The sequence below is a fragment of the Paraburkholderia diazotrophica genome (assembly GCF_038900755.1).
In the GTDB taxonomy this organism is placed as follows: Bacteria; Pseudomonadota; Gammaproteobacteria; order Burkholderiales; family Burkholderiaceae; genus Paraburkholderia; species Paraburkholderia diazotrophica_A.
Genome location: NZ_JBBPEN010000025.1, coordinates 1 through 41,454, shown reverse-complemented (window position 1 = coordinate 41,454; position 41,454 = coordinate 1). Strand labels below are relative to the sequence as shown.

Annotated in this window: 29 protein-coding genes and 17 pseudogenes; 15 read left to right on the top strand and 31 right to left on the bottom strand. The window is 58.5% G+C overall.

The window, feature by feature from the left end:
* Positions 1–107 precede the first annotated feature (107 nt).
* From AABE10_RS34975 to AABE10_RS34965, 3 pseudogenes are all read right to left on the bottom strand, one after another.
* Positions 108–734, bottom strand: a pseudogene (locus AABE10_RS34975) (Tn3 family transposase); the annotation flags it as partial.
* Positions 735–764: 30 nt separating this feature from the next.
* Positions 765–1,141: pseudogene (locus AABE10_RS34970) on the bottom strand (DDE-type integrase/transposase/recombinase); the annotation flags it as partial.
* Between the two features lie 858 nt (positions 1,142–1,999).
* A pseudogene (locus AABE10_RS34965) lies at positions 2,000–2,295 on the bottom strand (IS6 family transposase); the annotation flags it as partial.
* A 182-nt stretch (positions 2,296–2,477) separates the two neighbouring features.
* Between AABE10_RS34965 and AABE10_RS34960 the strand changes: the two are divergent.
* Entirely contained in the window at positions 2,478–4,793 is a 2,316-nt protein-coding gene (locus AABE10_RS34960; RefSeq protein WP_342937630.1) for a S9 family peptidase, read from the top strand.
* 391 nt (positions 4,794–5,184) lie between these two features.
* On the opposite strand, the pseudogene AABE10_RS34955 reads toward AABE10_RS34960, so the two are convergent.
* Positions 5,185–6,887 (bottom strand): annotated as a pseudogene (locus AABE10_RS34955) (phage integrase family protein).
* A gap of 99 nt (positions 6,888–6,986) precedes the next feature.
* Between AABE10_RS34955 and AABE10_RS34950 the strand changes: the two are divergent.
* Positions 6,987–7,238, top strand: coding sequence for a DUF4158 domain-containing protein (locus tag AABE10_RS34950; RefSeq protein ID WP_342937629.1), 252 nt, complete (start codon positions 6,987–6,989; stop codon positions 7,236–7,238).
* Between the two features lie 255 nt (positions 7,239–7,493).
* Here the strand turns inward: AABE10_RS34950 and AABE10_RS34945 are convergent.
* Positions 7,494–7,694, bottom strand: a pseudogene (locus AABE10_RS34945) (type II toxin-antitoxin system RelE/ParE family toxin); the annotation flags it as partial.
* Positions 7,695–7,805: 111 nt separating this feature from the next.
* Here AABE10_RS34945 and AABE10_RS34940 point away from each other — a divergent pair.
* Both AABE10_RS34940 and AABE10_RS34935 read left to right on the top strand, forming a co-directional pair.
* Positions 7,806–8,307 (top strand): annotated as a pseudogene (locus AABE10_RS34940) (Tn3 family transposase); the annotation flags it as partial.
* Between the two features lie 409 nt (positions 8,308–8,716).
* Entirely contained in the window at positions 8,717–9,409 is a 693-nt protein-coding gene (locus tag AABE10_RS34935) for an IS6 family transposase (RefSeq protein WP_342937631.1), read from the top strand.
* Positions 9,410–9,768: 359 nt separating this feature from the next.
* Here AABE10_RS34935 and AABE10_RS34930 read toward each other — a convergent pair whose 3' ends face one another.
* The 6 genes and pseudogenes from AABE10_RS34930 to AABE10_RS34905 form a co-directional block, all read right to left on the bottom strand.
* A complete protein-coding gene (locus tag AABE10_RS34930; RefSeq protein WP_342937628.1) occupies positions 9,769–10,335 on the bottom strand; it encodes a sugar O-acetyltransferase in 567 nt (188 codons plus the stop codon).
* A 127-nt stretch (positions 10,336–10,462) separates the two neighbouring features.
* Positions 10,463–10,790, bottom strand: a pseudogene (locus AABE10_RS34925) (DDE-type integrase/transposase/recombinase); the annotation flags it as partial.
* Positions 10,786–11,016: pseudogene (locus AABE10_RS34920) on the bottom strand (transposase); the annotation flags it as partial. The pseudogenes AABE10_RS34920 and AABE10_RS34925, both read right to left, overlap by 5 nt.
* Positions 11,017–11,250: 234 nt before the next feature.
* Positions 11,251–11,844 carry an RES domain-containing protein gene (locus tag AABE10_RS34915; protein ID WP_342937627.1) on the bottom strand — a complete coding sequence of 198 codons (594 nt, stop codon included), beginning with the start codon at positions 11,842–11,844 and terminating at the stop codon, positions 11,251–11,253.
* A gap of 12 nt (positions 11,845–11,856) precedes the next feature.
* Complete coding sequence (locus AABE10_RS34910; protein WP_342937626.1) at positions 11,857–12,540, bottom strand: hypothetical protein; 684 nt, start codon at positions 12,538–12,540, stop codon at positions 11,857–11,859.
* A gap of 11 nt (positions 12,541–12,551) precedes the next feature.
* Positions 12,552–13,133, bottom strand: a complete 582-nt coding sequence (locus tag AABE10_RS34905) for a hypothetical protein (RefSeq protein ID WP_342937625.1) — start codon at positions 13,131–13,133, stop codon at positions 12,552–12,554.
* A gap of 530 nt (positions 13,134–13,663) precedes the next feature.
* On the opposite strand from AABE10_RS34905, the gene AABE10_RS34900 reads away from it, so the two are divergent.
* The 4 genes from AABE10_RS34900 to AABE10_RS34885 are packed head-to-tail and all read left to right on the top strand — an operon-like array spanning position 13,664 to position 14,735.
* Positions 13,664–13,849: a hypothetical protein gene (locus AABE10_RS34900; protein WP_342937624.1), complete on the top strand. Its 186-nt coding sequence runs from the start codon at positions 13,664–13,666 to the stop codon at positions 13,847–13,849.
* A complete protein-coding gene (locus tag AABE10_RS34895; RefSeq protein ID WP_342937623.1) occupies positions 13,846–14,097 on the top strand; it encodes an RES family NAD+ phosphorylase in 252 nt (83 codons plus the stop codon). The genes AABE10_RS34900 and AABE10_RS34895 overlap by 4 nt, the downstream gene beginning before the upstream one ends.
* A gap of 48 nt (positions 14,098–14,145) precedes the next feature.
* The gene (locus AABE10_RS34890) at positions 14,146–14,418 is read left to right on the top strand and encodes a type II toxin-antitoxin system CcdA family antitoxin (protein ID WP_342937622.1); all 273 of its coding nucleotides are present in this window, start codon (positions 14,146–14,148) and stop codon (positions 14,416–14,418) included.
* The gene (locus tag AABE10_RS34885) at positions 14,418–14,735 is read left to right on the top strand and encodes a CcdB family protein (RefSeq protein ID WP_342937621.1); all 318 of its coding nucleotides are present in this window, start codon (positions 14,418–14,420) and stop codon (positions 14,733–14,735) included. The genes AABE10_RS34890 and AABE10_RS34885 overlap by 1 nt, the downstream gene beginning before the upstream one ends.
* 395 nt (positions 14,736–15,130) lie before the next feature.
* Here AABE10_RS34885 and AABE10_RS34880 read toward each other — a convergent pair whose 3' ends face one another.
* From AABE10_RS34880 to AABE10_RS34870, 3 genes are all read right to left on the bottom strand, one after another.
* Positions 15,131–16,132, bottom strand: coding sequence for a hypothetical protein (locus AABE10_RS34880; protein ID WP_342937620.1), 1,002 nt, complete (start codon positions 16,130–16,132; stop codon positions 15,131–15,133).
* 18 nt (positions 16,133–16,150) lie between these two features.
* Positions 16,151–18,829: a DEAD/DEAH box helicase gene (locus tag AABE10_RS34875; protein WP_342937619.1), complete on the bottom strand. Its 2,679-nt coding sequence runs from the start codon at positions 18,827–18,829 to the stop codon at positions 16,151–16,153.
* 234 nt (positions 18,830–19,063) lie between these two features.
* Positions 19,064–20,074, bottom strand: a complete 1,011-nt coding sequence (locus AABE10_RS34870; protein ID WP_342937618.1) for a YecA family protein — start codon at positions 20,072–20,074, stop codon at positions 19,064–19,066.
* Positions 20,075–20,139: 65 nt separating this feature from the next.
* On the opposite strand from AABE10_RS34870, the gene AABE10_RS34865 reads away from it, so the two are divergent.
* Together AABE10_RS34865 and AABE10_RS34860 are read left to right on the top strand one after the other, a co-directional pair.
* On the top strand, positions 20,140–20,355 hold the full coding sequence (locus tag AABE10_RS34865; protein WP_342937617.1) for a hypothetical protein: 216 nt from the start codon (positions 20,140–20,142) through the stop codon (positions 20,353–20,355).
* A 333-nt stretch (positions 20,356–20,688) separates the two neighbouring features.
* On the top strand, positions 20,689–21,885 hold the full coding sequence (locus tag AABE10_RS34860) for a pectate lyase (protein ID WP_342937616.1): 1,197 nt from the start codon (positions 20,689–20,691) through the stop codon (positions 21,883–21,885).
* 730 nt (positions 21,886–22,615) lie between these two features.
* Here the strand turns inward: AABE10_RS34860 and AABE10_RS34855 are convergent.
* Positions 22,616–22,777 (bottom strand): hypothetical protein, encoded by a 162-nt coding sequence (locus AABE10_RS34855; RefSeq protein WP_342937615.1) that lies wholly within the window; start codon positions 22,775–22,777, stop codon positions 22,616–22,618.
* On the opposite strand from AABE10_RS34855, the gene AABE10_RS34850 reads away from it, so the two are divergent.
* Entirely contained in the window at positions 22,764–23,093 is a 330-nt protein-coding gene (locus tag AABE10_RS34850) for a hypothetical protein (RefSeq protein WP_342937614.1), read from the top strand. The genes AABE10_RS34855 and AABE10_RS34850 overlap by 14 nt on opposite strands.
* A gap of 54 nt (positions 23,094–23,147) precedes the next feature.
* On the opposite strand, the gene hypF is transcribed toward AABE10_RS34850, so the two are convergent.
* From hypF to ectB, 7 genes and pseudogenes are all read right to left on the bottom strand, one after another.
* Positions 23,148–25,523 (bottom strand): carbamoyltransferase HypF, encoded by a 2,376-nt coding sequence (gene hypF / locus AABE10_RS34845; protein WP_342937613.1) that lies wholly within the window; start codon positions 25,521–25,523, stop codon positions 23,148–23,150.
* Positions 25,517–26,542 carry a hydrogenase expression/formation protein HypE gene (gene hypE / locus AABE10_RS34840; RefSeq protein ID WP_012406424.1) on the bottom strand — a complete coding sequence of 342 codons (1,026 nt, stop codon included), beginning with the start codon at positions 26,540–26,542 and terminating at the stop codon, positions 25,517–25,519. Before hypE ends, hypF begins: the two co-directional genes overlap by 7 nt.
* An 82-nt stretch (positions 26,543–26,624) precedes the next feature.
* Complete coding sequence (locus AABE10_RS34835; RefSeq protein ID WP_342937612.1) at positions 26,625–27,212, bottom strand: isochorismatase family cysteine hydrolase; 588 nt, start codon at positions 27,210–27,212, stop codon at positions 26,625–26,627.
* 1 nt (position 27,213) lies between these two features.
* On the bottom strand, positions 27,214–27,522 hold the full coding sequence (locus AABE10_RS34830; RefSeq protein WP_342937611.1) for a hypothetical protein: 309 nt from the start codon (positions 27,520–27,522) through the stop codon (positions 27,214–27,216).
* Between the two features lie 158 nt (positions 27,523–27,680).
* The gene (locus AABE10_RS34825) at positions 27,681–28,301 is read right to left on the bottom strand and encodes a GNAT family N-acetyltransferase (RefSeq protein ID WP_342937610.1); all 621 of its coding nucleotides are present in this window, start codon (positions 28,299–28,301) and stop codon (positions 27,681–27,683) included.
* 904 nt (positions 28,302–29,205) lie between these two features.
* Positions 29,206–29,622 (bottom strand): annotated as a pseudogene (locus AABE10_RS34820) (DDE-type integrase/transposase/recombinase); the annotation flags it as partial.
* Between the two features lie 118 nt (positions 29,623–29,740).
* Positions 29,741–31,009, bottom strand: coding sequence for a diaminobutyrate--2-oxoglutarate transaminase (gene ectB, locus AABE10_RS34815; protein WP_342937609.1), 1,269 nt, complete (start codon positions 31,007–31,009; stop codon positions 29,741–29,743).
* A gap of 683 nt (positions 31,010–31,692) precedes the next feature.
* On the opposite strand from ectB, the pseudogene AABE10_RS34810 reads away from it, so the two are divergent.
* Together AABE10_RS34810 and AABE10_RS34805 are read left to right on the top strand one after the other, a co-directional pair.
* A pseudogene (locus AABE10_RS34810) lies at positions 31,693–32,352 on the top strand (hydrogenase small subunit); the annotation flags it as partial.
* A 310-nt stretch (positions 32,353–32,662) separates the two neighbouring features.
* A pseudogene (locus AABE10_RS34805) lies at positions 32,663–32,833 on the top strand (DDE-type integrase/transposase/recombinase); the annotation flags it as partial.
* Between the two features lie 5 nt (positions 32,834–32,838).
* Here AABE10_RS34805 and AABE10_RS34800 read toward each other — a convergent pair.
* A complete protein-coding gene (locus AABE10_RS34800) occupies positions 32,839–33,855 on the bottom strand; it encodes a 1-aminocyclopropane-1-carboxylate deaminase (RefSeq protein ID WP_342937608.1) in 1,017 nt (338 codons plus the stop codon).
* Between the two features lie 47 nt (positions 33,856–33,902).
* Positions 33,903–34,041: pseudogene (locus AABE10_RS36550) on the bottom strand (IS5/IS1182 family transposase); the annotation flags it as partial.
* Positions 34,042–34,643: 602 nt separating this feature from the next.
* On the opposite strand from AABE10_RS36550, the gene AABE10_RS34790 reads away from it, so the two are divergent.
* Positions 34,644–35,813: a porin gene (locus AABE10_RS34790; protein ID WP_342937607.1), complete on the top strand. Its 1,170-nt coding sequence runs from the start codon at positions 34,644–34,646 to the stop codon at positions 35,811–35,813.
* Positions 35,814–35,965: 152 nt separating this feature from the next.
* A pseudogene (locus AABE10_RS34785) lies at positions 35,966–36,080 on the top strand (IS6 family transposase); the annotation flags it as partial.
* Here the strand turns inward: AABE10_RS34785 and AABE10_RS34780 are convergent.
* The 7 genes and pseudogenes from AABE10_RS34780 to AABE10_RS34750 all read right to left on the bottom strand — a co-directional run.
* Positions 36,080–37,321 (bottom strand): ATP-binding cassette domain-containing protein, encoded by a 1,242-nt coding sequence (locus tag AABE10_RS34780; protein ID WP_342937606.1) that lies wholly within the window; start codon positions 37,319–37,321, stop codon positions 36,080–36,082. The pseudogene AABE10_RS34785 and the gene AABE10_RS34780 sit on opposite strands and share 1 nt — an antisense overlap.
* Positions 37,248–37,628 (bottom strand): hypothetical protein, encoded by a 381-nt coding sequence (locus AABE10_RS34775; protein ID WP_342937605.1) that lies wholly within the window; start codon positions 37,626–37,628, stop codon positions 37,248–37,250. The genes AABE10_RS34780 and AABE10_RS34775 overlap by 74 nt, the downstream gene beginning before the upstream one ends.
* A 54-nt stretch (positions 37,629–37,682) precedes the next feature.
* Complete coding sequence (locus AABE10_RS34770) at positions 37,683–38,288, bottom strand: ATP-dependent Clp protease proteolytic subunit (protein ID WP_342937604.1); 606 nt, start codon at positions 38,286–38,288, stop codon at positions 37,683–37,685.
* A gap of 533 nt (positions 38,289–38,821) precedes the next feature.
* A pseudogene (locus AABE10_RS34765) lies at positions 38,822–39,565 on the bottom strand (IS6 family transposase).
* Between the two features lie 71 nt (positions 39,566–39,636).
* Positions 39,637–40,323 (bottom strand): annotated as a pseudogene (locus tag AABE10_RS34760) (branched-chain amino acid ABC transporter substrate-binding protein); the annotation flags it as partial.
* Between the two features lie 374 nt (positions 40,324–40,697).
* A pseudogene (locus tag AABE10_RS34755) lies at positions 40,698–41,108 on the bottom strand (alcohol dehydrogenase catalytic domain-containing protein); the annotation flags it as partial.
* Between the two features lie 118 nt (positions 41,109–41,226).
* Positions 41,227–41,454, bottom strand: a pseudogene (locus AABE10_RS34750) (MFS transporter); the annotation flags it as partial.

Genomic DNA, 41,454 nt, shown 5'->3' with positions numbered 1-41,454 from the left:
CGACTGTCTGAGACACTGTGTCCATTCTCCCCAGTTTGTGGACACTGTCGGTCACTCGTGCCCGTTGCGGCCAATGATTGCATCTTCTACGCGGAACGTGGCGACGGTACAGATCGAACGCTTACGGTGATAATCGTCGGCGCGATATCGGTCGTGTTGTGGTAACAGAGGTCGAAGACGTAATGGCTTTCGTGCTCGTGCGCACCGATGAGGTTGGCGAGTGTGGCAACGTGATTGGTGAGGGAGGTAAAGGCGACGACTCCCCGTTCGCGACCGAAATATTTGCGCGAGTGCCTCGCCTTTGCGGTCGGAATGGCGGCAGCGAACTTCTGTCCGTCGATGGCACCGAAAAGTGCGCCAAGATCGGACGAGTAGTACTCGAAGATCGGTAATTGTGCGATGAAGTTGGCAACCCGGTCGTTGGCAGCCCGCAGTGTGGCCAGACGGCAGTACTGGCGATATGTTTCGTCGAGTGTGTGATACGGGATATCGCAGGTCTGGGACATGGCGAGATTGCCGAGATTGGTGGCCTGCGCAATAATCACCGCCATCAAGCTGTCCGCGTCGGCGATCTTCTTCGCGTAACGGGGTTGCAGGGGCGTCATCGTCGACAGGAAGCCGCAACGCTCATTCACAAACCGGATGATGTCGGCAATGTCGCGTAGCGGCAGCTTCGCGTAGAAGCTTTCCTGCTGTGTGGCGTTTTTGTCGGTTCTGTCGCGATAAGGAATTAAGGGCGACCGAGGGTGGCAAGAGCGCCGCGGTCATATGGCCAAGGAATAGAACTGCTCGGCGGCCGACGGACTGCTCCCCTTGGGGATAACCATCTGCCCTTTGCGGATCATCCGCATGGTCTCGATGCCACCGAGTACGATGCGAGCGCAGCGAAAATTCTGGAACCCCTACATCGGCCTGACCCGGCGTTTGATGCCACGGTGGTCCCGCTCAACGAGGTTATTCAGATACTTGTTCTGCCTGATCTTGATCGGCGTTTCCCGCTCAGCATTGCTCGCCTGCAGGGCCGCGAGGTTCGCGCCACTCTTGTCCACCGTGACGGTCTTTGGCGCACCGTTCTGGGCGATGGCCTTTTCGAAGAAGCGCCGGCGCGCAACAGGAAGTCAATGGTCTTACCGGCCTTGTCCCTGTCTCTTACTCCACTCAAGGGCCAGTGGAAGTATCTCTGCCGGGGCGTAGTCGAACTATTTCTGCCTCTCCTCCCCGAACCGGACGTGCGCCTCTCAGCGCATCCGGCTCTCCGCTGAAGTGTCGTTTCGAACAAAGGCGACACCGTTCCACCGTGCCGCCAGTTTGCTTTGTATTTCACTGATTATCGAAGGTCTTCACCTCACTACAGTCAGTTAATCAACAGGCAAACCACTTCAACTGCCCCCCTTCGCCATGTAGCCGCCTTTCCCGGCCTCGGACTACTACGGAGGCTCCGCCAGCTTGCACATCATTGGGGGCACACTCCCTTAACATCTGTGCAAGCCTTCCCCAGTTCACATGCTGGACTCAAGCGCACGGGCGAGGCTGCCTGTCGCAGTCTTTATCCTTGCTTGCCGCAAGTCGTCGCGAATACCGCGGCCTAGCTGCGCGCTCTCCATGGCTCCGTGCTGATGGGCCTATATGGCCAGTCAGCATTCGCGTTGCCGGGCCGTACATATGATCGGCAACAATTCGCGTCCTGCCTATTAAGCGGTGTAGGCAGGGGTGACGATTCAACCCTCAGATGCGTTCAAACAGGTTCGTGTTCCTCAACCGTCCCATGCTCAGCCTAGAGGCTCATCTTGGCGTAACCGCCTCGCCGCAAGCCCCGTTTCCCACGGACTTCGTCACCGTGCCAGTGTCGGCAAGTCACCGCCGCTTCGGCTCACTTCCTCTCGCAGCAGAAGAAGGGCATACCCCGGTACTACAACAGCAACTTCTCCGGGTTTTGCATTCCAACTATGCTCAAGCAACTTCACCCCCATATAGGCGGGCTACGTTGGCTGGGCGTACTGTAGGTCTCGTCCATGCGCCAGCTGTTGCCTACCGGGCGCTGGCGCCGACGAAAGGCCTTCTCGAGCACCGGCAGCAGCTTGATCGCTTGATCACCCAGCGATGCACCGTGGAATGATCCACCTCGATGCCGCGCTCGGCCATCATCTCTTCCAGATCCCGCAAGCTCAGCGAGTACGCCACGTACCAGCGCACGCACAGCAGAATCACGTCCACCGGATGGTGCAGGCGCTTGAGGACATTGGCAGCAATGCCGCCTGGCAGGCTCGTGCGCGGCGTCTTCGCTGGCTTATTCATCTGCTGACTTGCAGTTTCCAAAACCGGCCATTCTACTTCCCGTTATCGCGACAGAACCTCACCGGTCGCCTCGCTTGCGCTCAGCGGACACTGATCATACCCACTCGCATTCACTGATGGCATAAAAATTGCAGCAAGGTACGCCGACGACGTAACCTATACATAGTCAAGGCCAAACATCCATGCAAAAAATTGTCACCATCTTTCTGCTTCTAACTTCCTACTGCACGTTGCTATCGGCTGCTGACAACCAGGGGAACGGAACCATACACCCCCCCTTTGCTCTTACCCCCTCAGACTTTCAGCGGGCTCTCACAGTTCGTTATCAATACTCGGATAAAATTGTCAATTTCGTCGATACCCCCCCTTTCTGGCTTTCGCCCGAGACCCTTGCCTACCGACGGACGACACATGGTGAGCGCCAGTTCATTAAATTCAATATCAAAACTGGGAAGAAGCAACCGGCTTTCGATCATAGCCGCCTTGCCGACGCATTAAATAAGGCGGCCTCCTCGAATTTCCGAGGCAATTCGCTGCCTTTTGACCGTTTCGAAATCGGACAAGACGGCAACCAGTTGCTGTTCTCCATTCATTCCGTTCAGTGGAGTTGTGATCTTTCAAGCTACATCTGCACTAGGATCTCTCAGGGCGAAATCTTGTCATTTCATAACGACTTCACGCCAACGGCTGAAAGCGATAGTCGAATCACAAGCGATTCACCGGACGGCAAGTGGAAAGCATATATCAAAAACTACAACGTCTTTCTACTGAGTAAGGACGGGTCAGTAAATGTACCGTTAAGTTGGGACGGGACAGAAGCGAACAATTACGTCTTCTCATCCCTAAAGTGGTCCCCTGACTCCAATCACCTCGCAGGTTACCGTGTCGCCGTCGGCCAACCGCGTCAAATCATGCTTGTCAATTCCTCAGCAACAAACCATCAAGCGAGGTATGAGCCAATAGCGTATCCCAAAGCGGGAGATATTCTTCCGCGACCGCAACCGGTACTATTCGACATAGTCAACAAGCGCATGGTCAATATCGACAATGCTTTGTTCCCGAATCCTTTTGACCTTTCCCAAATTAATTGGTGGAAGGATGGGGAAGGCTTTACATTTGAGTACAACCAACGCGGCCATCAGCTCTACCGAGTAATCGAGGTGGAGGCAGCCACCGGCCGTACGCGCTCTTTGATCGATGAGGTCAGCTCCACGTTCGTCGATTATACAGATTTAAGAAATAACCAAATAAATGCCGGAAAACACTTTCGTTACAATGTTAATGATGGAGAGGAAATTATCTGGGCATCCGAGCGCGATGGATTTGAACATCTGTACCTCTTTAATGGCCGTACCGGTGTTTTAGAAAACCAAATCACCAAAGGTGACTGGATTGTCCGCGCGGTGGACCACATCGATCCAGTCAGAAGGGAAATTTGGTTTGAAGCAAGCGGAATGAATTTCGGTGAGGACCCTTATTTCGTTCACGCCTACCGAATTGGCTTCGACGGAAAGGGGCTGACATCACTTACGCCAGAACCGGCCAATCATCACATCGAGTTTTCTCCTGACGGTAGATTCTACGTCGACCTCTGGTCACGTATCGACCTTCCCCCACGCATGGCGCTTTTCCGGTCTAGAGACAACGCTAAACTGATGCAGATTGAGAGCACCGACATCTCCCAACTCGAATCTAATGGATGGAGAGCACCAATCAATTTTGTTGCCAAAGGGCGCGATGGTAAGACCGATATTTGGGGAATCATTCATCTACCAGATAGATTCGATCCACATCTGAAGTATCCTGTGGTGGAGGATATATATGCCGGCCCGCAAGGCTCTCACGTCCCAAAGTCATTCACAACCACAACAGAGCCCCTTACCCAGTTGGGTTTTATCGTTGTGCAAATCGACGGAATGGGCACTAACAACCGTTCACGCCTTTTCCATGACGTCGCGTGGAAGAATCTGAAAGATGCAGGCCTTCCCGATCGCATTCTGTGGCATAAGACGGCTGCCTCTCTATATCCCTGGTACGACATCTCGAATTTGGGAATCTTCGGTACATCAGCTGGCGGCCAGAACGCCATTGATGCACTGCTATTCCATTCGGACTTCTATAAGGTTGCGGTAGCCAACAGTGGTTGCTATGACAACCGTATGGACAAGATATGGTGGAACGAACAGTGGATGGGCTGGCCCGTCGGCATTGAATACTCACAGTCCTCCGCCATCGACAATGCCGACAATCTGCACGGCAAACTTATGCTTGTTGTGGGCGAAATGGACCACAATGTCGATCCGGCCTCCACCTTTGCGCTCGCCGACAGTCTCATTAAGGCGGGAAAGGAATTCGAAATGGTCTATGTGCCTGGTGCTGATCATGGAGCCCCCGGTATCTTCACCGAGCGTAAGCTCATGGATTTCTTCGTTCGCAATGTTTTCGGGCAAGATCCGCCTAATTGGAATGCCACATCGACGCATTTTCCGTCGAGTTGATGACCCTTTATACTGATCGCCGTGACATTGAGTTCGTAGGATTTTTGTATAGTCACATTCAATCGTTTACATTGGGCTCAGGACTGCTATTGCTTGCCTTCGTTGAACGCAAGCCCGCAAGATTCCTGTGGGAGACCGGCGCAGTGTCATCGCCGATCGCTGAGCGTCGCCGTCGTTCAGGCGCTACGCCTAAAGCAGTGGGGTCAATGCTTTTGCGCGTTGGCGATCGTACTCGCTCTGGCGCTTGAAAAATTTCTCGCCTCAGTGGTCTTGGACCTGAGGATTGAAAGTGGCACGGCCATTGGGATGCCAACGAGATCATTCGCTTGTAGGGGTTATAAGCTGGAACCGCCGATTTTTTCGAAATTCTTCGAATTCAATAGGTTAGCGGCTATTTTCGGGCGGCAAAGGCCTGATCCATATCCCTCGCACGCTGGATTTCGTCGCCGTGCAGGTAGAGGGATGTCGTCGCGATCGATGCATGGCGCAGGTTGTCGCGCACGCTGGTCAGTTTGGCCCCGCTAGCGAGCGCGTGGCTCGCGTGACTGTGGCGCATCCAGTGCGGACTCGCGCGGCGCAATTTTTTGGCAGCTACCGGATGATCGGCCTCGATCACGTCGGCTGCCTGTGCGAAGAAGCGGCGCATGACGCGCCCCAGACGCGAACCCGCGATACCCGCGTCGCCGTCTTCGCCCAGACTCGCGACCAGTGATGTCTTCGGGTTCCAGCGTTGTGGCGTGACAGGCAGGCGTCGCTGTGCAAGGTACTGATCGAGCGCAGTACGCGCGAGCGGCGGCAGTGCCACCTTGCCGGGCTTGCTGCCCTTGCCGACCAGATGCAGCCAGTGATCACCGTGCCCGTCCACGCGGATGCTGCCGAGCTCGGCGCCGACCAGTTCGCTCGCGCGCAGACCCGTCGCGTAGCCGAAGTCAAGCAGGAAGCGCAGCCGCTGCGCCGCTGGCTCCGACCAGCCATAGGACCATTCGAGGCCGTCGGCAATCGCGCGGACCAGCAGCCACTCACCCTCGGTGAAACCGCGCGTCGTGTCCAGCGCTGGCTGCGAGGCGTGGCCTCGGACCTTGACGCCGGAAAACGGATTGGCGAGCACGTAACGCTGCTCGATCAGCCAGCGAAACAGCGCCGAGAGCACCGTCAGTGCGTAGGCTGCTGAGCGCGCTGACAGGCCGCCCGTAAAGGGGCGCCATTCGCGGAATCGCGCGGCCGCGGCGGCCCGACCCAGCGCTCGCGCGGCGTCGGACGTCTCACGAACGCCCGGTAGGCGATCGCGTCGTCGGTTGTCAGTGACGACAGCGCCCGCCCGCGTTCGACGATCGCCCACAGGATCAGCCGCTCGGCCTCCTTGCGATAGGCGCGCTGCGTCGTCGCTGTTTCGTGCAGCGCAAGCCACGCCTGTACCGCCTCGTAATCGTTCGTCGCGTTCAGCGTGCAGGCATTACGCGGCGCCCGGAAACTGCCCTGCGAGCCATCGACCTCGTGCGGCAGGCGCAACTCTTCCCACGGCACGATGCTGCGTGGCTGGGTGACCGCGACCAGTGCGCGGGCGCGCTCGGTCAACAGCGGATGCCCGGCGAAGAAGGCTTCGACTTGCCGAGCCCCCATCGCGCCGAGCCCCTCGATCGTTCGCCACCATCCGCGCCGTCGCGGGATGCGTACGGTCAGTTCCGAGAGCGTATGGATGCCGTGTGCACGCAGGGCATTCGCGGTCCGGGGTGCGAGCCACCGTTCAATGTCGTCGCTGATCTGGGGCTGTGGCGCAGTCAACGAGGGCAACGTCCTGAGCGCGTGTTCAACTGCCTTGGCTCGCCCCTGCCGCTCTTGGGGCGTGTGCTGGAATACCGCCGCCAGATCCAGTCGATGGCGGCTTTCGGCGAACGCGATGAGCTGCCGGCGGATGCGGCCGAGCATGCCACGTGCGGACTGGCCCGACGCCTTGAGGCCAGGCAGGTAGCGCAGGACGGTTGCACGTGAACTGAGGCCTGCATACCAGCCACGCAGCGCGGCCAGCGCATCGGCATCCGGGAACCCGGGTTCGGCAGGCGTCGCGGCCGGGCGCCGGGGCAGACGCGTCTTCATCGGTTGAGGTTATGTAAAATCAAGATGATAGCCCGATAATATCAATTATTGGTCTGTCACGCTTTAAAATGGCGCCCTTTCAGTTTCTTCCGCCTCTGGATGCGCGCCCACAACGGCCATCTCACCCTGTTGCCCGAAGCAGAACGGCAAGCGCTCTATGACCGCCCCGAATTCGATGATTTCCAGCGCGCGGAGTACTTTGCCTTCACCGCCGACGAACTGGCGCTAGCGGAACGGCGCCGCGGCCTCAACGAACAAATACTCTGTCTGCTGCAAACCGGCTATTTCAAGGCCACGCGGGCGTTTTTTACGTTTAGGGGTCTTCAGGAAACGGAAAATAAAACACGCTAAGCGGGGTAGCCTCAAGAAACGGATTTTTACGTACGCTACACCTAGGTCTCCCCACGAGCGAACGTCACACAGCGATACCCGCTCGGTCTGTCGATGTGAAAGCTCGCGCCTTCGTGCCGCCGAGTCGGTATAAGCGGATTCTAGGTGGACCGTCTTACTCTTGTGATGTTTGACGGTGGAGGCCCGATGCGTTGCCGCGCGTCGGGCCTTCGTTTTTCTGGCTAGGAGAAAAAGGATCGCGGCAAAGTCACGCGCACCATGCAGGATGTGAAGCACGTCGATGCGCTCAGGCTCGCCGACGACGCGATAGAAGATTTGGTAACGGCCATGAACCCGGTGCCGCACGCCTCGATCCTCGTAGCGCGGCACAACCGGGAAAGAGAGCGGCATGTCTGGGAGGCTCAAACACTTCTCGCTCAGCTCACGAACGAAGCTCACGGCGCGGCGTGGATTGTCTCGGGCAGACGTTCTTCACCTTCACGTGGGACGAGGTGCCGCACGATCGGGACTTCGTACTAAGCCGGTACTTCGCCGACCTGTCGTTCGAGGAACGCGCTGTGACCCGGCGCGACGTTAGGCCTGAAGGAGATCACCCAGGGCACGCTGGTCCGAAAGCTGTGCACCTACGTGTCGTCGCACCCGACGTGGCGGGCGATCTTCGAGTACGACCGGCAGGTAGCGCAACGTCCACCGCTCGCAGAACCGCATCGAGTCATACCATCAGCTGCGCGCGGCGATCGCCTAGGTCGGCGGCCAGAAGGAACTGACCGGACGCACCGACCTGGACATCGAGACCAGCAATCAGTGCGGGCGACTCGTCGCCAACGCGATCCTTTTCTACAACTCGGCGATTCTGTCCCGGCTGCTTGTGAATTCGGCCGGCAGTCAGAAGGCGCTGGCATTGATCACATCAATGTCGCCAGCGGCGTGGCGGCATGTGCACCTCGGCGGGCACTACACGTTTCGCGGCGACAGGCCGGCCATCGACCTGGAAGCGATCATCCAGGGGCTCGAACTGGACCCTGAGCCTAGATCCGGGCCGTTACGGGCTCGCGAACAGAGCCCGTAAGGGTAGCGGCGACGTGACGAAAGATCGATCCTGTCGCGACGTAGCGCACCAGGTGCCCAAGGCGCTGAGCGGAACTGCGCGACGGCCTTGACGTGCTGCAATGCCGTGTCGACGTTGGCGAGGAGCTGCTAATGCGCGCTGACGTCAACGCCAGAGCCGACCGGCTTCTCCTGAAAGGCCGTCAAGACGGGCTTTCCCAAGTATTTCTTGAGTTTCCAAGAGCCGCCGGAATGACACCACTTCTGGCTTGTCTCGGGATCCAGCTCCATGTCCGAACCTGCGCCAACGAATCCGAGCCCAGCATATGCACGTTCGGCGGTTCTGTCGCGATAAGGAGGTACCGTAAAATCAGAACATGAAAAATTTGTGCAAAGCGCCGGTGAAGAAAGAACGCATTTCCCGGAAGACGTTGCCGGTGGGGATCGCGAAGGTCCTGAAGCGGCTGCATTTCCCGGTGGACGTGATTTTGCTGTGCGTACGGTGGTATGTGGCGTATTCGCTGAGTCTGCGTGATCTCGAAGAGATGATCGCGGAACACGGTATCGAAGTCGATCATTCGACCGTGCACCGATGGGCTATCAAGCTGGTGCCCTTGTTCGAAAAAGCCTTCCGCAAGCACAAACGTCCGCTCGGCAAAAGCTGGCGGATGGACGAGACGTACATCAAGGTGCGGGGCCAGTGGAAGTACCTGTATCGGGCGGTGGACAAGGCCGGAGACACGGTCGATTTTCTGTTTCGGGCCCGTCGGGACAAGATTGCCGCGCAACGATATTTTGAAAAGGCGATCGACCAGAATGGCGCGCCGGAGACGGTCACGGTGGATAGAAGCGGGTCCAACCTTGCGGCGCTTCAGGCCGCCAATGCCGAGCGGGAAACGCCCATCAGGATTCGCCAATGCAAGTACCTGAACAACATTGTTGAGCAGGATCACAGGGCCATCAAACGTATCGTCAAACCGATGATGGGCTTCAAGGATTTTCGCTGCGCACGCATCATTCTGTCTGGCATCGAGACCATGCATATGATTCGGAAAGGCCAGATGCGGGTGAAAAAAGGCACCCACCCGTCAGCCGCCGAGCAGTTCTACTCTTTGGTTATGTAAGCCATCCTGATTATATCGAGCAGGCTCGTCCGTCCACCGTTACCGCGACAGAACCGGCGCTTGAGCACCTTCGCCACCGCGGGATTCAGGTTCTGCTTTATCGGTCAGATCGTCCGTCTTCGGGACGTCAGCATAGCAGGTCCCTTATTGCGACATAGCCCGCGTCGCTACATCAGAGCGTTACTGTCAAGCTTCGTGTGAAATCGCTGTCCAGCTTGCCGTGAAATCCGTGTCCACCTTCGCGTGAAATGCCTGTCCAGCTTGCTGCGAAATCAGTGTCCGGCTTGGTGCGAAATACGCATCGAGAATTCATCGTCAAAACAAAGAACGACGCGTAACCCGAGGGCACTGCGCTCCACTCATGTGATCTTTGGCGCCGAACACACGCGTGCGGGATTGCCGACAGCAGTGGCGCCAGCTGGCACGTCGCGCGTGACGATGCTGCCTGCGCCGATCAATGCGTCGTCGCCGATCGTCACGCCCGGCAGAATGATCGCGCCGGCACCGATCCAAACGTTGCGTCCGATCCTCACCGGCCGACCGAATTGGAGCCCTGCCCAACGAACAGCCGGATCGCGAGGATGATCCGCGGTCAAAATCTGCGCGCCGGTTGCAATTTGCGTCATATCGCCGATCTCGACCCGAACGACGTCAAGGATGATGCAGTTGTAATTGAGGAACACCCCGGCGCCCAGACTGATGTTGAAGCCATAGTCACAATGAAACGGGGGACGAATCATGGAGTCTGTTCCAATCGTAGCGAGTCTCTCTTGCAAGAGTTCGTATCTCTCCGAGAGCGGCATGTCGATGGCTCCGTTGAAGCGGGCCATCCATGCTCGGGCTTCCGCCTGATCGACCTGAATCTCGGCTGCCTTCGCCGTGTACAGTTCTCCGGCAAGCATCTTTTCTTTCTCCGTTCTGCTCATAACTCTTCTCTCCAGTCAAGCTCGTCGCTTGCGCCATGTTCCCATAGTCGGTAAGCGCGCGTCGAGTCGTCAGTCATTCAACATCCACTCCGGGTATGTGGCGTCTGCCCATAGAATGCTCCTGTTCACGTGCAGCCGTTTTGACGAATACGCGCTTCTCATGAGTGAACTCGGGGATCTCGGCTTTCGCCGCAGGGTAACTGCGCAGCGGGTCCGTCAGATCCTGCGCGGCACCGGGTTCGAACACAGCACCCACCGGAAAAGCGCTTTGCCGCGGCCTTGTCGCGTCGCTCTTGCATCAGCACATCGAGTTTGGCGCCGTGCTCATCGATCGCACGCCATAATAGATACGACCCGCCGCGCAGCGTCACGAAAATCTGAAGATACCAAGTGCTATCCAGCTTTCGCCGCGCCGCTTTGACGCACTGGGCAAAGACAGCACCGAATTTGTTGCAGTTCAGTGAACACACGATCTAGCACGCCGTCGCTGGACCAGCGATTCATTCGCGTGTAGATCGTTTGCCATCGGCCAAAGCGCTTGGGCAGTCCGCGCCATTTGCTCCCATGCTCGGCCACATAAAGAATCGCATTGAGCACCTGCAGGTTTGTCAGGCTGACATTGCCGCGCTGTCGCGGCAGGCAATGCTCAATCCGCTGATATTGGGCTTCGGTGATTTCCATCGCCGAAGGATACGATCCAATACGATTAGTGTGAACAGGCCCTAGCCTTCGCATAGCGCGATTTCTCCGTGCATGGCCGGCCTTTCGGGATCGGGTGGAAAGACGCACCACTTTCCGTCTCGATGTCGAAAAAAGAACATTGCCTTCGACCCGGTTCCGTTGTCTGCGACCACGCAGACATATCGTCCCCTGCTGGATCTTCCGTAGTGGCTGACTCGAAACCCTCTCTTCGGGTCAGGCGCCAACCAGTCCTGCACCATACTTCTCAGCGACGTCCCTGCTATCGCCATACACAAATCCGTCCGGCCGCGTGACGGGGTCAACGGACTGGATTGTCCGGTCGAGTTGATAGCCGAACCACTGCGACCACTCATAGTCCGGGCTCGACAAGTCGTCATAGATGCCAAGCCTGCTCGATGCCGAGCCATTCAGATTCCAGAGCCTCGGCGGACGCGGAAACTTCAGCTCGGCGATTACCCCGTGCTGGACTGCAAACGTATCGAAATAAAACGTTCCGGTGCGCGTCACGTCGTTCTTGCAGAACTGCGCCTCCCAGATTGCCGTCTCCGCCGCATGGGCCGCGTAGAGCCACCAGAATGGCGGTGTGCCGTCCGGCCGGAATAGCTCAGGCGGCGGACCAAATCGGTAGACACGCTGTACCCTGACGGGCAACACGCTCTCGGGCACATACGCGGCACGGAATAACTGTGCGCTCGTGTCCGGATCCGCGAGCTCGCGGGAAAGTGCCTCCCTCAAAAGCTCTTGCGACGGAATCCGGTTCCGCAGATGCGGGGGTAGTTCGACGATCGGTTCATTCTTATTGGTCATTGCATTAGCCGTTCACTCGGCCATGCCTTTCTCCGACGCCCGAACCAGCGACAATACCCGACGTTGGCGTTCCATCGCGGGCAACTGCAAGAGTCGCAGCTGGCTGAGGTGCACCGACGGGCGCGTCTCGAACGGCACGCCAGCCAATATCTCCGCGGGAGACAATTCGTTCAGTTCGTCCTGCGCGGTCACGAAGAAAGCATGCACCTCTGTTCTCAACGATCCTCGAAGCGCGAACAGCACCGGTTGAAGCAGCTCGGGTACCGGCTCAACAAACTGCCACGCCGGAAACTCACGCCCGTTGCTTTGCCCCGCAGGCACGACGCAGTAGAACTTATTCGCTTCAACATAGCGATACAGGCTCGCGAGCGACATGCTGACCTTGCGCTGTTCAATCACGTCCGAGGGTCTCAGATTGGCCACAGGCAACGTGGGCGAGCGGTTTTCCGCGTCTTGGGATTTTTCCAGCGCCAGCATCGTTGCCAGACGTCGCTCAAGAACGTTGCGCACGAGTTCGTGGATCCTGCCAGTCACCAGTTCGGGCGCTTGGCCGCGCAAAGTGCCCTCGACGTCGGATGCAAACAGTTCGGCGACGTCACGAGCCGCTCGCTGTACGTCAAGAGGCGTCCCGCCCGACAGGAAAGCGCGGATCTTGAAGTCAGCCGCAGCGTTCCGCTCGTTGATTGCCTGTGCCATGAAACTCTCCTTCATGCGATTTGCGGAGGTGCGCCAAGCGGCGTCATGCGCTTCGCGATGGCCGCCGTACTACCCGTTTCGACGGTAGCCCGTGCGATATGTCGGAGCAGGAATGCGCGGGCCGCAGCGAAGCACTGCGCGAGGTGTCGTCGGCTGGCCACGAGCTCGCGCAACCGCGCCAGACGGTATTCCCGTGCGAGCTCACGGCTATTGACGGCGTCGAAATCTGCCGCCAGGTAATCGGCGCCGGGTGCAGTTCTTGATCCGAACAGCGCCGCAGCAACCTGCGCCACTAGCGATTTGCTGGGGCGCGTATCGGTCGGTTGACCAAACAGCAGCGTCCAGACTCGCCAAAAGGCGTCGGGGTTAACAGCGAGCAAGGTGTTTTGACGTTCTGCGGGGTCAACCTTCGCGGGGCTTGACACCGCTTCATTCGATTCAGCGAGCAACGGGTAAAGCAGCAGCCGCGCGGGCCGAGCCTCACGCTCGGCGTATTCGCCGGGTGCGGGCACAGGCGGTGTGACCTGATTCTCAGTCACATCCGCTACGCATCCCCCTATCGCTTCGGACAGGTCGCAGTCGGTGTACCACATGGAGCATCTGCCGTTCGGATGTTTCCACGATAAGCTATTTTCGCAGTTTTCGCAGTTTTCGCAGTTTTCGCAATATTATTCTTTGTCGCATTCGTTGCGTTTTTCTCAGGTAAGCCTGCCGTGAACGCATCATTGCCAGAATAGGTTTGCTATCTGTCTATGAGCGTCTAGTCTGGGTTGCTGGCGAGTGGCCCCGAAGTACGGCGTTATGGGCGTACCTCACAGTCCCCGCCAATCGGCGAAACATGGCAGCCTCTGCCCGACTATCGCGCCGTCGTTCGCGCTCAGGGTGTGCGCGTGCGCACGACCATGAAAGACAGGCATGTCCTGACCACCCGCCGCGACGGATGGATTCAGTTCACCGTCGACGACGACAACTTCTATATCGATACAGAGTTCCAGGGATGAGAAACACGCGACGATCGTTGAAGGCCGGAAACATGACCTGGTAATCGTGAAGGCCCTGTCTAAGCTTACGGCCTACCGCATGCATGTTCCCAAGTGGGCGGTCGGGCCGACGAGCGGCGCCGGTGCTGGCAGGCATGGCGGCCACGCTAACCGGGCTTAACGCCCTTTATCTCGCACTGGACGTCGACGCGGCCGTACGGGAATATCAGCAGATTTCTCCATTGATGCCGCCGGGCACGCTTGTCAGTTACCAGTTGACCGTTGACCCTATCGTCGACTTTACAGGCGGGTATCAGAGCGGAAAATGATCTGCCCTGTGGGAAGATTTCTATTGCGACTGGCGTGGCTGCTGGTTCAACCAGCGCATCGAACCCCCAGCCGGGTTGTCGGTGACGAGGTTATCGCGGCCGGGGCGAAAGGGATTTTCTTCAGGTCACGCCTATCGCCGGATGGAGTAAATCTCGTCCTATACGTGGATGAGCTTGAGCCGACAGATCGACTTGACGTGCATGACCCACAGCGTTCGCTTCCGCAAAACCAGTCGTCCTGGACGTAAGCGCCTTCGCAGCGGACGGCATTGATCATGTGTAGAATGTGGACAGATATGCGCATATTCACCAACATGGAGGCTCACATGGCACATGCAACTGCCGCCGTGCCACGGAAGGCGACCAATGTCACGCTGCCTGTCGACGTTTATGAGCGGGCGAAGGAACTGGGCATCAACTTCTCGCGTGCCTGCGAGCAGGCTTTGCGCGACGCAATCAAGGCCGAGGAAGGTCGTCGCTGGGCGCAGGAGAACGCGGAGTTCATTAAGAACACCAACGACTGGGTCGAAAAGAATGGCCTTCCACTCGCTGAATACCGGATGTTTTGATGGCGCGATTCGAAGTTTATGCCAACCCCGGTAAAAGCAAGGCGAGTACGCCGTACCTTATCGACGTGCAGAGTGACTTTCTCGATGGCCTGACAATTCGGGTTGTTGTCCCGCTGATTCGTGCGGACTCTTTCCCTCCCGGCAAACTGCCAGCAGATCTCAAGCCGTCCTTCGAGATCGCTGGCGTCAAATGCCTGATGCACCCGGCGTTCATTGCATCTGTTCCGTTAACCGAGCTTGGTCCCTCGATCGGCTCATTGCGGGAGCATCGGGACAAGATCACTGCAGCGCTTGACCGTCTGCTGGGCGGCTACTGATCGCTCAATCACTGCTGTTGGCATTACCAAACAGGACCCAATCGGTTGACGCGACATCCCTCGTCAGCATCAGGCGTTATCCTCCCCCGGCCGCATAATGCAAGAGTTCGCGACCTGCAACTCTTGCATGCGGTTGCAGCCTGGCCCTATCCTCGAAATTGAAGACCCTTGATTGTCGGTCGATTCGTAAAAGCGCCTAAAATATAGGATACCTATCGATATTCGCTAGATTGAGTCTATGCGCAGTCGTGATTCGCGTCTTGAGGTAGCGCCAGGCCGTCGCCGGCGAAATCGCGACACCGTAGTCCCACTCAATCAGAGAGTCGGCCAGGATTCAAAAATCCGTAAGAGCGAAACAGGTCGCCGGCTCAAGCGGTGAAACGCGGGACAAAAGATCACCCGCGGCGTTTCGCGGATTTCGACGTAGTACGCGGACGTGCAACGGCCTTTTGAGACGCGACCGAACGGTTCGTCTTCGATGTGCCGGGATCGGAGTTGCCCCTGGGCTTTTTCATGGCAGCGGGGCCGGACTTCGCGGTCGGCGTCGCGACCTTGCCCTTCGGCGCCGATTTCACGGTCACGGACGGCTTCGGCGTGGTCAAAGCAGATTTTCTCGCTTGCGAAGTGGATGGTTCGCGCGTGCGGTTGCCTCGGACCGAGTCGGCATCTGCACATGGTTCCGTGTCAATGTCGATACCGAACACATCGCCCAGAACTGCATTGTCGAGCAGCTTGCCGGACGCCGGGGAAGCTTTTCCCGCACCGGACAAATTCGCACCTGTGTGATTGACGAGGTCGGTGGGGTCAACGCCACGTAACGTAAAGAGCAATTCGGGCTGCTGGTCGAGCCGTGCGCCGATGCCATAGAGTACTGCTGCGACGTGCTTGCACATCACCGCCCAATCCAGGCAGTTGCAACCGAATTTGATATCCTTCGGTGCGGGGAAAAGCCCGGTGCCGGGCTTGCAGATGCGGCCCATCACCGCAGCCGATAGCTTACCCAGCAGCAGTTCGACCATGGAGTCAATCGACGACGCACAATCGGCGCTCAACGCGCGCCACTGCCTTTCCGGACAGGCGGCGACATCAATTGTGATCTCATACAGGCTTGATCCCATCACCTGCGCATGGATCTTGCCCTTTGTAATCTGCAGATCGATCACCGAACCATTGCGCACGTAGGTGCGCCCCCTTGGCAGGCGGCTATCGTAGTCGCTGTACTGCTCCAGATTATCGCACCACGCTTTGCCCCAGAAAGTCTTCGCAATGGCCCCGCGATACGGTGCAATGGGTGACAGGGTCTTGCCAGCCCTGGTCGCTCTGGCGACCAGCTGCTCCGCTTTTTTTCGCCGCTCGGCCACCGGGACGTAAGGGTTCCATCCACCGTAGTTTGCCATCAGCGTTCCTCTCCATGATCAGTTTTCCTGCGCGGAATGAATATCGAGCTTGACAAGATCAAGCAGCTCCTGGTCACTCATCTCGGTCAGCTGCAGTTCCGCACCGCCTTCAAGCATATCGTTCACCAACTGCTGCTTCGATTCGATCAACTGGTCAATCCGATCCTCGACCGTGCCCTGGCAAACAAACTTGTGCACCAGAACATTCTTGCGCTGGCCAATGCGAAACGCCCGGTCGGTCGCCTGATTCTCTACGGCGGGATTCCACCAGCGGTCGAAGTGAATCACGTGAGACGCCGCTGTGAGATTCAGTCCCGATCCTCCCGCCTTGAGCGACAGCACGAAGAACGGCGTTGATTCATCTTCCTGGAATTGCCTGACCAGTTCGCGCCGTTTGCCTACGGGCGTACCGCCATGGAGAATCAATCCCTCCCGGCCGAAAAGGGATCCCAGGAACGCGGCAAGCGGCTCGGTGATTTCGCGGAACTGGGTGAACACCAGTACCTTTTCCTGCTTCGCCGCGATCACGTCGACCAACTCCCGCAGGCGGCCAAACTTGCCGCTGGCTTCGGGGCTCCACGCCGCGTCGCCAAGCCACTGGGACGGATGGTTGCATATCTGCTTGAAACGCATCAGGTAGCTTAAAACGATGCCTTTGCGTTCAACACCGTCGGCACCCTCGAGCGCCGCCGCCAGGTCCTTGACCGCGCGTTCGTACAACGCGGCCTGGACGGGGCTCAGATGGCACCACGCCTTGAGTTCGGTCTTTTCGGGGAGATCGGCGATAACACGCCTGTCGGTTTTCAGACGGCGCAAGATGTAGGGCCGCACAAGCGTGCGAAGCGGACCGAAATGCTCGATTTTTGCCAAACGCCGGCTGAGATCGGCAAATTCCTTCGCCGAGCCCAGCAGGCCTGGATGCGTGAAATCAAAAATGGACCACAGATCCGACAGGCGGTTTTCCACAGGGGTGCCCGTCAGGGCGATACGTGACTGGGCCTGAAGCTTCTTTACCTGTTTCGTCTGCCTGGCGCCGGGATTCTTGATCGCTTGGGCCTCGTCGACAATCGCGATGCGCCACTGGATCGTTTCCAGACCGGGTTGACGCAGCAGCGAACCGAAACTGGTAATGACGAGGTCTGTCTGCGTGAGGTGCGCGTCGCTCAGTGCGCGTAGTTCTTCTGCAGGCGTCACGGACGGGTGAGCCACCAGCACACGCAGGCCGGGTGCGAAGCGTTCAGCTTCCGCTGCCCAGTTTGCCAGCAAGGACGCGGGGGCGAGCAGCAGGCTCGGGCGCGAGTCGGCCTGTTCGCGCTTCAGGATCAACAGCAGGGAGAGTACCTGCATCGTCTTTCCGAGGCCCATGTCGTCGGCCAGACACGCGCCCAGCCCGAGCCGGTTAAGGAGGTATAGCCATCGCACGCCGGCCTGCTGGTATGGCCGAAGCTGGGCTCTCAGGTCGGGGCCCGGATCGACCTGCACCAACCCTTCCGGTTGGCGCAAATGTCCAAGCGTCTCTGCCAGCCAGTCTCCTGCAACGACCTGTGCCCAGTCGCGCTCGTCGGAGCCTTCAGCTTCGTCGTCCGATACGCCCGCGAGGAGACGCAAGGCATCGTTCAACGGCAGCCCCGATTGCGCCGCCTTCTCCATACTCTCAAAGCGTTGGAGTACGTGGCCGAGCTTTTTCGTGTCCACTTCGATCCAGCGTCCACGAATCCACTGGAGACCGTCGGCCCCCTTGAGCAGACGCCGGATCTCGGCGGGACTTAACGCTTCGCCATCGAGCGACACCTCCATTCTGAAGTCGAGCAGCGCATCCTTGCCGAGGAGCGACGGAGGCCGTGCCCCAACGCTGGCCTTGACCGCAGGTCGCGCGGGGCGGCCCGTCGCCCAGGTAGCCGGTAGCCGGACCATGATTCCGGCAGATTCCAGAGCGGGCAAATCGCAGAGAAGACGGTAAGCGTCAGCCGGCATCCAGCGCAACGGGTGGTATATTTCGCGCGAATCGAGCATTGCACGAAGCCAGTCGCAGCGTTCAGCAGCGCGCTGAACCGGCATCAGGAGAGAGAGCAGCTTCGCCTTGTTCCGCGCACCGGAAAATTCCTCGAGCGCCCGCGAAAGCGGTTGATGTTGTGTCTTGCCATGGGCCGATATCCGCGCTGCGTAGGTTGCCAGGAAAGCGAAAGGGGCCTCAGGATCCTTGCGGTTTTCGGCAAGGTTGAAGTGAACACGGCCCACAAGATTCCACGCAGGATGACGCGACTTGAGAAATGCCTGAAGCGACTCCCCCGTGCTCGCCAGCTCATCACGCAAAGCGATGCCGATTTCGCCCCACAGTGCCGCCAGGACATCCGACGTGAGATATTCGGCGCCCGTCATGGGCGGTGCATCTTCGATCAGTCTTTCGAAGTCCCCTGTGTCCGGTTGAGAGACCGTGGCCTCCTGGCCTTCTGACGTGGTGCATAAAGACGTGACATAGCGGGCGCCAAAGTCGCGCCACCATGCCCAGGCAGGCGGCAGTGCACGCCCTATGGTTGCGCTCCCCAGATAGAGCAGCCCATGACCCGTGCCGCGCCTGAAGGAAGCGTCTAGCGCAACGTCATCTGGCAAGGGAGGCGCATCGACTTCCGGCGCTGCAAGGAGATGGCCTGCCGGTGTGATTTTGGGCGCGAGACAATCGCTATCGGTCAAAGGCATGGATGGTCGATGGGGAAGTAACAGCTTCGATTGCAGGCGGCAAATAGCCTTGCGTGCAGATCACGTAATATCTTGCGCCTGGGGAAAAACTGCTATTCCTGATCATGGCGCTGGCTTCCGCCGGCATGTTGTACGGCATTGCCGGGTGACGCTTGTGTCCGTGCCGCACAAGGTTTGACCCGCAGGCTGCGGCGACCGGACCTCTACTCGGGGCGCAAGACGGTTCAAGAGCGGTCAGTGCTTCGTCACGTGCTCTGCCGTTACCGATGCAATGCCATGCGAGCTGATCGTGTTCAACGCTTCTGCCAGCGCGCCTCCCTCAGTCGGAAACGGGTCGTCCCAGACTGTTGATGTTCCGTGCGAGTCGATGATTTCCAGAAGCCAGCCATCGCGGCTGTCGTTTCCGGCCCGATAGACGTGCACGTCGACAGACGTGCCTTCGCGAGTGACGCGCGTAGACAGCGGGGACAATGCAAGCGGGTGAAACGCGTCTTCCGTCGTCCGGCCGAGCGAATAGACAAGGAACGGGTCTTCGGACTCGGTCCCGTCTTGCGCATCCAGATCGCTGCGCCCGGCATGCTCGCCCGTCCTGTCTTTCGGCTTTGAAACCGCTGGGATCATGTTCGGCCGCTCGCCCTGTTCCATCAGTTTTCGGCGCTCCTCATCCCAGTATCGATGGATATTGAGCGCTGCGGCCGTGAGCAGGTTTGCGAATGACCGACGTTGCTCGACGGTGTAATCCCGCTGCCGCAGTGCCTGGTATCCGGAGGCTGTTCCAAACAGCAGGATGACATTGAACCACTCGGGGTGTCGTTCGATCAGCAGCTCCCAGGCCTTCCGATCAATGTCGATGCCTTTGCAATAGCCATCGCACCACTCGTCGAGGACGAGAATATCTTCACCCCGCCACTCGGTCGTGTGCAGCGGGGGTTCGAACAGATCGGGACAGTGATTCAGGGCGTTGTTGATGTCGTTCCAGTATTGAATGATCAGTCCGGTAATCTTGCGTGCCCGACCGGCTGACAAAAATCTGGGCTGACGTGTTGCGTGCCGCGCATCCCAGATCCACGGAAGCACCGCGCTCGGCATGACCATGCTCGGTCCGGAGATGACGGCGGTCAGAAAGCCGTGCAACTTGACGGCGTCCATCGCATCGTCGCAAACGGCATTGCTCGAAAGAAAGCGTTCGAGCACACCAAACTCTTCATCAGTCAGCGGATCGTCGAATTCGGAATCGAGATTCATGATATTCCCACGGTGGTATACGGTAGACGCGATGCTGATCGCCTGTGTATGTCACTGTCGCCGACATGCAACTCGATGCAGCGCTTGCACGCAACCATTTCGGCGGGCGCCGGGTGGCCAACATTTTACCCGACGGGGCGATGCGCAAATCGGAATACCGGTCGGAAGGCGATGAATTTTTTCGCGTGCATATCGCTAACTCTTGTTATCGCTATCGGACGCATTTGCTGGAGAAACTCGAGTTTCGCGAAAGCGCCTCCCCATTGTTCCGGCACCTATAATATACCGATGCCAGTCACCGGCTTCCATCCTCCTTCCCCGATGCGCCGTCAGTGTCCACTATGCGCGCCGAATACGCAGACCATGGCAAGCCAAAAATATTACATAGTACTCCTTCTTAACGTTTGCCAATCCGCGCTCACGGGTATGACTGTGTCCGCCATCCCAATCCTGGGCGCGCGCAGAGCTGCGTTAACATTCACGTCGCCCATGCGCGCATCAGATTGCGCAGCCTGATGCGGACGTGCATCGACGTTTAAACCGAATGCACCTTGGGCCGGGCATCTGCCCATTGCCGGTTCCTGGCTTTATGCATTCTCGAATGGAAGAAACGAATGAACTGGCGGCTACTCATGACAATATTAATCGCAAATCTACTGTGCGCTCGTGGCAGCGCGCATGGGGCGTCTTCTGCGCCAGATCCGTCAGCAGCGACAGGCTCGCAGTCCAGTGAGGCAGCAATCACCGCGCGCCTGCCGACGAACACCGGCGGCTTCGCAACGGCGACCGGGTCAGACGATTCCGCCGTCACGGTTGCCAGCCTCGCTGATCTGCTGGCCGCATTCAACGCGCGACAGCACCACATCCTTGTCAAGGGGGAAATTTACGGCGGGCCGCGACTGACGACCGTCACCTTCGCCACCACAGACTGGAACAATACGACGATCGAAGGCGCCAGTGGAGGCAGTGCAGTGCTGAAAAACATCCAGCTCAAATTTGACGGCGAGATGCTGCCGGCAGGCAAGAACATCCAGAATGTCGTGATCAGAAACATCACCTTTCATGGCGTTATCCGGGACCTTCAGGCCCTGCCCGCTCAAGTTTACGGCACATCCAGTAACGCCGGTATCAATTATGAAGGCGTGTCGCTTCGACGGGTCACCAATGCGTGGGTCGATCATTGTGCGTTCTACGATACGAGCGACGACCTAATGAGCGTGACACTGTCGTCGGATAGGGTGACGGTTTCCTATAGCCGGTTCTATTTCACCAGCGAGTGGCTGACGATGCACCCCGATCCTATGTGGAACTGGGCGGGCAAGAACCAGGACTTGGCCAATGAACGTCTGGCGATGCTGGTTGGCGCAAACAGGCAGGATTCTTATGCATATGGAGGGAACAGGCTGCATGTCACGTTGCACCACAACCAGTTCGGCCCGAACCTAAAGGGACGTCCGCTGCTGCGGGGCTGGATTCACGCCTATGACAACTATTTCGATAACGGGGCGACACCCACTGGCCTCACGGCGGCTGGGTCAGACGAGACCCAGTACAACGCTCTGCAGATTGGCAGCGGCGGAGTTGTCTATTCGGAAAACAACTATTTTTTCAGGACAAACCAGAGCATTCAGGTTGGCCTTGATTCGCCGGGCGACGTCTACGCTTTCCATGAGAACGCAAACCGGTACGACCAGACCACCGGCAGATCGGCAAGGGGCGAGGTTTTTTCACTCGCGCCCGTCGGTTACGCGTATCGGGCCGGGACAGCCTCATCTATCCTCAAAGCCGTGCAGACCTTCGGTCCTCGCTAGTAGCAAGCATGAACAGGACGACTGCCCGTGGCTGTTGGATTTGTCTCACGGGCATCGACGTCAGTAAAGGCCGACGGTCGCCAGCGACGTATCGCGGGGCGCCGCAATATTCGTTCGCAGATTGGGATTCCCCGCCGTGCAACATGCAACGGTGATCGGTATGTGCAGGTGGGATCGCGTTTCACTTCAGGATGAAAGTGAGGGTTCCGTATTCAGGCCGGTCGAAGCCCCCGCTGTTGGGTCCGTAGTCGCCCCGCCGGCCTCTGGTCTTACCTTGACCGCAAAGGCTTCAATGTCGGGCGCGTCGAACTTCGTCGCGATGACGTAGTGGTTGTAGAGAAGCTTCCAGATGGTCGTATGTCGCCGTAGTCCCCGTTGGAGATCGTCGGCTACCTGACATCGCTTTCCTGATACAGCACTTCGGACAGTGGGAAGCCGCCGCCAATGGCCTTCGAGATCAGGGGCGCGTCGGGCACGATGCCCCGCCAGGTCTAACGCGAACATCGTTCAGGTCCGGCCGAGTCCCATCTGAATCGTCGATCAGCAGTGGGATGCCGAAACGTTCGGTAAGGTCGCGCGCCCCCGTAGTCACGAGGGCGGCGCTGGAATCAGCCCGCCTTCGCCCAGCACCGCCTCGACGATGACCGCGGCAGGCGCGACGATGCAGCTTTCGGGATCATTCAGCACGCGCTCAATGTACGCTAGCGAGAGTGCTTCCGTACCCGCCCCGTCAGCGCGGAAGGGGCGGCGGTACGCAATGCACGTCCGGCATCAGCGATGCGACGTCCATCTTCGCGTTCAGGTTGCCCGTCAGGGCGAACGCACCCGCGGTCATGCCATGATATCGGCCGCGAAACGCCAGCACCGAGCGCTGGCCGGTGGCCGTCTTCATCGGCTTGACGACGGCCTCGGTCGCGTCCGAGTCGGACGGCCCGCAGAACTTGGATGCGGGCCTGCCGCGCGAACATTTCTGGCAGCGCGTCGAACAGCGCTTCGATGAAGCAACTCTTCGCGGGCGTCGTGAGGTCGAGCGCCTGGAGCAGTTGGTCCGGCTGAAAATATACAATCACGCGGTCGCAGACGTACGGGTGATTGTGGCTCAGCTCCAGCGTGCCGGCGCGAGACAGGCAGTCGAGACACTCCTTCCCATCGCTGTCGGCCACGTGCGCGCGCCAGCGTTGCCGAACTACCTCGAACATATCGGATAGATCGAACAATTCAGCATCTGGTCTGTTCGTCGGTTCAATCCCTGAAAGAGCCATTTATATGACGGACTTGCGTTCCGCTGTGATTCTCGCGCTCGCGACGACCGCTTGCCCGAGTGCAATACCGCCGTCGTTGGTCGGCACGTCGCGATGCGCATGTACGTCGAAGCCTCGCCGCCGAAGTTCGACCAGTGCATTCACCAGCAGAAATTCATTCAGGAACACGCCGCCGCTCAGCACGACCGTGTCGAGCGCATGCCGGCTACGCAGCAGGTCGCACAGCGACGCAATCGCCAGTACGATCGTCGAATGAAAGCGTCGGCTGATCGTCGCCAGCTCGACGCTACCGGCAGTATCCGACACGACCTGCCGCACGAGCGGCCGGTAGTCAAGCTCGATCGGCGCGTCGGCGGACGGGTCAAAAGCGTAACGATACGGTTCGCTCATCGCCAGATCGCGCGCAAGCAGCCCCTCGAATTCGATCGGCCCGTGTGCTTCATATTCCGCCCGCGAGCAAACGCCCGCCAGCGCCGCGACGCCGTCGAACAACCGCCCCATGCTCGACGCGCGCGTCACGTTGATGCCCTTCCGCCACATCGTCGCGTACACGTGCCGCGCTTCATGGCCAAGCGCCGCAAGCGCGGGCACGCACGCCAGCATGCCTTCATCGCCGTCGAACGATTCGAGCGCAAGTGCGAGTGCCGTGCGCACCGGTTCATGCACCGCCTTGTCGCCGCCGAGCAGCGACAGGTAACGCAAGTGTCCCGCGCGCTGCACCGCCCGCGCGTCGCCGATGAAAAACTCGCCGCCCCAGGTCGTGCCGTCGATGCCATAGCCGGCGCCGTCCAGAATCACTCCGATGGCCGGTCCGTCGAGCCCGTTGTCGGCGAGGCACGACGCCATGTGTGCATGGTGATGCTGGACCTGCTGACGCGACACATGTGTGTCCGACGCGAGCCGGGTCGACCGGAACGATGGATGCAGATCGCAGGCGGCCACTGTAGGCTTCACGCGATACAGGTCTGCCAAGTGCGACGCGATCGTCTGGTGCGAACGAAACGTGTCGTCGTTGCCGAGATCGCCGATATGCTGGCTCACATAGATTCGCTCGCGATCCGCGAGCGCAACTGTCGTCTTCAGTTCCGCGCCATAGGCGACTACTGGCGCCATCGATCGACCGACTTCTATTACGTATGGCGCGAAGCCTCGCGCGCGCCGGAAGAAACTGATCTGCGGTTCGGGCAACTGAGGGTGGTTCGAGCAACGAATCACGGAGTCGTCGATACGAATCGCGATGTCGCGGTCGTTCAGCAGCACCAGGTCGGACACCTCGAACAAGCGCACGAGTGCCTCCTCATTACGATACGCAATCGGAAATTCAGACACGTTTCCGCTCGTCATCACCAGTGCCGGCAGGTCGGGATCGGACAGCAGCAGGTAATGCAGCGGCGCCGACGGCAGCATCACGCCGAGGTTCGGATTGCGCGGTGCGACGTTCTCCGCCAGGCCAACGCCGTTTAACTTGCGCAGCAGCACGATTGGCCGGCCGGGCGACCTCAGCCATTGCGCCTCAAGTTCGCTGCAGTCGGTCCAGCGCCGGGCCGTCTCGACCGACGCCATCATCAGCGCGAACGGCTTCGAATTGCGGCGCTTGCGGTCGCGCAGCCGCGCGACCGCGTCCGGATTGCGCGCGTCCACGACGAGATGAAAGCCGCCGACGCTCTTGACCGCGACCGTCAGGCCCGTGCGCAGCGCGTCGATCGCCGCGCGCAACGCGTCGTCGCCGGCCGACAGCATCCGGTCTGCATCATATAGCTCCACCCGCGGCCCGCATTCCGGACACGCGTTCGGTTGCGCGTGATAGCGGCGGTTGGACGGATCGCGGTACTCCGCTTCGCACCGCGTACACATCGTGAACGCGCGCATCGTCGTATTGATGCGATCGTACGGAATCGCCTTGATCAGCGAGAAGCGCGGCCCGCAGTTTGTACAGTTAATGAAGGGATAGCGATAGCGCCGGTTGGCCGGATCTGCCATCTCGCCCAAGCAGGCATCGCACACGTGCGAATCCGCAGGCAGTTGCGCTAGGTTACTGCCGCTACGCTCGCTGTCCCGGATCACGAAGCGCTCCGTCGCGTCAAGCAGCGGCGCGACGCAGTGCGACTGCAGCGACGCTACGCGCGCAAGTGGCGGCAATTCCGAGCGTAGTGCCGCAGCGAAATCGGCCAGTGCGTGCGCGTCGCCCTCCACCTCTATCAGTACACCGTCGGCATCGTTCAGCACCCAACCGCGCAACGCGCGCGACGTCGCAATCCGGTACACGAACGGCCGGAAGCCGACGCCCTGCACCACGCCGGTAACACGCACGCGCCATCGAGTCGGCCCGTTCGCGCCGGCGTGCGGAGCGACGGCGGTTGCGTTGCCGGTCAACATAGGCGCGGCAACTCCGCGCCTGCCAGTTCCTCAATCGTGCGCAGCTCGCCGTTGCGGGTGCGCATGACGACTGCGCGATCGCCCGCGTCGCGCACCTCGCCGATCTCGACCGCCTGCCTGCCGTATGGATGACCGCGCAGCACCGTAAGCACCTGCTCGACATGCTCCGGCGCGACGAACAGGCAAAGGCAGCCTTCGTTCGCCATGTTGATCGGATCGACGCCGAGCATGTCGGCCGCCATCGCGGTCTCCGCCTGGATCGGTAGGTCGGCTTCACGAATTTCGATCGTCGAATCGAGCGCGGACGCATATTCGTGCATCACGGCCGACAAGCCGCCGCGCGTGACGTCGCGCACCGAGCGCAGCGCGCTTTCCGGCATCGCGTCAAATAGCATGGCCAGCATACGGTTGAGCGGCGCGCAATCGCTCAGCACGCGCGTCTCGAATCCGAGCCCTTCGCGAATCGACAACAGGTGGATCGTGTGATTGCCGATCCACCCGCTCAGGATAACGCGATCGCCCGGCCGCACATGCTTCATCCGCAGTGGAGCGCGCCCGAAGAATCCAACGCCCGTCGTGTTGATGAAGATCCGATCCGCCTCGCCCTTGCCGACGACCTTCGTATCGCCCGCGACGATCTTTACGTTCGCTTCGCGCGCCGTGTCGCGAATCGACTCCAGCACTCGCACCAGGGTGCTCAAGGGCAGACCCGTCTCGAGAATCAGTGCGAGCGACAGGAACTTCGGCGTCGCTCCCATCACCGCCAGATCGTTGACGGTGCCGCACACCGCGATCTTGCCGATGTCGCCGTTGCCGAACAGCGGTGGATCGACGACGAATGAATCCGTCGTCATCGCGAGGTATCCACCGTCGACGTCGAGCAGCGCGCTGTCCTCCATTTCGCCGATATAGGTATCGCCCAGCACCGACACGATCATTTCTACCAGTTCGCGGCTGAGTTTGGCACCCGTGCCGTGGTCGAGTACGATCGCCGAGCGCGAAAGATCATTGATATTCATGGATGCTTCGATCGAAAGTTTCGGGATACATGCTGTCGTCCGCTGGCCGCGTGTGCGGCACCGCGACCGGCGAGCCTGTGCGTCAAGGCGTCTTGATCACCTTGCGAGGCAGGTGACCGAACGCGTCGATCGTGCGTAGTACCTCGGCCGATTCGGTCACGGTCGCGCAATAGGCATCGAGCCATTCGAGCGCTCGCTTCTTGTCCGTTTCCTGCGCGGACACGACACAGTCGGACGGCACCCAGATGTTGTATCCACGAAAGAACGCATCCGCCGCCGTGGTCTGCACGCAGATCTGCGTCTGCATGCCGGTCACGACCACGGTGTCGACGCCGCGCGCCTGGAGCATTTCGTGGAGATCGGTCTCGTAAAAGCCGCTGTCCTTGTTCTTTTCGACGACCAGATCCGATTCGACGAGGAAATCGGCGATTATCTGTGCGCCTTCGCTATCTTTCGTCACAGGCAGATAGCCGTTGTACCGCTCGGCGTTCGCGTCGTCTTCTCGATTGATGAGTTGCAGGTGTACGATCTCACAGCCTCGGTCCCGCATGCCGTCTAGAAACCGGCAGAAATTGTCCTTCGCGTCGGCCACGGCGCGAATGCGCTCGGGATTCTTGTTTACCAGTTCGTACTGGAGATCATTCGTCAGAACCGCAATGTTGCTTGCCATGTCATGCATTCCTGTCGGATAGGTGAGTGACGGCCGCGGTCGCGCTGACGGCCGCAGCGGCGTCGATGGTTGTTTTCGCTGCGCCGACGCCCGCACGGCGCGCGTCGAGCTCCACGCGGCCGATCGTGTCAGCCGTGCAATAGATCGTACAGAGCGAAGCGGCCGGCGGGATCTTCGCCGCGATATGCGGCGTGCCGGCCAGCCAGTGCGCGAGCACCTGCGCGACCAGAATCCCCAGCCGATCGCGAGCACGATTGCCTTCGCGGGGTGTGGCGCCGGCGGGTCGCACCGGAATCGCACGGCCAGCCACGTGATCAGCCGAGTCACCGCGTAAGTCATCCCGAAGCTGCAGATGCCCTACACTACGGCTGCGCGGCCCACGATCCACGGCCCAACCGCATGGTTCGCATGAGCGGCCCACACACCCTGCACGCACATCGCGAGGAGCGACGCCAACGTGGGCTGGCGTCATGCGTCGTCCCGCTCGACGGACGTGGTCTCGAACTCGGACTCGCCGATAGTCGGCGTGTCCGAGCGGTGCCAGAACGTTTTCGTGCGCTTCTGGTAGGCGATCACGTCGTCCACGTACGCACGCAGAAAATAACCCGTGATCACGCGGCCGTTCACGCGCGCGAAGTCGTCGAGTCGGCCGTACTCAACGAAACCAAGACGACGCCATAGCTGCTCGGCCTTACCATCGCTGCGTACATCAATGACGATCATTTCGCAGCCCATCTCCTTGACACGTTCGAGCGCAAGCCGCCAGCCGTTGAGCACGAACCGCCCTCGATACCCAGGCTCGATCACGCAGCGCTTCATTTCGACGATGTGCCGCCGCGCGGGCAACGCTTGACGCGCGAGAATCAGCATGCCAACGATCCGACCGCCCGGCCGCTCGCGTGCGATCAGCAGGTCAACCGCGCGCGCGCGGAGGTCGGCATCGAGAGACTCCATCATCTCGAGACCGGTCGACGCGGTGATGGGCTCGAAGAATCCGAGCGTCGTCTCGCGCGTCGATACCGTATTCATCAGGTCGACCAGCTCGGTCATGTCCTGTCGCGACAACGATGACGGCCATTCAAATGTCATAGAGCCCTCATGCAGTGAAATACCGGATCAGGGAAATCGCGCCGCGGCGACGCATCGCGCGCTGCGCGGAGGACCGCGTGCAGCTCACGCGAGCGCGCCGGCTTTCGGCCACAGTGTTGACCGCCACAACCGGTGCCGTCATAGCCGTCTCAGGGATTCGGTGCCGGCAAGCGCGCGCTGTGCGCGACTTCAACGAAGTAAGACACGAACGGCGCGTTGAGCTGACGAGGTGTTCGACGAGGCGCGCTTCGTTCGCCGGGTCTTGATCGTGCGCGTGATCATGTTTCAGAACCATATTGACGTGATCGTCGGGCGTTCATCTGAGGAGTACGGAGGATAATCACATCGATCAACCTCACGCGCAATGCAGAAAGTGGATGGAATTGACCTGCATCAGGCCGATGTCTACCGTTCCGGTGGAAATACGGTGAGAGGCACGGGTTCTGTCGCAATAGCGTAGGTGAGACCAGACTTATCGCTTCTGGGTCGCTGCCGCCACTTGAAATGGAATCGCCCCGCAAGGTAGAAGGATGGCATAGATCGGACAGGGGTCAAAGATAGAAGCGGGTTCTCACTGCCGACGGCATCGGATGTGCCAAAGTACAGGCTCGAAACGTTGACAGACGGAGAACCCCCTGATGAAGCTTGCCGCGGTCGGCGTAGCTGCTGCAAAACGCGCGTTTCGATTGCGCTGGGTAGAAGCGGAAACCATCAGCTGGGAGCGGCGCAGCCTGTAACGTCGACGGTGGATTCGGCTGGTATCCGTGGGTTGGCTCCTCACATTACAGGGTGCCGTCTTGCGAACCTGCCGCGCTCTCTGTCCGAGAGTCTGCCGTAAAGGCTGTCTCGTAGTATCTTGGCGGATTTTTCGCGGACCGTGCTGCGCATGTCTTCATGCAGACTGTTGTTCCTCCGAGATCGGTGTTCCCAGCTCCGCGTTGAGAGCATCCGGCGCCGCCAGATTCGCGCCGCCTTTATCAATTGTCACCGTCTCGGGCACGCAGTTTTGGTCGATGGACTTTTCGAAATAGCGCCGCAGCCATATCACGATGGGCACGCAGCAGAAAATCCACGGTATTTCCTTCTTTGTCGACCGCGAAATACAAATACTTCCACTGGCCTCCGACCTCGGTATGCGTTTCACCCATTCGCCAGCTCCGCCAGACGGCTCGCTTGTTGCGGCGAAACGCCTTTTCCAGAGCGGCAACACCTTGATGGTCGAGCGGTGCACCACATATCAGCGGACACACGTCAGGATCACATCGAGCGGATAGTGCAAACGCTTAAGCACCCGTGCCAAAATTGGATTCAGAGTCGTCATCGAGTGTCCGACCGTTCGCATTGTCATGACACATGATACCGGACGCTTATCGCGACAAAGCTCGAAGACTGCCTATGCTTATCCATTTTCAAACCGGCGGCCGTACAGGAACCAAAACCTATCCGAGCACGTTGTCGATGCTGCATCTCAGTATCTGCATTGCTTCCTCGATCTGATCATCGGTCGTCACCAGCGGACAAAGACACTTTATTACCTGGCCGGAATGCCCGGATGTTTCGATGATTAGCCCCTGTCGGAACGCCTCGGCACTAATCTTGGTTGCCAAGGCGCCTGATTGAACGTCAATGCCACGCATCAGTCCGAGCCCGCGTTCCTTGGCCTCAACTTGACGATATCGCAATAAATCTATCAGCTCGAGAAAGCCTTTCCTGACTATTTCTCCTTTCCGCCGGACCTCGTCTGCGAAAGCATCGTCCGGCCAAAAGTATTCCAGTGCCTTCGCACCGGTAATCATGGCCGCATTGTTTCCGCGGAACGTACCGTTGTATTGCCCTGCCTCCCACTGATCATGCTCAGGGCGAATCAAGACCTGCGAGAAAGGCAATCCAAATCCCGACAGCGATTTCGAGTTGGTCACGAGATCCGGTACCACCCCCGCGTGCTCGAAGCTGAAGAACCGGCCGGTCCGACCGCACCCCGCCTGGATGTCGTCGATGATCAACAAGATGTCTTGATCTCGGCAGACCGTTTCCAGCTCTTGCAGCCACGCCGGAGAAGCGACATTGATTCCACCTTCTCCCTGCACCACTGCAACGATAACAGCTGCTGGGTAGTCCAGACCGCTGGAGCGATCGCTCAGGCATTTTTTGAAATACCTTAGGGTATCGACACCTTTGCCAAAATAATTGTCGAATGGCATTAACGCGTTGCCCATGGACGGCAAACCGGCTGCGCTCCGAAGCCTCGCATTTCCCGTGAGGGCGAGCGAACCCATGGTTATACCGTGGAAGCCGTTGGTGAAGGAAACAATGTTACTTCGTTTCTTTATCTTCCGAGCTAAGCGAATGGCGGCCTCGACCGCGTTGGTGCCAGTGGGTCCTGTCAGATGCACCTTGTAGTCAAGTCCACGAGCCTTCAATATCAGACGGTCAAAGGTATCTAGGTAAACGTATTTTGCTGCAGTCCAAAGGTCCAGTGAATGAACGAGGTTGTCGCCCCGTAAATACTCTATGATCGACTCCTTCAAAGCCGGATGGTTGTGCCCGTAATTGAGCGCTCCCGCGCCTGCTAAGAAATCAATATAGCGTCGGCCATCGACCGAGTAGATCTCCGCGCCCCGCGCCTTGCAGAAGACGACTGGAAAAGCGCGCGAATAGGTGCGGACATTGGATTCTAGCTCCATTAGCTTCTCAATCATGTGCTCCATGAATTCTCCGGCATAACACTGCATTGGATTTTTATCTGCGCCTAGCCATTCCCTTGGCGTCATCTCTCCGCAAGTCAAGCCGGAGTACGTCGTGATGTTCCGGGCGCAATAGACGAGTGACGAATATATAACCGCGCGGCTGGCATGCTGTGCAAACGCAACGCGGTGCAATTTACCTCGTACTCCGGTTTTCAATAATCGGTCCATTTGTGCGCCATATAGACCATCATGTTTCCCTAGTCTGGCGACACCGGCGTCATTGGCTTCTCGTAGATACAAGGATCGGCACGATACATTTCATAAGATTCATGGCATCTACAGTTGTTGCGAGAGCGGGTTCACGGCTTGTTCAGCAAGAGCCGCACCAGAACATGACGAAGTCGTTAGACATACCGTTCAATATGACTTAGTCAGAAGTGCTACACGGCACTGGTGTCGATCATTTGCTAGTAACGCGTTTGTTTTGTCGGGAAACGGACATTTATCAGCCCGGCGCAATTTCTCAACAAATATCCGCCAACGTTCCGCCGTCCGGCAACTTACGAGGGTTCGGACCGGCATGGCCCGAAAGCTGCTTAGAGTCGGTCCGCGGACTGGGCCTGATCAGCGTGTGGAGCAACAGGAACAGATCAATGACAACTCCGACCTCCAATAGTTGCAGCCGTGTAGCGGTGTGGTCCGCAATGATCTTCCCTACTGGAAATTTGTCGGCGAAAGGGGGTGGTTTGGAAAGCTTTTACGATGTCATGCGAAGTCATGGGGCGACGCGGCGCAGTTTCCTCAAGTTTTGCAGTTTGACCGCCACGGCGCTAGGGCTCGGTTCGTCGTTCATCCCTCGTATCGCGCACGCATTGGAAACGAAACCACGGACCCCGGTAATCTGGCTACATGGCCTCGAATGCACGTGCTGCACTGAATCGTTTATCCGCTCCTCTCACCCACTTGCGAAGGACGCGATCTTCTCGATGATTTCGCTCGATTACGACGACACGATTATGGCGGCGGCCGGCATGCAGGCCGAAGCAATCCTGAACGACATCATGACCCGCTACAAGGGCAGCTATATCGTCGCCGTCGAGGGCAATCCGCCACTGAACGAAGACGGCATGTTCTGCTTTCCTGGCGGCGAGCCGTTCATCGAAAAGCTCAAGCGTGTATCCGCGGACGCCAAAGCGGTGATCGCGTGGGGTACTTGCGCATCATGGGGCTGCGTGCAGGCAGCAAAGCCTAACCCGACTCGCGCAACACCGATCGCCGGCGTGATTCTCGACAAGCCGATAATCAAGGTGCCAGGTTGTCCCCCGATTCCCGAGGTAATGGCTGCGATCATCACATACGTGGTAGAACGCGTCCTGGCCCGCCTCGGAGCTTACGACGCTTCGAAGTTCGGCTGGCAACGCCCATTTCTGCCGACGCTGTTCAATCAGCGACAGCATCGCCTGCAGGCAGGATAGGATGCGGCCTGTGGTCTGCGTCACCGTATGTACGGCCAACTGATCGCGGCGGCCATCATGTAACCCGACTTTCCACTTCGCCATTGCCAGCTCAAGCGACACCGCCAGTATAACTTCCTCGGCGCATCGCTTGGAAACCTGTTGTGCGCGCACGATGCTCTCCTTTGAGCAAGCGTTGGCGAGTTGATTTTACGGATAAACGCCGATCAGGATTTGGCAGATCCAGTACCTTTACAACATCGTGGAGCAGGACCATCGCGCAATCAAGCCCATCATCGGGCCTATGATGGGCTTCAAGGATTTCCGTTGCGCGCGCATCATCCTGTCCGGCATTGAGTCGATGCACATCTTCGCAGAGGGCGGATGTTAACCCTGTCATCCGTCGCGGAAGATAAAGCTATACGCGCTCAACGCCGGCACGCCGCCCAGATGCGCATACAGCACCTTCGAGCCTTCGGGAAATTCGCCGCGCCGTACCTTGTCGATCATCCCGTGCATCGACTTGCCTTCGTACACGGGATCGGTCATGACGCCTTCGAGCCGCGCGCACAGACGAATCGCTTCCAGCGTGCCTTCGTTCGGCAGGCCGTATTCGGGACCTCCATAGCGCGTATCGAGCACGACATCCTGCGCGGTGATGTCGCGGCCCAGATCGACCTTTTCCGCCGTGTGCCTTGCGATACGCGTGATCTGCTCGCGCGTCTGCTCGGGCTTCGCCGACGCATCGATGCCGATCACGCGATCCGCGCGCCCATCCGCCGCGAAGCCGACGATCATGCCCGCCTGCGTGCTGCCCGTCACCGAGCACACGACGATGTAGTCGAATCTGAAACCAAGCTGGGCTTCCTGCTGGCGCACTTCCTCCGCGAAACCGACGAAGCCGAGACCGCCGAGGGGATGTTCCGAGCAGCCGGCGGGAATCGCATACGGCTTGCCGCCCGCGGCGCGCACGCTGTCGAGCGCTTCTTCCCAGCTCTTGCGAATGCCGATGTCGAAGCCGTCGGGCACGAGCCGCACATCGGCGCCCATGATGCGCGACATCTGGATATTGCCGACGCGGTCATACACGGCGTCGTAGTAGTTGACCCAGTTCTCCTGCACGAGCACGCACTTCATGCCCAGATGCGCGGCGACCGCGGCGACCTGGCGCGTCTGGTTCGACTGGATGCCGCCGATCGACACGAGCGTATCGCAGCCCTGCGCGAGCGCATCGGGGATCAGGTATTCGAGCTTGCGCGTCTTGTTGCCGCCGAACGCGAGGCCGCTGTTGCAGTCCTCGCGTTTCGCGTAAAGCTCGACCTTGCCGCCGAGATGCTGCGAGAGCCGCTTGAGCGGCTGGATCGGCGTCGGTCCGAAGGTGAGCGGGTAGCGCGTGAATCGTTGCAGGTTCATCGTGGCTCCGTGTAAGTGATTTTGCGCGTTCATAGTATGAGGCCAGTTCAAAAATGTGACGCTGCTCGTTTGAAAATGTTCCCGCAGACGAGCGAGCAAGCAAATTTGAAGAATGCTTCGTGAATATCGCTACGACGATTGAAGCGGATACGAAGACGCTGGGAATTTGTGAAGCCACAAGTGAGTGAGTCCGTCCGTTCTACCATTCACGGGCTCGCGATGTGTGTCGGAGTCGTAGCCGCGATCGCCGTAAATTCCCTTGGGCTTGCGAAGTGAGGTTCTTTCGCGTTAACAAGACCTAATCTAGTGAGCGCTGATCCTTGCACGCTGCCTTCTCTAGCATTCGATCTTCCCTCATGGGCGAATGCTTACGAACCAAATGGCGACTTTCGCACATGGGCGGTTCGCATGAAAACATGCATTGACGATACCAATCCGGCTGACAGCGTTGCTCTATGTCCGCAGCAAGCGATAGCACATTCACTGGGAATCGGCCCATCGTTCAACCTAGCTGCGCGGGCCGGGTTTATCTGCGGGCAGCGTGATGACAGGTTCGCCGTGCCTTAAGGGGGAACACCGGGTTGATCCCGGTAGAAAGTCGCTGGCGCAGTCGTGCACCAACATCTCGGTATTGAACCTAAGTCGGCATAACCTATGCTTTGAAAGCACTTCGGCAAAATCGGATAACAAATTGCGGCAGGGTTCCTGACGACGGCTTGCAATTCGTACCCGCTCCAGCATGTTAAAAAAGTATATGACACTCAAAATATTATGCAGGACAACGGATTATGTGCAATGGTTTCGCAAAGTCGGTCTGTGTAGCTATGTTCGGAGTGTGCTCACTCGCTCAGGCACAAAATAGCGTGACTCCGTACGGAGTTCTCGACGAAGGGATCATGTACCAAAGCAACCTTGCCGACGGAAAGAGGGTTTCGCTTGATTCGCTTGCCGGTGTCATGGGAAGTCGGTGGGGCGCGACCGGTGTCGAGGACCTTGGCGGCGCTTTACATGCGATTTTCACCCTTGAGTCGGGTGTGAACTTAAATAACGGTCAGGCTGCTCAGGGCGGCCTGCTGTTTGGTCGTCAGGCCTTCGTCGGTGTCAAACGCGACAACTGGGGTGGCCTGACATTTGGACGTCAATACGATATGATCTTCTACTTCCCCGAGCCACTCACTGCCGAAGCGCTTGTGGGAGGTGCGCCGGCCGGCCACCCAGGGGACGTGGACAATGCGTGCAACACAGTTCGACTGAATAACTCAGTACGATACATGAGCCCTGACATCCGCGGCGTGAACTTCGGGGGGGCGTATAGCTTTGGTGGCGTTGCCGGTAATTTCACATCTACCAGCGGCTATTCCGTAGGTGCCGGGTACACGAATGGGCCATTAAAACTGGGGGCAGCATTCGAGTATTTTAAGAACCCCACCGCAGCGCCAGGCACAGGCTTTTTTACTGCCTATGGGAATGGTGTTTCTCCTCTTCAGGGTGCCCTGAACAAGGGATATGTTTCCGCTAAAGCTTACCAGTCGGCAGTCGTAGGAGCCAATTACGCGATCGGCCCGGTTATCTTGGCAGCTTCGTTCTCCAACGTCCAATACGCAAATCTCGGCCCGTCGCTCGCAGAGGGAACGGCAATATTCAACAATTACGACGTCGGAATAATGTATCGTTTCAACCCAGATTGGACTGTCGCTGCATCATATGACTATTTGCACTCGAATGGCGTTCAAAACGCTGCCGGCCACGTAGTCGGGAACCAGCATTTCAATCAGGTAACGATTTCGACCAACTACTTCCTGTCCAAACGCATCGATGTTTATTTCGGAATTGGTTGGCAGCAAGCATCGGGAACATCGTCTCTCGGAACGCCCGCTGTTGCCAGCATCGCCAACATGAACGATTCATCCAACAATCGCCAGATCCTTGCTCGCGCTGCCATCCGTCACAAGTTCTGATTTGTGGCTAAGCCCGCCTCATTACCCGAAGAGTAGATCACTCCCTCGCGGTAATCCTCAACGGCACTGTCAGGTTGCTGGAGAGGTGACGGTAGAATGAAGGAATGTAGAAGACGAAATCGCTTTATCATGGCCACCGCTTCCCTGCGGTCGCAGCAAATCGCTTCTTTCAGCGGGTGCCGCGCTCTAACCCGGTGCCGCGCACAATCGTTACCGACCAACTACGCAGTTATCCTGCCGGCAAAGGCCGATATACCTGAACTCGCTCAGGGGTTTTGTCGCGATAACGAATGCCTGCCGACAGCAGCGCTCAAAGGACATCCTCGTCGCTCAGCCGACCCGCCTCTTCGCGGCCCCGGTCGACGGTGACCAAACGCACATTCCCATCCGGTTGTAGTTCCAGCACCCGGGTGTGATACGGGAGCAGGGACGGTCGATGCCCGACACTCACGCAGGTCATGCCGCGCAGGGCGAGCAGCCGGTACAGCCGCGCTTCCGTTGCCACGTCGACCGCACTCGTTGCTTTCGTCCAGGCAAACGTAACGCGCCTGGGCAGCCAGTGCACGCGCGAAGCCTATCCGTTGCTGCTCACCGAGTGACAGCACGCGCGACCAATCGATAACACTGTCAAAGCCACCATGCCGGGCGGCAAGATCAGGCAGTGATACCTCGACCAGGAATGCCTGGAGTTCGCTGTCGGTGAACGCCCGCGCTATCGCCGGATACAGGATCTGCTCGCGCAAGTTACCCAGTAGCATGTACGGCCGTTGTGGCAAGAACAGCACTTCATCGGTGTCCGGCATCGTAATCGTGCCGTTACCCGCGCGCCACAGCCCCGCCATCGCCCGCAACAATGAACTTTTGCCAACTCCGGTCTGCCCCATAATCAGCAGGTGCTCGCCAGCGGAAAGCGTCGGGCACAGGTCCCGCAACAGCGTGCGTTCCCGTCCTGGCGTCTCGACGGTGAGTCGATCGAACCGGATGGCTTGGCCACGATGAAACGTGATCGTGTCGTCCCGACCGGCGCCTTCCTGCTCGACTTCCTGTACTTTTTCAACGATCTGCGCTAGTCGCACCACGTGAGGCGCCGCCGTCGCAAATGTGTGGAATCCTGTCATTCGCTGGATCGCGCCCAGCAGCAGCCCTGCGGAAGCGGCGCCCTGGGTCATCGTTCCAAACGTAACTTTTCCGCTGAAATACAGTGGCACGAGGACGAGAACCGGCAATAGGGTCCAGATCAAGCCAAGACCGGCCTCTGCGGTATTCACGACGAGTTGATATCGCAAGGTCGCCAGTGCGATACCAACCGCTCGTTGCAAGCGTTTCCCGATGCTCGTGCCCTCTGCCTGTTCGCCGCGATACAGAGCAATGGTTTCGGCGTAGTTCCGTACATGCAGGATGCCAAAGCGCAGATCGGCTTGCGCCACGGTCGATTCAAACTGCAAGCGAATAAACGGACGGTACAGCCACCACGTAATGACCGTGGTCGCGGCACCATAGGCGAGCACACCGTAAAAACAACGCTGGCGCAATCGATTTCAGGATCCAGCCCTGAACGGACAATCCCGATCCCGTGTATAGCAAGACCCACGGCAACGTCATGGCCATGCCGCAGAACGGCCCGACTTCCTGCTGGATTCGCTGGTCGATATTATCAACATCGTTGTCCTGCTCGATGCGAAAATACGCACGGCCATTCAGATAACGCCGCACCAAGTCGCGTGTCAGCCACGCACGCCAGTGCAAGGTCAACCGACTGACTACTAAGTTGAAAAACAGGTTAACCACGCCGCCATTGATGACAAGACCCACCAACGTAAAAATGGTGAACAGGTGCCAGTAAGCCCGATGACGGACATACCCTCTTACTTATCGCGCACGGTCTTTTACGTAATAGGACACCGGCGCATCTACAATTTCGTGAGCCATTCCAGTCACCATTCCCTTGACAGAAGCTTCAGCGGGGGTAAGACGCTCTCTATTATTTTCGCTATAGGTTATTGAGTTTATTTCTTTGCGATCCATATTCGTGCACTGACCGTAAATATCTGACAGCATCACCCTAAGGTCGCCCACATCTTCCCTCATGCGATTCAGCTCATCGGGCCGAAAGCTGCCACCGAAATCCTCGTTCGGCGCATGCAGAAGAAAGTGCGCATCAGGAAAGGAGAGGCGATTCCGGGCACCGCAGAACATCATCGTGGCAGCCGACATTACCTCATCCAGATTAACTGTTATTACCTGCATCCTTGAACTCTGAATCGCGCGGTAAGCAATTTGCCCGGCACTCATGCTTCCGCCTCGGCTATCGATGTAAAGGTATATCGATTTTAGCCTGGGATATTTCACGTTCAGTTCATCCAACGCCGACACCAGGTCATTGGCCTTTTGAAGTGTGACAGTTCCGGTATAAAATATCTTGCTGGTCAATACCTCATCGGGCCGGGTCTGGGACAGTTTTTGATAAATCGGCATCAGCCGATTCTGCATAAAAAATGGATAGCAGCAACGCAGCACGGAGAACATTTCCGCGAAAAAAATTCATGCCTTCCTCTTTGCAAGAGAAACACTGGTCAATGAGCCATCATTGATGTCAGCGCCGACGGGCATCAAATGCCAGACGGGGATGACTCCAATTCCTCAAGATCATCGCCGTACATCAGGGTCAGAAAGTTGGATTCTGCATGCGATGCAGAATGAATGCCACTCTATCACTGATAGTCAATCGCACAGATATAAAATGTTTTTCTATATCCTAAATACTTTCTGATATTGACCGGTTTGCAAGTGGGATCTAATGAGTTCGCTCTCGAAAAAACGAATCCCTTACTGAGAGTTTAAGATTCGCTACCGCACCTATCCATGCACTCTGTGAGAGACGATGAGCGCGCAAACGAGGTTTCAGCAATACGTCAAACATCTGGCTGGCGGCCTGGTCATGCGGACCGCCGGGGTTTTGTCGCGATAACGACGGCGGGCCAAACATGGCTGCACTTACATAGTATTGCTTACATTACCAGCGAGTAGAACTGCTCGGCAACCGTTCGGTCGAGACCGTCGTCTTCCATCTGCTCCTTGCGGATCATATGCATTACTTCGATGCCCCAGAGAATGATGCGCGCACACCGAAAATTCTTGAAGCCCATCATCGGTCTGATGATGCGTTTGATCGCTCGATGATCCTGCTCGACTATGTTGTTCAGGTATTTGTTCTGCCGGATCCTGATCGGTGTTTCGCGCTCTGCGTTAATGGCTTCGAGTGACGCCAGATTCTGGCTTCGAGTGCCGCCAGATTCGCGCCGCTCTTGTCCACGGTAATCGTTTCGGGCGCACCGTTTTGATCAATTGCCTTCTCGAAGTAGCGGCGCGCAGCGACCTTGTCACGATGGGCACGCAGCAGGAAATCGACCGTGTTGCCACGCCTGTCGACAGCGCGGTACAGGTATTTTCCATTGGCCTTTGACCTTGACGTAGGTCTCGTCCATCCTCCAGCTCTTGCCCACCGGTCGCTTGTGGCGGCGGAACACCTTCTCAAACAGCGGCACGAGCTTGATGACCCAACGGTGTACGCTCGAATGATCGACCTCGATGCCGCGCTGCGCTATCATCTACTCGAGATTTCGCAGGCTCAACGAGTAAGCCACATACCAGCGTACGCACAGCAGGATCACGTCCAGCGGATAGTGCACTCGCTTGAAAACCTTGCCGATGCCCGGCGGCAAAGCCTTGCGCGGTGTCTTCGTCTTACCCATGCCGCTCGTCATTCATGATCGAACGCCAATTTTAACCTGGGCGCGTTAGTGCGACAGAACCTGCGTGTCGCCCCCGTGAAAGCGATACCTTCTGGTTGACGGCTCTTGATGGTCGTGAGAATCGCCATCCAGTTCGTTGTCTTGTCGGTGCCAAATTCACGGGCGACTACGTTGCCGCCGGCAGCCTTGACTGACTTTTCGACCTCATCGGCAAGACCTTGACCGTACGCTGTACGGTCGTCGACGATCGCGACCTTGCGCGCGCCAAGATCGCGAACCAGATACAAGCCGATCACCGAGCCCTGTCTCACATCATTCGCAACCATACGGAACACCTTCGTGAAGCCTTGCTGCGTGAGCTTGGGATTGGTTGCCGATTCGGTGATCATCGGGACGCCTGCATCCGAGTAGATTTTGGAAGCAGGTATCGATGTCCCGGAGTTCGCATGGCCAACTACACCCGCCACACCGTCGTCCACCAGTTTCTGCGCGACGGTCACCGCCGTCCTGGGATCGGCCGCGTCGTCCTGCGAGTCGAGCACGAACGTCACGCTTTGCCCGCCAATGCGAATCTTTCTGTTGTTCAGATCTTCGATCGCGAGCCGCACACCGTTCTCGTCGTCCTTTCCGATGTGGGAGAGTTCGCCAGTCAGAGGAGAAACCTGCCCGATTTTTACCGTCAGATCTGCATGAGCCGCGAGAGGTTGCAGGGCAAGCGTCAGGGACGCAAGGCAAATCAATGGCCGGGATAGTTGCATGGTCGTACTCACGATAGGTTGGCTGGGGAACGGATCGACAGAATCCGCGACCCGTTGGGCTCGGCAACACTGCGCTCGCCGTGTAACCATCGTAATGACGCGGCACAGTAGCCAAAATCAGCCGCGAGGACCTTTCTGCAAATTTCGATCGGGATGCGGACACTTTTCGATAATTTTTATCGATGCCTCCTCTCCGGGCAACCTGATCCTTTGCCCTATCGAAGATAACCCGTTGCCATGGATCGTCGTTAGCGCACGTCGCGCGTCTTCCCCATGGTCAGGACCATCCGGAACTTGACGCCACCGCGCTTCATCCTCTGATAGGCGACGAACGCATTCTCCAGCGGCATCGTCTCGATCATCGGGCGCACGCCGATCGAAATCAGGCCCGTGCTACGGGCAAGCATCATTTCGGCATAGCCACCCTCGCACGAAGCGCCGACGATCGGCTGGTTCTGGCAGAGCTGGAACTGGCCGCGGCGACATTGAGGGCATTCGTTGCAGTGTCCGCCGAGACGGCCCACGCCAACGCGTTGGCCGATCTTCCAGATCGATGGCGTCCCCGCTCCAATGGCAGCAATGCGGCCGACAACTTCATGGCCGGGCACGCGGGGCGACTGCAGTGTCGGGGCCGCTCCTTCGATATCACTGACGTCGGCTCCGCAGATGCCGCATGCCTCGACCTCGATCAACACCTGACCGGCGTCCGGTACGGGCATCGGGCGTTCCACCAGTTCAAGAATCCCGGGCTTCGTCGCCTGCATTGCGCGGTAAGTCTTTTTCATCGTCAACTCCTTGTCGTGCTTCGGCCGCCGCAAAGCGCGTCTTGAGGTATCGCGGCGGCCTTCAATGCACGCACCCCGAGGCTTGCAGCCTCGATGGCGCCCGTAACATAGCCCGGAAAGCCGATGATCAGCTTCATTCCCATGAGGTAGATGCCGGCGAGGCAGATACCGACGCCGAAGCGGAAGAGCGCGCCACTCACGAGACCGGTCGACAGCCATGCAAAGCCGAGGTTGAACAGCGCACCGACGACGGCGCTGCAGACGAAGATTCTGCTCGCGCGAAAACGATCGGCGGCGCCGCTCAGCGAGACGATGAGTGTGCCGAGGATGAACCCAAGCTGCACCG

Bases quoted from the DNA above. Each gene is read 5' to 3' on its own strand.
- AABE10_RS34865 (WP_342937617.1), top strand. From the start codon at position 20,140: ATGCAACTCGATGCAGCGCTTGCACGCAACCATTTCGGCGGGCGCCGG.
- hypE (WP_012406424.1), bottom strand. From the start codon at position 26,542: ATGAATATCAATGATCTTTCGCGCTCGGCGATCGTACTCGACCACGGC.
- AABE10_RS34880 (WP_342937620.1), bottom strand. From the start codon at position 16,132: ATGGCAAACTACGGTGGATGGAACCCTTACGTCCCGGTGGCCGAGCGG.
- AABE10_RS34770 (WP_342937604.1), bottom strand. From the start codon at position 38,288: ATGCCGATTTATCAAAAACTGTCCCAGACCCGGCCCGATGAGGTATTG.
- AABE10_RS34855 (WP_342937615.1), bottom strand. From the start codon at position 22,777: ATGAAGACGGCCACCGGCCAGCGCTCGGTGCTGGCGTTTCGCGGCCGA.
- AABE10_RS34895 (WP_342937623.1), top strand. From the start codon at position 13,846: ATGATCTGCCCTGTGGGAAGATTTCTATTGCGACTGGCGTGGCTGCTG.
- AABE10_RS34885 (WP_342937621.1), top strand. From the start codon at position 14,418: ATGGCGCGATTCGAAGTTTATGCCAACCCCGGTAAAAGCAAGGCGAGT.
- AABE10_RS34915 (WP_342937627.1), bottom strand. From the start codon at position 11,844: ATGACCAATAAGAATGAACCGATCGTCGAACTACCCCCGCATCTGCGG.
- hypF (WP_342937613.1), bottom strand. From the start codon at position 25,523: ATGTTGACCGGCAACGCAACCGCCGTCGCTCCGCACGCCGGCGCGAAC.
- AABE10_RS34960 (WP_342937630.1), top strand. From the start codon at position 2,478: ATGCAAAAAATTGTCACCATCTTTCTGCTTCTAACTTCCTACTGCACG.
- AABE10_RS34870 (WP_342937618.1), bottom strand. From the start codon at position 20,074: ATGAATCTCGATTCCGAATTCGACGATCCGCTGACTGATGAAGAGTTT.
- AABE10_RS34910 (WP_342937626.1), bottom strand. From the start codon at position 12,540: ATGGCACAGGCAATCAACGAGCGGAACGCTGCGGCTGACTTCAAGATC.
- ectB (WP_342937609.1), bottom strand. From the start codon at position 31,009: ATGGAGCACATGATTGAGAAGCTAATGGAGCTAGAATCCAATGTCCGC.
- AABE10_RS34790 (WP_342937607.1), top strand. From the start codon at position 34,644: ATGTGCAATGGTTTCGCAAAGTCGGTCTGTGTAGCTATGTTCGGAGTG.
- AABE10_RS34950 (WP_342937629.1), top strand. From the start codon at position 6,987: ATGCGCGCCCACAACGGCCATCTCACCCTGTTGCCCGAAGCAGAACGG.
- AABE10_RS34930 (WP_342937628.1), bottom strand. From the start codon at position 10,335: ATGAGCAGAACGGAGAAAGAAAAGATGCTTGCCGGAGAACTGTACACG.
- AABE10_RS34890 (WP_342937622.1), top strand. From the start codon at position 14,146: ATGCGCATATTCACCAACATGGAGGCTCACATGGCACATGCAACTGCC.
- AABE10_RS34825 (WP_342937610.1), bottom strand. From the start codon at position 28,301: ATGACATTTGAATGGCCGTCATCGTTGTCGCGACAGGACATGACCGAG.
- AABE10_RS34860 (WP_342937616.1), top strand. From the start codon at position 20,689: ATGAACTGGCGGCTACTCATGACAATATTAATCGCAAATCTACTGTGC.
- AABE10_RS34905 (WP_342937625.1), bottom strand. From the start codon at position 13,133: ATGTGGTACACCGACTGCGACCTGTCCGAAGCGATAGGGGGATGCGTA.
- AABE10_RS34800 (WP_342937608.1), bottom strand. From the start codon at position 33,855: ATGAACCTGCAACGATTCACGCGCTACCCGCTCACCTTCGGACCGACG.
- AABE10_RS34875 (WP_342937619.1), bottom strand. From the start codon at position 18,829: ATGCCTTTGACCGATAGCGATTGTCTCGCGCCCAAAATCACACCGGCA.
- AABE10_RS34835 (WP_342937612.1), bottom strand. From the start codon at position 27,212: ATGGCAAGCAACATTGCGGTTCTGACGAATGATCTCCAGTACGAACTG.